This window comes from Kitasatospora sp. NPDC034023, assembly GCF_055575795.1.
The window spans coordinates 111,186-153,971 of sequence record NZ_JBVIRY010000023.1; the positions used below are offsets into that span (position 1 = coordinate 111,186).

The 42,786-nt window shown below is 72.5% G+C and carries 43 protein-coding genes (1 of these 43 cut by a window edge); 13 read left to right on the forward strand and 30 right to left on the reverse strand.

Translation table 11 applies throughout. From position 1 onward, the window contains the following. The 9 genes in view from ACZ52R_RS27815 to ACZ52R_RS27855 are tightly spaced (at most 53 nt apart) and all read right to left on the reverse strand, a layout consistent with a single transcriptional unit that may run on beyond the window. Positions 1 to 616 carry the start of a complex I subunit 4 family protein gene (locus tag ACZ52R_RS27815; RefSeq protein ID WP_360495477.1) on the reverse strand. The gene continues 965 nt to the left of window position 1, outside the view, so only the first 616 of its 1,581 coding nucleotides appear in the window; its start codon is at positions 614 to 616; its stop codon lies off the left edge, out of view. A 53-nt stretch (positions 617 to 669) separates the two neighbouring features. After that, on the reverse strand, positions 670 to 2,730 hold the full coding sequence (locus ACZ52R_RS27820) for an NADH-quinone oxidoreductase subunit 5 family protein (protein WP_465754358.1): 2,061 nt from the start codon (positions 2,728 to 2,730) through the stop codon (positions 670 to 672). Then, complete coding sequence (gene nuoK, locus ACZ52R_RS27825; RefSeq protein ID WP_360495483.1) at positions 2,727 to 3,101, reverse strand: NADH-quinone oxidoreductase subunit NuoK; 375 nt, start codon at positions 3,099 to 3,101, stop codon at positions 2,727 to 2,729. The genes ACZ52R_RS27820 and nuoK overlap by 4 nt, the downstream gene beginning before the upstream one ends. Then, positions 3,101 to 3,838, reverse strand: coding sequence for an NADH-quinone oxidoreductase subunit J family protein (locus ACZ52R_RS27830; protein WP_465616073.1), 738 nt, complete (start codon positions 3,836 to 3,838; stop codon positions 3,101 to 3,103). Before ACZ52R_RS27830 ends, nuoK begins: the two co-directional genes overlap by 1 nt. Then, a complete protein-coding gene (locus ACZ52R_RS27835; RefSeq protein ID WP_465616071.1) occupies positions 3,835 to 4,389 on the reverse strand; it encodes a NuoI/complex I 23 kDa subunit family protein in 555 nt (184 codons plus the stop codon). Before ACZ52R_RS27835 ends, ACZ52R_RS27830 begins: the two co-directional genes overlap by 4 nt. Further along, positions 4,386 to 5,345, reverse strand: coding sequence for an NADH-quinone oxidoreductase subunit NuoH (nuoH, locus tag ACZ52R_RS27840; protein WP_465616069.1), 960 nt, complete (start codon positions 5,343 to 5,345; stop codon positions 4,386 to 4,388). Before nuoH ends, ACZ52R_RS27835 begins: the two co-directional genes overlap by 4 nt. Then, positions 5,342 to 6,502, reverse strand: a complete 1,161-nt coding sequence (locus ACZ52R_RS27845; protein WP_465754359.1) for an NADH-quinone oxidoreductase subunit C — start codon at positions 6,500 to 6,502, stop codon at positions 5,342 to 5,344. Before ACZ52R_RS27845 ends, nuoH begins: the two co-directional genes overlap by 4 nt. Next, a complete protein-coding gene (locus ACZ52R_RS27850; protein ID WP_465616065.1) occupies positions 6,499 to 7,194 on the reverse strand; it encodes an NADH-quinone oxidoreductase subunit B in 696 nt (231 codons plus the stop codon). Before ACZ52R_RS27850 ends, ACZ52R_RS27845 begins: the two co-directional genes overlap by 4 nt. After that, complete coding sequence (locus tag ACZ52R_RS27855) at positions 7,185 to 7,601, reverse strand: NADH-quinone oxidoreductase subunit A (protein ID WP_465616063.1); 417 nt, start codon at positions 7,599 to 7,601, stop codon at positions 7,185 to 7,187. Before ACZ52R_RS27855 ends, ACZ52R_RS27850 begins: the two co-directional genes overlap by 10 nt. 402 nt (positions 7,602 to 8,003) lie before the next feature. On the opposite strand from ACZ52R_RS27855, the gene ACZ52R_RS27860 reads away from it, so the two are divergent. Further along, positions 8,004 to 9,173 (forward strand): sensor histidine kinase, encoded by a 1,170-nt coding sequence (locus tag ACZ52R_RS27860; protein ID WP_465616364.1) that lies wholly within the window; start codon positions 8,004 to 8,006, stop codon positions 9,171 to 9,173. Positions 9,174 to 9,317: 144 nt separating this feature from the next. Here the strand turns inward: ACZ52R_RS27860 and ACZ52R_RS27865 are convergent, their stop codons facing one another. Next, positions 9,318 to 10,478 carry a S1C family serine protease gene (locus tag ACZ52R_RS27865; protein WP_396289544.1) on the reverse strand — a complete coding sequence of 387 codons (1,161 nt, stop codon included), beginning with the start codon at positions 10,476 to 10,478 and terminating at the stop codon, positions 9,318 to 9,320. Between the two features lie 143 nt (positions 10,479 to 10,621). On the opposite strand from ACZ52R_RS27865, the gene galE reads away from it, so the two are divergent. Continuing rightward, on the forward strand, positions 10,622 to 11,608 hold the full coding sequence (gene galE, locus ACZ52R_RS27870; RefSeq protein WP_360495500.1) for a UDP-glucose 4-epimerase GalE: 987 nt from the start codon (positions 10,622 to 10,624) through the stop codon (positions 11,606 to 11,608). A 93-nt stretch (positions 11,609 to 11,701) separates the two neighbouring features. Here galE and ACZ52R_RS27875 read toward each other — a convergent pair whose 3' ends face one another. Then, positions 11,702 to 14,119: an outer membrane protein assembly factor BamB family protein gene (locus tag ACZ52R_RS27875; protein ID WP_465616057.1), complete on the reverse strand. Its 2,418-nt coding sequence runs from the start codon at positions 14,117 to 14,119 to the stop codon at positions 11,702 to 11,704. Positions 14,120 to 14,542: 423 nt separating this feature from the next. Between ACZ52R_RS27875 and ACZ52R_RS27880 the strand changes: the two genes are divergently transcribed. Beyond that, positions 14,543 to 15,190, forward strand: a complete 648-nt coding sequence (locus ACZ52R_RS27880) for a TetR family transcriptional regulator (protein ID WP_030055725.1) — start codon at positions 14,543 to 14,545, stop codon at positions 15,188 to 15,190. Positions 15,191 to 15,538: 348 nt separating this feature from the next. Here ACZ52R_RS27880 and ACZ52R_RS27885 read toward each other — a convergent pair whose 3' ends face one another. The 6 genes from ACZ52R_RS27885 to ACZ52R_RS27910 form a co-directional block, all read right to left on the reverse strand. Beyond that, positions 15,539 to 16,483, reverse strand: coding sequence for a beta-ketoacyl-ACP synthase III (locus ACZ52R_RS27885; RefSeq protein WP_360495506.1), 945 nt, complete (start codon positions 16,481 to 16,483; stop codon positions 15,539 to 15,541). A gap of 154 nt (positions 16,484 to 16,637) precedes the next feature. After that, entirely contained in the window at positions 16,638 to 17,993 is a 1,356-nt protein-coding gene (locus ACZ52R_RS27890; protein WP_465754360.1) for a L,D-transpeptidase family protein, read from the reverse strand. A 127-nt stretch (positions 17,994 to 18,120) separates the two neighbouring features. After that, entirely contained in the window at positions 18,121 to 19,284 is a 1,164-nt protein-coding gene (gene mqnE, locus ACZ52R_RS27895) for an aminofutalosine synthase MqnE (protein WP_360495512.1), read from the reverse strand. Between the two features lie 51 nt (positions 19,285 to 19,335). Then, positions 19,336 to 20,298, reverse strand: coding sequence for a threonine ammonia-lyase (locus ACZ52R_RS27900; RefSeq protein ID WP_465754361.1), 963 nt, complete (start codon positions 20,296 to 20,298; stop codon positions 19,336 to 19,338). A 3-nt stretch (positions 20,299 to 20,301) separates the two neighbouring features. After that, positions 20,302 to 20,760 carry an Lrp/AsnC family transcriptional regulator gene (locus tag ACZ52R_RS27905; RefSeq protein WP_030055719.1) on the reverse strand — a complete coding sequence of 153 codons (459 nt, stop codon included), beginning with the start codon at positions 20,758 to 20,760 and terminating at the stop codon, positions 20,302 to 20,304. A 119-nt stretch (positions 20,761 to 20,879) separates the two neighbouring features. After that, positions 20,880 to 21,563 (reverse strand): UbiX family flavin prenyltransferase, encoded by a 684-nt coding sequence (locus ACZ52R_RS27910; RefSeq protein WP_465754362.1) that lies wholly within the window; start codon positions 21,561 to 21,563, stop codon positions 20,880 to 20,882. Between the two features lie 66 nt (positions 21,564 to 21,629). Between ACZ52R_RS27910 and ACZ52R_RS27915 the strand changes: the two genes are divergently transcribed. Further along, a complete protein-coding gene (locus ACZ52R_RS27915) occupies positions 21,630 to 22,382 on the forward strand; it encodes a cyclase family protein (RefSeq protein ID WP_465754363.1) in 753 nt (250 codons plus the stop codon). Between the two features lie 76 nt (positions 22,383 to 22,458). Then, positions 22,459 to 23,175, forward strand: coding sequence for an MOSC domain-containing protein (locus ACZ52R_RS27920; RefSeq protein ID WP_465754364.1), 717 nt, complete (start codon positions 22,459 to 22,461; stop codon positions 23,173 to 23,175). A 7-nt stretch (positions 23,176 to 23,182) separates the two neighbouring features. Here ACZ52R_RS27920 and ACZ52R_RS27925 read toward each other — a convergent pair whose 3' ends face one another. Together ACZ52R_RS27925 and ACZ52R_RS27930 are read right to left on the reverse strand one after the other, a co-directional pair. After that, positions 23,183 to 23,566: a VOC family protein gene (locus tag ACZ52R_RS27925; RefSeq protein WP_465662470.1), complete on the reverse strand. Its 384-nt coding sequence runs from the start codon at positions 23,564 to 23,566 to the stop codon at positions 23,183 to 23,185. Beyond that, entirely contained in the window at positions 23,563 to 24,378 is an 816-nt protein-coding gene (locus tag ACZ52R_RS27930) for a TetR/AcrR family transcriptional regulator (protein ID WP_465616041.1), read from the reverse strand. The genes ACZ52R_RS27925 and ACZ52R_RS27930 overlap by 4 nt, the downstream gene beginning before the upstream one ends. Positions 24,379 to 24,479: 101 nt before the next feature. Between ACZ52R_RS27930 and ACZ52R_RS27935 the strand changes: the two genes are divergently transcribed. Beyond that, positions 24,480 to 25,706, forward strand: a complete 1,227-nt coding sequence (locus ACZ52R_RS27935) for an FAD-dependent oxidoreductase (RefSeq protein WP_465616039.1) — start codon at positions 24,480 to 24,482, stop codon at positions 25,704 to 25,706. A gap of 30 nt (positions 25,707 to 25,736) precedes the next feature. Next, positions 25,737 to 26,492 carry an alpha/beta fold hydrolase gene (locus tag ACZ52R_RS27940; RefSeq protein WP_465754365.1) on the forward strand — a complete coding sequence of 252 codons (756 nt, stop codon included), beginning with the start codon at positions 25,737 to 25,739 and terminating at the stop codon, positions 26,490 to 26,492. A 72-nt stretch (positions 26,493 to 26,564) separates the two neighbouring features. On the opposite strand, the gene ACZ52R_RS27945 is transcribed toward ACZ52R_RS27940, so the two are convergent. After that, the gene (locus tag ACZ52R_RS27945; protein WP_465754366.1) at positions 26,565 to 27,017 is read right to left on the reverse strand and encodes a hypothetical protein; all 453 of its coding nucleotides are present in this window, start codon (positions 27,015 to 27,017) and stop codon (positions 26,565 to 26,567) included. Positions 27,018 to 27,356: 339 nt separating this feature from the next. Here ACZ52R_RS27945 and ACZ52R_RS27950 point away from each other — a divergent pair, with 339 nt between their 5' ends. Then, on the forward strand, positions 27,357 to 28,151 hold the full coding sequence (locus tag ACZ52R_RS27950) for a Rossmann-fold NAD(P)-binding domain-containing protein (protein ID WP_465754367.1): 795 nt from the start codon (positions 27,357 to 27,359) through the stop codon (positions 28,149 to 28,151). 40 nt (positions 28,152 to 28,191) lie between these two features. Here ACZ52R_RS27950 and ACZ52R_RS27955 read toward each other — a convergent pair whose 3' ends face one another. The 3 genes from ACZ52R_RS27955 to ACZ52R_RS27965 are packed head-to-tail and all read right to left on the reverse strand — an operon-like array spanning position 28,192 to position 31,091. Continuing rightward, the gene (locus ACZ52R_RS27955; RefSeq protein WP_465754368.1) at positions 28,192 to 28,737 is read right to left on the reverse strand and encodes a diadenosine tetraphosphate hydrolase; all 546 of its coding nucleotides are present in this window, start codon (positions 28,735 to 28,737) and stop codon (positions 28,192 to 28,194) included. A 3-nt stretch (positions 28,738 to 28,740) separates the two neighbouring features. After that, a complete protein-coding gene (mqnP, locus tag ACZ52R_RS27960; protein ID WP_465754369.1) occupies positions 28,741 to 29,637 on the reverse strand; it encodes a menaquinone biosynthesis prenyltransferase MqnP in 897 nt (298 codons plus the stop codon). Further along, entirely contained in the window at positions 29,634 to 31,091 is a 1,458-nt protein-coding gene (locus ACZ52R_RS27965; protein ID WP_465754370.1) for a menaquinone biosynthesis decarboxylase, read from the reverse strand. The genes mqnP and ACZ52R_RS27965 overlap by 4 nt, the downstream gene beginning before the upstream one ends. 93 nt (positions 31,092 to 31,184) lie before the next feature. On the opposite strand from ACZ52R_RS27965, the gene ACZ52R_RS27970 reads away from it, so the two are divergent. The 4 genes from ACZ52R_RS27970 (at position 31,185) to ACZ52R_RS27985 (ending at position 34,810) form a co-directional block, all read left to right on the forward strand. Further along, entirely contained in the window at positions 31,185 to 31,604 is a 420-nt protein-coding gene (locus ACZ52R_RS27970; RefSeq protein ID WP_465616029.1) for a PLD nuclease N-terminal domain-containing protein, read from the forward strand. Between the two features lie 451 nt (positions 31,605 to 32,055). Continuing rightward, positions 32,056 to 33,657 (forward strand): acyl-CoA carboxylase subunit beta, encoded by a 1,602-nt coding sequence (locus ACZ52R_RS27975; protein ID WP_465616027.1) that lies wholly within the window; start codon positions 32,056 to 32,058, stop codon positions 33,655 to 33,657. A 96-nt stretch (positions 33,658 to 33,753) separates the two neighbouring features. Continuing rightward, on the forward strand, positions 33,754 to 33,963 hold the full coding sequence (locus ACZ52R_RS27980; protein ID WP_465616025.1) for an acyl-CoA carboxylase subunit epsilon: 210 nt from the start codon (positions 33,754 to 33,756) through the stop codon (positions 33,961 to 33,963). A 235-nt stretch (positions 33,964 to 34,198) separates the two neighbouring features. Further along, a complete protein-coding gene (locus ACZ52R_RS27985; RefSeq protein ID WP_360495568.1) occupies positions 34,199 to 34,810 on the forward strand; it encodes a ScbR family autoregulator-binding transcription factor in 612 nt (203 codons plus the stop codon). A 33-nt stretch (positions 34,811 to 34,843) separates the two neighbouring features. Here the strand turns inward: ACZ52R_RS27985 and ACZ52R_RS27990 are convergent, their stop codons facing one another. Continuing rightward, positions 34,844 to 35,470 (reverse strand): ScbR family autoregulator-binding transcription factor, encoded by a 627-nt coding sequence (locus ACZ52R_RS27990; protein ID WP_465662478.1) that lies wholly within the window; start codon positions 35,468 to 35,470, stop codon positions 34,844 to 34,846. A 348-nt stretch (positions 35,471 to 35,818) separates the two neighbouring features. On the opposite strand from ACZ52R_RS27990, the gene ACZ52R_RS27995 reads away from it, so the two are divergent. After that, positions 35,819 to 36,907, forward strand: coding sequence for a ScbA/BarX family gamma-butyrolactone biosynthesis protein (locus ACZ52R_RS27995; RefSeq protein WP_465754371.1), 1,089 nt, complete (start codon positions 35,819 to 35,821; stop codon positions 36,905 to 36,907). A gap of 6 nt (positions 36,908 to 36,913) precedes the next feature. On the opposite strand, the gene ACZ52R_RS28000 is transcribed toward ACZ52R_RS27995, so the two are convergent. The 6 genes from ACZ52R_RS28000 to ACZ52R_RS28025 all read right to left on the reverse strand — a co-directional run bounded on the left by ACZ52R_RS28000 (position 36,914) and on the right by ACZ52R_RS28025 (position 42,589). Further along, positions 36,914 to 37,324 carry a hypothetical protein gene (locus tag ACZ52R_RS28000; protein WP_360495578.1) on the reverse strand — a complete coding sequence of 137 codons (411 nt, stop codon included), beginning with the start codon at positions 37,322 to 37,324 and terminating at the stop codon, positions 36,914 to 36,916. 121 nt (positions 37,325 to 37,445) lie between these two features. Beyond that, a complete protein-coding gene (ccsB, locus tag ACZ52R_RS28005) occupies positions 37,446 to 38,576 on the reverse strand; it encodes a c-type cytochrome biogenesis protein CcsB (RefSeq protein ID WP_360495581.1) in 1,131 nt (376 codons plus the stop codon). Positions 38,577 to 38,579: 3 nt separating this feature from the next. After that, complete coding sequence (gene resB / locus ACZ52R_RS28010; protein WP_465754372.1) at positions 38,580 to 40,394, reverse strand: cytochrome c biogenesis protein ResB; 1,815 nt, start codon at positions 40,392 to 40,394, stop codon at positions 38,580 to 38,582. A 2-nt stretch (positions 40,395 to 40,396) separates the two neighbouring features. Beyond that, positions 40,397 to 41,170, reverse strand: a complete 774-nt coding sequence (locus ACZ52R_RS28015) for a cytochrome c biogenesis CcdA family protein (RefSeq protein ID WP_360495587.1) — start codon at positions 41,168 to 41,170, stop codon at positions 40,397 to 40,399. Beyond that, positions 41,167 to 41,784: a TlpA family protein disulfide reductase gene (locus tag ACZ52R_RS28020; protein WP_465616017.1), complete on the reverse strand. Its 618-nt coding sequence runs from the start codon at positions 41,782 to 41,784 to the stop codon at positions 41,167 to 41,169. Before ACZ52R_RS28020 ends, ACZ52R_RS28015 begins: the two co-directional genes overlap by 4 nt. A 154-nt stretch (positions 41,785 to 41,938) precedes the next feature. Further along, positions 41,939 to 42,589, reverse strand: a complete 651-nt coding sequence (locus tag ACZ52R_RS28025) for a histidine phosphatase family protein (RefSeq protein ID WP_465616362.1) — start codon at positions 42,587 to 42,589, stop codon at positions 41,939 to 41,941. Between the last annotated feature and the right edge of the window lie 197 nt (positions 42,590 to 42,786).

Below are 42,786 nucleotides of genomic sequence, written 5' to 3' on the forward strand. Positions count from 1 at the left end.
CCTTGCTGCCGATCAGCAGGAAGCCGAGCAGCATCACGGCCGAGCCGAGCAGCGTGTAGAGGATGAACCGGTTGGCGGCCGGGGCCTTCGCGCCGCTCCCCCAGCGGGCGATCAGGAAGTACATCGGGATCAGCACGATCTCGAAGGCCAGGAAGAAGAGCAGGAGGTCCAGCACCGCGAAGGTGGCGAGCATGCCGACTTCGAGGAGGAGGAACAGCCCGACGAAGGCCTGCGCGGACGGACGGGGCTCATCGGGGACTCCGCCCCGGGCCTCCCCGTTCGGCAGCCGCTTCTCCGAGTACAGCGCGCAGAGGAAGGTGAGCAGCGCGGTCAGCACGATCAGCGGCAGCGAGATGCCGTCCACGCCGAGGTGGAGGCGCACGTGCAGGGCCGGGATCCAGGACACGTCGGTGGTGGCCTGCATCCGGGCGGGTTCGTCGTGGTCGAAGCCGGCCGCGAGGGCGACGGTGAGCAGGAGCACCGCGCCGGTGACGACAGTGTTCAGCCGCAGCGCCCGCCGGTCGGCGGCGGCCCGGTCCGGCCCGAACACCGGCGCCAGGGTGAGCGCGGCGCCGAGCAGCGGCAGCACCAGGAGGGCGATGAGGACTGCGTTCATCGGGGGCTCCTACGTGCGGCGGTCGAGGGGACGGAGGTGAAGGACAGCACCGGCTACACCGCCACCAGGACGGCCAGCAGGACGACGGCGGCCAGAAGGGCGCTGAGGTAGGTCTGCGCGTTGCCGGTCTGCGCGAGCCGGACGGCCCGGCCGAGCAGGTTGGCGCCGATCCCGCTGCCCTGCACGTAGCCCTCGACGACCTCGCGGTCGAGGAAGCGGACCAGCCGGGCGGCGGCGACCACCGGTCGGACGAACAGCGCCTGGTACAGCCGGTCGACGCCGAAGCCGTGCCGGGCAGGGCCGAACAGCGGGCCGAGCAGGGTGCGCCCGGGGTCGGCGACGATCACCTCGGCGGCCGGCGCTCCGGCCTGCTCGGGCACCCGGCCGGCGGCGGCCGGAGCCGGCCTGCCGGTGCCCAGCCGGGCGGTCGCCGAGCGCCAGGCGCCGTACGCCGCGAGCACGCCGACCACGGCGAGCCCGGTGCCGGTGACGGCGGTGACCCCGGTGGGTCGCAGCGAGCCGCCGTCCAGCAGCGCGGGCAGCCAGTCCGAGCGCAGGCCGGCGATGCCGAAGCCCATGGTCGGGACGGCGAGCACCCAGAGCGGCCAGCGCATCGCGGGCGGCTCGGTGCTGCCCGGGTCGGCCTCGTCCAGCTCGGGCGAGTACGGCGCGTCGGCCTCGTGGTCGGCCACGACAGTGGCCCGGTCGGCGGCGGGCAGCACCTGCGGTGCGGCAGCGGCGGCACCGGCCGGGCTGTGGAACGCCACCAGGAAGAGCCGGGTCGCGTACGCGGCGGTGAGCAGCGCGGTGAGCGCGGCGGAGATCAGCACGATCCACCCGGCGACCTGCGGCACCGCCGAGGCCGGGCCGAGCCCGTTGGTGAGCGCCTCGCCCTTGGCGGCGTGCTCGGCGGCGGTCAGCACCGCCTCCTTGCTGAAGAAGCCGGAGAACGGCGGCAGCCCGATCAGGGCGATCAGCGCGATGCCCATCGTCCAGTAGGCGTCCGGGACGCGCTTGCGCAGCCCCGGGATCCGGGACATCGCGGAGATCGAGTTGGTGTGCGCGGCGTGGATCACCACACCGGCGGCCAGGAACAGCAGTGCCTTGAACGCGCCGTGGCTGACCAGGTGGAAGACGGAGGCCTCGCGGTCGCCGCTGGCCAGCGCGCCGGCCATGTAGCCGAGCTGGCCGACGGTGGAGTAGGCGAGCACCCGCTTGAGGTCGTCCTGGGCGAGCGCGCACAGCGCCGAGCCGATCATCGTCACGGCGGCCATCACCGCGAGCACGACCAGCGCCGCGCCGGACAGCAGGAAGACCGGCATCAGCCGGGCGACCAGGTAGATGCCGGCCGCGACCATGGTGGCGGCGTGGATCAGCGCGGAGACCGGCGTGGGGCCGGCCATGGCGTCCGGGAGCCAGGTGTGCAGCGGGAACTGCGCGCTCTTGCCGGCGACCCCGGCGAGCAGCAGCAGCGCGATCAGCGTCGGGTGCCCGAGCTTGCCCTCGCCCGCGGCGGCCAGCACGTCCGTGATCCGGAAGCTGCCGGCGTCCGCGCCCAGCAGGAAGATCCCGAACAGGAAGGGCACGTCGCCGAGCTTGGTGACCAGGAAGGCCTTGAGCGAGGCCGAGCGGGCGTCCGCGCTCTCCCAGTGGTGGCCGATCAGGAAGTACGAGCAGAGGCCCATGACCTCCCAGCCGACCAGCAGCACGATCAGGTCGCCCGAGTAGACCACCAGGAACATCGCCGCGGTGAACAGCGAGACCAGCGCCGCGTACGAGGGGTAGCGCGGGTCCTGCTTCAGGTACGCGGTCGAGTAGACCTGGACGCAGGTGGCGACCAGGCCGACGAGCACCGAGATCAGCGAGCTGAAGCCGTCCAGGTGGAGGGCGAGCGTGATGTCCGGGCCGCCGGTCGGGGTGAGCCGGGTGGCCGCGTCGAGGGTCTGGCCGGTGCCGAGCTGGAGGGCGACCACCAGGGCGAGCACGGCCGAGACGGCGACCGGGGCGATCGCCAGCGGCCGGGCCAGCCCGGGCGCCTTCTTGCCGGTGGCCAGGGTCGCGGCCGCGCCGAGCGCGGGCAGCACGGGGACGAGTACGGGCAGGGCGAGGTTCATGCGGCGGCCTGGCCCTTCAGCGCCTCGGCTCCGGTCGGCGTCTCCTCGGCGGCGAGCGACTCGGCCGGGTCGCCGAGCGCGGTGGCCCGGTCGATGTCCGCCGTGCCCCGGGCCCGGAACAGCAGCAGGACGATGGCGAGCCCCAGCCCGATCTCGGCGGCGGCGACGGTGATGGTGAACAGGGTGAGCGCCTGTCCGGCGTGCAGCGAGTCGCGCAGCCAGGCGTCGAAGGCGACCAGGTTGAGGTTGACGGCGTTGAGCATCAGCTCGACCGACATCAGTACCAGGACGGCGTTGCGCCGGGCGAGCACGCCGTACACGCCGACGCTGAACAGCAGCGCGGCGAGGACGACGGGGTAGGCGAGGTGCATCAGCTCTTCTCCTCCGGCTCGGCGGAGGCCGACTCGGCGGCGGCCGGCTCAGCGGCGGCCTGCTCGGCGGCGGCCGGCGCGGCCGGCTTGGGCGCGGTCGCGGCGACCGTCCCGTTGGACCCGACCGGCCGTCCTGCGCGCAGCTTGCCCGCCCGGGGCACCGGCACCCGCCGCTTGTCCCCGCGCGACAGCACGATCGCGCCGACCAGCGCCGCCAGCAGCAGGACGGACAGTGCCTCGAAGGGCAGCACCCAGTTCCGGAACAGGCTCGCCCCGGTGACGGCGGCGGAGCCGCCGCCCGCGCCGAGGTCGATCCAGGAGGTCCGGAAGGCGTCGACGACCAGCGTGACCAGCGTCCCGGCCGAGGCCAGCGCCACGACCAGGGCCACCCAGCGGTTCTTGGAGTCGGCGTCCGGCGAGCGCCTGATCGGCGCCTTGGTGAGCATCAGCCCGAACAGCACCAGGACGACCACCGAGCCGAGGTAGATCAGCACCTGCACCCAGGCGATGAACTCGGCCGTGAGCAGCAGGAACTCCACCGCCAGCCCGCCGAGCGCGACGACCAGCCAGAGCGCGGCGTGCACCAGCTGCTTGGTGGTGACGGCGACCACGGCCGAGCCGAGCACGGCGATGCCGACCAGCAGGAAGACGATCTCCTGCCCGGTCGGGGACAGGAACGAACGGGCGGCCGGCTCCAACGAGCCGGTCGCCGCGAGAAGCGTGGCGGCGGTACTCATGCGTCGTCACCCTTCTCTTCCAGCGCCGCGGCGGCTGCGGCCAGCTTGTCCGCGGCCTTGCGCGCGGTGGCGATCTCCTTGGGGTCCTCGGCCGCCGGGTCCAGCGCCGGCGGCGCCGGGACGGTCCACATCCACTCGCGGAGCTTGTCCCGCTCGTGGGTCAGCTCGTGGATGTCCGTCTCGGCGTACTCGAACTCCGGCGACCAGAACAGCGCGTCGAAGGGGCAGACCTCGATGCAGATCCCGCAGTACATGCAGAGCGAGAAGTCGATGGCGAACCGGTCCAGCACGTTGCGGGTGCGGGCCCGGGCGTTCGGCTCGGCGGCCGGCAGCGTCTCCTTGTGGGAGTCGATGTAGATGCACCAGTCCGGGCACTCGCGCGCGCAGAGCATGCACACCGTGCAGTTCTCCTCCAGCAGCGCGATGACGCCGCGCGAACGCGGCGGCAGCACCGGCTGCACGTCGGGGTACTGCGCGGTGACGCTCTTCTTCGTCATCGTCCGCAGCGTCACGGCCAGCCCCTTGGCGAGGCCGATACCCGGAAAACTCATGAGATCGCCACCTTGATGATGCCGGTGAGGGCCAGCTGGACCAGGGCGAGCGGGATCAGCACCGTCCACGCGAAGCGCATCAGCTGGTCCTCGCGCAGCCGCGGGTAGGTGACCCGCAGCCAGATGACCACGAAGGCCAGCGCGAAGGTCTTGAGGATCATCCAGAGCCAGCCGAGCTGGTCCGCCATCGGCCCGTGCCAGCCGCCCAGGAAGAGCACCGCGGTCAGCGCGGACACCACCAGGATGCCCACGTACTCGGACAGCAGGAACAGCGCGAACCGCAGACCGGTGTACTCGGTGTACGCGCCGAAGATGATCTCCGAGTCGGCGACCGGCATGTCGAACGGCGGGCGCTGCAGCTCGGCCAGACCGGCCGTGAAGAACACGAACGCGCCGATGACCTGCCAGGGCAGCCAGTACCACTGCCAGGAGTCCACGATCCCGGGCAGCGAGAGGGTGCCCGCGGCCATCGCCACCGAGGCCGCCGCCAGCACCATCGGCAGCTCGTACGACATCAGCTGCGCGGCCGTGCGCAGACCGCCGAGCAGCGAGAACTTGTTCGCCGAGGCCCAGCCGGCCATCAGCTTGCCGATCACGCCGACGCCCATCACGGCCAGCACGAAGAACAGCCCGGCGTCGATCGCCTGGCCGACGAAGCCGTTCGGGCCGACCGGGATCGCCAGCAGGACGAAGAGGTACGGCAGCAGCGAGACGGCGGGCGCCAGCTGGAAGATCCGGCGGTCCGCCCCGGCCGGGACGATGTCCTCCTTCTGCGCGAACTTCACGCCGTCCGCGACGAGCTGTGCCCAGCCGTGGAAGCCACCCGCGTACATCGGGCCGAGCCGGCCCTGCATGTGCGCCATGACCTTGTGCTCGGTCTGGCCGATGACCAGCGGGACGACCAGGAAGACCACGAGGGTGGCGACGCAGCGCAGCACGGTGTCGAGCAGGTTCACGCGCCGTCTCCGTCCCGGTCGGCCGGGGCGGCCGCCGTCTCGTCCTTCTGCTCCGGCTCGCCGGGCTGCTCCGCGGGCTCGTCGCCCGACGGCGCCGGGGGCCGGTCGCCCGACGGCTTCTCGTCGTGGGCCGGCACCGGGTTGTGCCAGGGCGCGTCGGAGGACGAGGGCCGCGCGGGGGCCGGACGCTCCGGCGCGGCCTCGTCGGCGGTCTGGCTGACCGACCCGTCGGAGACCGACCGGACTCGCCGCGGCCGGTCCGCCCGCACCGCGGGCGTCTCCTCGGCGGGAACGGCGGGAGCACCGGAAGCGGGAGCGGGAGCACCGGAAGCGGGAGCGGCGGGAGCACCGGAAGCAGCGGGAGCGGCGTCGGAAGCGGCCTGGCTCGCCGAGCCCTCCGCCACCGAGCGCGTCCGCCGCGGCCGGTCGGCCCGTACGGGCGCGCCCTCGGCGGCGCCACCGGCGGCACCGGCGGCACCGGCGGCACCGGCAGCAGGGGCGGCGCCACCGGCGGCAGCGGCCGCCCGGGGCGTGCGCGCCGCCGCGCCCGCCGCCCGCGCACCGCGCGCGGGCCGCTCGGCGACCGGCGGCAGGGTGCCCTTGAGCGGCCCCCACTCGTTCGGGTCCGGCACACCGGCCGGCTGCATCTTGCGCCGGGCCGGGCCGCCGCCGTGGTCCGACTCGCCCGGCTCCTTGGCGCCCGGCCAGTCCTTGGCGACCCGGGCGGCGAGCACGAACTCCTTGCGCAGCGGGTGCCCCTCGAAGCCGTCCGGCAGCAGCAGGGTGGCCAGGTAGGGGTGCCCGGGGAAGTCGATGCCGAACATCTCGTGCGTCTCGCGCTCGTGCCAGCCGGCACCGGCGTAGACGGAGACGGCGGTCGGCAGTGCCGCCTTGTCGCGCGGCACCTTGGTGCGCAGCGCGAGGTGCCGCACGCCCGGTGCCTCGACGGCGGCCAGGTGCGCGACCACGGAGAAGCCCTCGGCGAGTTCGTCGACGGCGCTCAGCCAGTCGAAGAAGCCCAGGCCCAGGACGTCCCGGGCGTTGGTGAGCGCCTCGATCCAGTTCTCGGCCGGGACGTCGACGGTGATCAGCCCGTACGCCTCGGCGCCGGTCGCCCACTCCCCGACCGACGCCGCGTACTGCTCGGCCGTGGTCACGAGGCCCCTCCCTCACTCGAAGGCCCGGCCTCACTCGAAGACCCGGCCGAAGACCCGGCCTCGGAACCGGCCGCAGCCGTGGGCCCCGCCACCAGCGGGCGGCGCAGCGCCGCCGCGGGCGCGGTGTACCGGTCGGGCAGGGACTCCTCGGCGATCTTCTCCTGCAGCTTGAGGATGCCCTGGAGCAGCGCCTCGGGCCGGGGCGGGCATCCGGGCACGTAGACGTCGACCGGGATGATCTGGTCCACGCCCTTGGTGACCGAGTACGAGTCCCAGTAGGGCCCGCCGGAGTTGGAGCAGGCGCCGAAGGAGATGACGTACTTCGGCTCGGGCATCTGCTCGTAGAGCCGCTTGACGGCCGGGGCCATCTTGTCGGTGACCGTCCCCGAGACGATCATCAGGTCCGCCTGACGGGGACCCGGCGCGAACGGGATGACGCCCATCCGGATGAAGTCGTGCTTGGCCATGGACGCGGCGATGAACTCGATCGCGCAGCAGGCCAGGCCGAAGTTGAAGCACCAGAGGCTGTAGCGGCGACCCCAGTTGAGCACCACCTTGACCGGGTCCGGCGCGAGCCGGGCCAGCGGTCCGATGCCGCGGCGCTCGACGGCGCCGGGGCGGGCGGGGTCCGGCAGTCCGAGCGGGACGGGACCGCCCTGGGCGCCGTGCGAGTGGGAGTGCGTCACGTCCATTCCAGAACGCCCTTCTTCCAGGCGTAGAGCAGCCCGACTGCGAGGAAGCCGATGAAGAGGAACATCTCGATCAGCGTTCCGGCGCCGTACCCGGCGGTGGCGAAGACGGTCGCCCACGGGAACAGGTAGATCGCGTCGACCGCGAAGATCACGTACAGGAAGGCGTACACGTAGTAGCGGATCTGGGTGTGCGCCCAGTCCTCGCCCACCGGGTCCACGCCGCACTCGTAGGCGAGGAGCTTCTCGGGCGAGTAGACCACCGGCCGCAGCAGGCGGTTGGCGGTGAACGCCACGGCGACGAACAGCACCCCGACGACGGCCAGCACGCCCATCGCGGCGTACGCGTCGAAGTAGCCGCTGCCGACCGCCGGGTCGGCCGCGACGACAGCCGCGTGCTGCCCCTCCATGCCTTCGCCTCCACCTCGGCCGTGAATCCGCCCCTCAAGGCAGTTCTACGACGTTTCCTCTCACGGTCATAACCACGGTCGTCACCGCGGTCCTGACCACGGTCCCGACCACGGTCTCAACCGGGATCACAACCATGGCCAATGCGTGAGTCTAAGGGGACGGCTCGGCTCCACCCGAACCCTGCCCGTTCCGCAAGACGGCCCGTGGACACCCCGGTGAACGCCCGGCGTCCGGGACGGGGGTGGGGATAACCCCCGGCCGGGAAGATGTATCACCCCCATGGCACCCACCGCCCCCGGTTGGAGAAGCTTGGTCCAGTCGCACGATCAAGAGGACGGTAGATCCGGATGAAGCCGCTGCACCGCCGCGCCGAGGACACCATCGATGAGCAGGACGCTCGGATGGAGCGCCCATCGCTGTACGGCGCACGGATGTGGCGCCAGGCGGGGCACCTGCTGCTCAACCTGCCGCTGGGCATCGTCGGCTTCGTCCTCGCCGTGCTCACGCTCTCGGTCGGCCTGGGGCTGTCCGTCACCGTGGTCGGCCTGCCGCTGCTGGCCGCCGGGCTGGCCGCCCAGCGTTCCCTGGGCGCCCTGGGCCGGCGCCGGGCGCGGACGGCGTACGGCTCCGCGATCGACGAGCCGGAGCCGGTGCAGCCGCGCCGCCCGGGCGTGGTCGGCTACACCATCGCGCACGTCACCGACCTGCTGAACTGGCGCACCGCGCTCTACAACGTGCTGATGCTGCCCTGGGGCATCCTCAGCTTCGCCCTGACCCTGGTCTCGGTCCTGGTGCTGTGGCCGGTGCTGCCCTGGGTGATCCGCGGCATGGCCGCGATCGACCGGATCCTGATCGAGTCGCTGCTCTTCCCGGGCGCCCTGGCCGAGCGGGTGCGCGAGCTGGAGGACGACCGCGGCACGGTGGTCGACACCGCCGCCGCCGACCTGCGCCGGATCGAGCGCGACCTGCACGACGGGGCCCAGGCCCGGCTGGTGGCGCTGGCGATGGATCTCGGCATGGCCAAGGAGCGGCTGCGCGAGGTGGAGTCCGAGGAGGACGTGGTGGCCGCCACGAGGATGGTCGACAACGCGCACGGCGAGGTGAAGCTGGCCTTGCAGGAGCTGCGGGACCTGGCCCGCGGCATCCACCCGGCGGTGCTCACCGACCGCGGTCTGGACGCCGCGCTGTCCGCGGTCGCGGCCCGCTGCACCGTCCCCGGCGGGGTCAAGGTGAACGTCGACCTGACCGGCCGGGACGGTGAGCCGGAGCGCCCGGACTCGGCGGTCGAGGGCATCGCCTACTTCACCGTCAGCGAGCTGCTGACCAATGTCTCCAAGCACGCCGGAGCCCGCACCGCCTCGGTCGACGTCTGGCGCTCGGACCACCAGCTGATGGTGCTGGTCCAGGACGACGGCAAGGGCGGCGCGGCCCCGTACCCGGGCAGCGGTCTGGCGGGGCTGGCCGAGCGGGTCCGCGCGGTGGACGGGGTCTTCCTGGTGGAGAGCCCGAAGGACGGCCCGACCTCCGTCACCGTCGAGCTGCCCTGGCACACCCGCACTGCCCGCCGCTGACCCCGCCGCTGACCCCACCGCTGACTGTCTGGACGGGCGCCGGGCCCCCGTCGAGGCAGTGACGGGGGCCCGGCGCCGGTCCGGTACGGCGGGCGGGCCGCGGAACCCTTGCGCGGCGTGCGGCCCGGCGGCGCCGTACCGGGGTTACGGGGTTGCCAGCTGGCCGAGGGTGACGTCGGCGGTCTGGGTGTTGCCGTCCCGGGTGTAGGTGACGGTGACCTTGCTGCCGGGGGTGAGCGAGGCGAGCGTGGTGGTGAGCGCGTTCAGGGAGTCGACCGGGGTGTCGCCGATCTTGGTGATGACGTCCCCGGCCTGCAGCCCCGCCGAGGCGGCCGCGCCGCCCGGGCTGACCGCCACGATCACCGCACCGGCCGGCTGGAACTGCTGGTTGAAGCTGGTCCGGGCGGTGATGCCGAGCGCGGCCCGGCCGGAGTTGGTGACCTTGCCCTGCTTGATCAGCTGGTCGGTGATGTTGGTGATGGTGGACGCCGGGATGGCGAAGCCGATGCCGGGGGCGGCCGCGCCGTTGGCCTCGGGTTCGGTCGCGGCGAGCGTGTTGATGCCGATCACCTGGCTGTCCAGGTTGACCAGCGCGCCGCCGCTGTTGCCCGGGTTGATCGCGGCCGAGGTCTGCACCATGTTGCCGATGGTGGCGCCCGGCGAGCTGCCGCCCTGGGGCTCGGAGACGGTCCGTCCGGTGGCCGAGACGATGCCCTGGGTGACGCTGCTGGAGAGCCCGAGCGGGCTGCCCATGGCGAGGGTGATCTGGCCGAGCTCGACCTTGCCGGAGTCGCCGAAGGTCGCGGGCTTGAGGCCGCTCGGCGGGCTGGCCAGCCGGATCACCGCGAGGTCGGAGTCGGGGTAGCTGGCGACCAGGCTCGCGTCCAGCGACTTGCTGGTGTTGGCGAGGGTCACGGTGAAGGTGGTCGCGGTACCGACCACGTGGGCGTTGGTGACGATGTCGCCCTTGTTGTCGTAGACGATCCCGGAGCCGAGGCTGTCGCCGGTGGTGATCTGCACCACCGAGGGCAGCACGTCGGCGATCACCTTCTGGTACGCGTCCTGCAGCTGGTTCCCGCTCGACGTGGGGGGCGAGGAGGCCTGCTTGGTGCCGGATCCGGACGCGCCGGACGCGGGCGAGGACGACGAGGAGGAGGCGGAGGAGGACGAGCCGCTGCTACACCCGGCCAGGGCCAGCGCTGCGGTCACCGCGACCGGTGCCAGCAGCCGCGCCTGCGCCGTCCTGGGCCCGGTGGGCCGGGGCCCGGTCGGCCGGGGGCGGGTGTGTTCCTGCTTACGGCTCACCTGGCTGCCTCCGATTCGTCACCACGCCGAGGGCGCGGGCATGAGAGCACGGAAATCTTTGTCAGCATTTCACCGGTTTATCCGGTTCGCTGGCCGGACTCGCCCGGAAAGCCGACCTAAACCGAACACCTAGGATTCGCCGCATGACTTGGTTGATCACCGGCGGTGCCGGATACATCGGCGGGCACGTCGTCCGCCAGCTGCTCGACGCCGGTGAGCGCGTCGTGGTCCTGGACGACCTGAGCACCGGCGACGCGTCCCGCCTCCCGGCCGGGGTCCCCCTGGTCGAGGGCTCCACCCTGGACCGCGCCGTCCTGGACGCCGCGATCCGCGAGCACGGCGTCCAGGGCGTCCTGCACTTCGCCGCCAAGAAGCAGGTCGGCGAGTCGGTCGAGCAGCCGTTCCTGTACTACCGCGAGAACGTGATCGGCCTGCAGACCGTCCTGGAGGCCGCCGCCGAGGGCGGGGTCAAGCGCTTCCTGTTCTCCTCCTCCGCCGCGGTCTACGGCATGCCGGACGTCGACCTGGTCACCGAGTCCACCCCCTGCGCCCCGATGAGCCCGTACGGCGAGACCAAGCTCGCCGGCGAGTGGCTGGTCGCCGCGGCCGGGAAGGCCCACGGCATGTCCACCGTGGCCCTGCGCTACTTCAACGTGGCCGGCGCCGCCTCCCCCGAGCTCTCCGACGCCGGGGTGTTCAACCTGATCCCGATGGTCTTCGAGCGGCTCACCGCCGGCGAGGCCCCGCGGATCTTCGGCGCCGACTACCCGACGCCGGACGGCACCTGCGTGCGCGACTTCATCCACGTCTCCGACATCGCCTCGGCCCACGTGGCGGCCGCCAAGCGGCTGGCCGCGGACCCGGCCGGGACCACCACGCTGGTGCTCAACATCGGCCGCGGCGAGGGCGTCAGCGTCCAGGAGATGCTGGCGGTGATCGGCGAGGTCACCGGCTACGACACCACCGCCGAGGTGACGCCGCGCCGCCCCGGCGACCCCGCCCGGGTGGTGGCCTCCGCCGACCTGATCCACCGCGAGCTGGGCTGGAGCGCGCGCCACGGCGTGGCGGAGATGGTCGCCTCCGCGTGGGACGGCTGGTGCGGCCGCCACCCCGAGGCCCGCAAGGCCTGACGGCACCCGGGTCCGACGGCCCGGTGGGGCGGCGGGGCCGGTGCCCCGCCGCCGGCCCACCCCAGCCGGCCCGCCCCAGCGGGCGGGCACGGCTCAGCGGGCAGGCACCGCCGTGCCGTAGAAGGCGTCCAGCGCGTACACGCAGCGGTCCTTGGAGCCGACGAAGACCCGGCCGCCGACCGCCACCGGTGAGCCGGTGAGCTCGCCCTTGGTGCCGAGTTCCCAGCGCAGCTGACCGCTCGCCAGGTCCAGGGTGTGCAGCGAGTGGTCCCGGCTGCCCAGGTGCACCAGCCCGTCGGCCACCGCCGGGGAGCCGACGATCTCGCCGCGCGCGGTGTAGCGCCAGCGCTCCCGGCCGGTCGCCGCCTCGAAGGCGTACAGCACCTCACCGCTGCCGACGAGCACCATGCCGTCCCCGACGACCACCGGCTCGGCGCCCTGGCGGCTGCCGGTGACCCCGCGCCAGCGGTCCAGGCCGGTGGCCGCGTCCAGCGCGTAGACGGTGCCCAGGTAGTCGGCCACGTAGACGGCGTCGGCGTCCAGGGCGGGCGGGGTGAACAGCACCACCGGGGCCTCGAAGCGCCAGCGCTCGACCCCGCTGGCCGCGTCCAGCGCGTACACCCGGGTACCGGCCGTGACGTACAGCACGCCGCCGCGCTCGACCGGGTGCGAGGGCACGTCCTCGCCGACCTGGAAGGACCAGCGCAGGCCCGCGCCGCGCGGGTCGACGCAGCGCAGCCGTCCGGCGCCGTAGTAGTAGGCCGCGCCGCCCAGCAGGACCGGGCCGGACTGCGGGTTCTCGTAGTCCTGCTGGGCGTCGTCGGCGCGCCACAGTTCGGCGCCGTTGGCCGCCGAGCGCAGCTGGACGCCGCCGCCCCTGATGCCGCAGCAGAGCACGCCGTCGGCGGCGGAGAGCGAGTAGACCCAGCCGTCCAGCGAGGTGCGCCAGCGCTCGGTGCCGTCCGCGGCGTCCACGGTGTACAGGTGCGGGCCGTCCGCGGCGTGCGCCCGGCCGGCGTCCACCGCGAGCGCCCAGGCGACGTCGCGGGTCTTGTAGCGGCGCTCGCCGGAGCCAATGTCCAGCGCGTGCACCTCGAAGCTGGAGACGAAGAGCATGCCGTCGGCGACCACCGGGGTACCCCAGACGTCGTTGGACATCCGGAACCGCCAGGGGCGCCAGCGGGCGGCCGGGGCCGGCGGGGTGGGGGCCTGGACCGGCTGCGGCGGCGCGGTGGGGGCCGCCCGGCGGACCCAGTCGGTCGCGGCCGGGGCGGTGTTCGGACCGGGCTGCTCGTGCTCGGCCCGCGGCCCCGGGCCTATCCGTACCGAGGCGCCGGACAGCTGCACCTCGACGGCGCCGCCGCCGGTCGGCGCGCGGTGCTTGTTCGGGGAGGCGATCTTCGCGGTCGGGATCTCGGCGTCGGAGGCCTGGCCCGGCCGCGGCGCGGTGTGCACCGGCCCGGCCGGCGGCTGCCCGTGCCGGACGCCCGGGTCGGTGCGCGGGTCGGCGGCCCCGTGGGACTGCGGCGGGACCAGCGGCGGCGGGGGCGTGTACGACGGCGCAGGCGCCTGCGGCGGCTGCGGCGGCTCGGCCTGGACCGGCCGGGGCGGGGCCGGCTGGCGACGGCCGCGCTTGCGCTCGATCAGCTCCAGCGCATTGGCCGGCAGCCAGTCCCCGGCCTCGCCGGAGGCGTCGTCCCGGGAGAAGAGGTGCGGGGCCAGTTCGGCCTGGATCTGCGCCGGCGTGGGCCGGTGCTCGGCCGCCTGCTGCATGCAGGCCCGGACCAGGTCCATCAGCTCGGGCGGCATGCCGGTCAGGTCCGGCTCCTCGCGCAGCAGCTGGAACACCGTCTCGACCGGGTTGGAGCCGCGGAAGGGCGGGTGCCCGGTGGCGCAGAAGACCATCAGCGAGCCGAGCGAGAAGACGTCGCTGGCGCCCCGGACGGTCCGGCTGTCCCGGGCCTGCTCGGGGGACATGTAGGCGGGGGTGCCCACCGCGACGTTGGTCATGGTGAGCCGGGTGCTGGAGACCCCGGCCGCGATGCCGAAGTCGATCACCTTCGGGCCGTCCTCGACCACCAGGACGTTGGAGGGCTTGAGGTCGCGGTGGATCAGCCCGGCCGCGTGGATGGACTGCAGGGCCTCCGCGATGCCGGCGACCAGCCAGCGGGTGGCGTCCACCGGCAGCGGGCCGCAGTCCTCGACCAGGTCCTCGAGCGAGGGCGCCGGGATGTACGCCGTGGCGAGCCAGGGCACCCGGGCGTCCGCGTCGGCGTCCACCACGGCCGCCGTGTAGAAACCGCCGACCGTCTTGGCGGCCGCGATCTCCCGCGCGAAGCGAACCCGGAACAGCTCGTCCTCGGCCAGCTCCCCCCGGACGGTCTTGATGGCCACTCGTCGCCCGGACGCGGACCGCGCCAGGTAGACCAGCCCCATCCCACCCGCGCCGAGCCGCCCCAGCACCTCGAAGGGCCCGATCCTCCTCGGATCGTGCGCCGTCAGCTGGTCCACTCCGCTGCCACCTCCCCGTTGTCCGCACCCGCCGCGTGGTGCCGGACCCGATTCTCCAACGCCGCCCGGCGCATCTCCAACCTCCCCCGCCCGGAGAGCACCGCCGGGCGCCCCCGCCGCCGGGAACGGAACGGCTGGATTCTGACGCCCGCTCCGGCTGCGGCTTGCACCCGGAGCTCCGGACCGTCCACTTCGGGACGGCTCCGGACCCCTCACCAATCGTCACGTTCTGTCACCCGACCACCCCTCAGTGGACTCGCCGTCACGCTGTGAGGTCAAAAGCACACGGGGGGGCTTCAACAGGGGCTTCGAGGCCCGGTGAATATCCGTCCGAAGTGGTTGATGCCGCTATACCAACCCCCGTGCGGAGTAATAGTCGCATCACCGAATCGCGCCAAGATCGTGCCACGGTAAGCTGACGGCATGACAGGACAAGTTCGCACCGTCGACGGTCGCGTCGCCGGGCGACGCGGACAGGAGACGCGGCAGAAGCTGCTCGACTGCCTCCGCGAGATGCTCAGCACGTCGCCCTATCGGGACGTCAAGGTCATCGACGTCGCCCGTATGGCGGGTACCTCCCCCGCGACCTTCTACCAGTACTTCCCGGATGTCGAGGGCGCAGTCCTCGAAATCGCCGAGGAAATGGCCAAGGACGCCGACACCCTCAAAGAGCTGGTGGCCGGAAAGTCCTGGGCAGGGAAGTCCGGACCGACCACTTCGGAAGAACTGGTCGACGGATTCCTCGCCTTCTGGCGCAAGAACGACGCCATTCTCCGAGTGGTCACGCTCGGTGCCGCCGAAGGGGACAAGCGGTTCTTCAAGATCCGCATGACCGTCCTCAACGCGGTCGCCAAGCCGCTCGCAGAGGCCGTCAAGGAACTCCAGGCGAAGGGTCAGGCCGACAAGTCGCTCGACCCGAACGCCGTCGCCGGGGCCCTGGTCTCGCTGCTCGCTTCGGCGGCCGAGCACCAGAAGGCCTTCACCTCCTGGGGCGTCAAGGTCAAGGACCTCAAGCCCAACCTCGCTCCCCTGGTGTACCTGGGCGTCACCGGCAAGAAGCCGCCCAAGTAGACCGACCAACCGACCCACCATCCGCTCCGCGCGCAGCCCCGGCCTCCTGTCCGGGGAACGACGGACGGCGGCCGTGTCCTCGGGGGAGGTCCGCCGACGTACCGCACGCGCGCCAGACATGCCGGTGGGCGGGCACCCCCTCGTACGGGGTGCCCGCCCACCGGCATTCGTCTGTCAGGGCTCCTTACGGCCCGCCTCCCTGCCCGCCCCGAGCGGCGTCACGGGCGAGCGGGCGAACTCCCGCCCCGAGCCGCGTCACCAGCGAGCGGGCGAACTCCCGCCCCGAGCCGCGTCACCAGCGAGCGGGCGAACTCCCGCCCCGAGCCGCGTCACCAGCGAGCGGGCGATTCAGGGGCAGCGCACGACCTGACCGGCGTACGCCAGGCCGCCGCCGAAGCCGAAGAGCAGGACCGGGTCGCCGGGCGAGAGCTCGCCGCGCTCGACCAGCTTGGAGAAGGCCAGCGGGATGGAGGCGGCCGAGGTGTTCCCGGAGTCGACCACGTCCCGGGCCACCACCGCGTCGCCGAGGCCCAGCTTGCGGGCGATGGCGTCGATGATCCGCAGGTTGGCCTGGTGCGGGACGAAGCCCTTCAGTTCGGCCGGGTCGATCCCGGCCCGCTCGCAGGCCTGCCGGGCGAGCGGGGCGAGCTGGGTGGTGGCCCAGCGGAAGACCGACTGGCCCTGCTGGCTGATCACCGGGTCCCAGCCGGTGATCACCACGGCGTCGCCCTTCTCCGGCTCGGAGCCCCAGACCACCGGCCCGATACCGGGCTCGGCGCCCTCCTCCTGGGCCTCGACCACCGCGGCACCCGCGCCGTCGCCGAAGATCACGCAGGTGGAGCGGTCGGTCCAGTCGAGCGTGTCGGACATCCGCTCGGCGCCGATCACCAGCGCGCGGCGGGACGCGCCGGCCCGGATCGCGTGGTCGGCGGTGGCCAGGGCGTACGAGAAGCCGGAGCAGACCGTGTTGATGTCGTACGCGGCGGGCGAGCGCACGCCCAGCCGGGCGGCCACCGCGGCGGCGGTGTTGGGACTGCGCTCGATCGCGGTGCAGGTGGCGACGACGACGAGGTCGATCTCCTCAGCCGTCCGGCCGCTGTTGGCGAGCGCCTTCTGGGCGGCCTCGGCGGCGAGGTCGACCAGGGTCTCGCCTTCGGCGATGTGCCGGGTGCGGATGCCCACCCGGCTGCGGATCCACTCGTCGTCGGTGGCGACGAGCGCCGCCAGGTCGTCGTTGGTGAGGACCTTGGGGGGCTGGTAGTGCCCGAGTGCCACAATGCGAGAACCGCTCATGCTGCCATGGAACCGGGTTACCCGCTGGTCAGCGGGGCACGACCGGCGACAGGATCCGCACCGGCGATCTGTAGGGGATCAACAACGGCCGTTGGGGCGCTTGGGGTCGCGCGTGTGCCAGGTAGCGCGTGTGCCGAGGTCGCGCGTGCCGAGGTCAGGCGGCCAGCGTCGCCGTGTCCCCCATCACGATGACCGGGTGGGCGGCCGGGTCCAGGGTTCGTATCAGCTCGGCCATCTTGTCCTCGGGGATCGACACGCAGCCGTGGGTGGGGCCGTCGTGGTCCACGTGGAGCCAGATGCCGCCGCCCTTCTTGGAGCCCATCGGGCGGCGCATGTCGAGCGGAGTGCTGCCGGCGACGCGGTTGTAGTTGATCGCGACCACGTAGTCGAAGGAGCCGGCCAGCTGGTCGCCGAAGAAGCCGGTGCCGGAGACCACGAAGCTCGGGTCCTTGTCGTACGGGATCTTGCTGCCCGGGTCGTCCTTGCGGCCGCCCGCGTCGGTGAGGCTGAAGACGCCGATCGGGCTGCGCAGGTCGCCCTCGTTGTGGTCGGCGGTCCAGCCGTTCTTGCCGTTGTGGCCCTGCCAGGTCTCGCCGGCCAGCCAGCGGCCCTCGGGGGTGCGGGTCCAGAGGACGACGGTGTTCTTGTCGGTGTTCTTGTCCGTGCCGGAGGCGACCAGGACCTGGGCGGTCTCGGCGGGGATCTTCGCGGTGAACGTGGCACCGAGGCCGGGTATCGCGGCCACCGAGGCGTCCGGGCGGGCCTGGCTGCGGCCGGCGGCCTGGGGGGCGGCCTGCCGGTCGGAGGCGGCCTGGACGGCCGCGGGGGCCGGGGCGGGCTGGTCGGGCTTGCTGACGCCGTCGGGGCCGGGGCCGTCGGCGGCGGTGAGGCCGGGCTTGGCCTCGTCCTGGCCGACGGTGTACCAGCCGGCGGCGGCCGCGACCAGCAGGGCGGTGCCGGCCATCACGGCCTTGCCGTGACGTTTCTGCTTCGCCTTGCGCCGCCGGCCCCGGTTGGCCGCCCGGCCGCCCGCAACGGGCGTGGCCGCGACGGGGGTGGCGGCGGGCACGACGGGGGCGAGGGGCTCGGGGGTCGGCTCGCAGGCGGCCGGTTCGGGCGCGTGGACGGCCGGTTCCGGCGCGGGCTCGTACGACGGGAACGGCTGGTCGTACGCCTCGAAGTACCCGTCAGGGGCCTGCTCGTACGACTGCTCGTACGACTGCTGGTGCGGCTGGTCGTAGGGCTGCTGGTCGTAGGGCTGCTGATAAGGCTGCTCGTACGGCTGGTACACGCCGTAGCCGTACTCCTGCCCGGCGGGCTCCTGGTACGGCTCCTGGTGCGGCTGCTGCGCGGGCTCCTGGTACGGCTCCTGGTAGGGCTGCTGAACCGGCTGCGCGTACGGCTGGTACGTGCCGTACGGCGCCTCGTGCGACTGCTGCGGCACCCCGTACACCGGCTCTTGCATCGGCTCGTACGGCGGGTACTCGGTGGCGCGATGGGAACCGGACATGCGGTCGATCCTGCCAAACGCCCTACCCGTTGGTAAACCCGGGTCTCGTGCGGAGGCCGTGAAGGCACCGCCGCCCGGGCCGGAGTGCGGCCCGGGCGGCGGGAGAGTGCGCTGGTCGGAGGGCAGGTCAGAGGCGCATCGCCTGCGGGGTCTCACGGCGCGTCAGGTCCGGGCCCTCGTACTCGCGGATGATCTCGTAGCGGGTGTTGCGCTCGACCGGGCGGAAGCCGGCGTCGCGGATCAGGCCGAGCAGGTCGTCGCGGCCGAGCTTGTTCGGGGTGCCGAAGTTGTCCGCGTCGTGGGTGATCTTGTACTCGACGACCGAGCCGTCCATGTCGTCCGCGCCGTGGCTGAGCGCCAGCTGGGCGGTGGTGACGCCGTGCATCACCCAGAAGACCTTGACGTGCGGGACGTTGTCGAAGAGCAGCCGGGAGACCGCGAAGGTCTTCAGCGCCTCGGCGCCGGTGGCCATCTCGGTGCGGGCCATCAGCTTGTTGCGCACGACGCCGTCCTTGGAGTCGTGGAAGTCGTGCTGGTAGCGCAGCGGGATGAAGACCTGGAAGCCGCCGGTCTCGTCCTGCAGCTCGCGCAGCCGCAGCACGTGGTCCACCCGGTGACGGGGCTCCTCGATGTGGCCGTACAGCATGGTGGCCGGCGTCTTGAGGCCCTTGCTGTGCGCGAGGCGGTGGATCCGCGACCAGTCCTCCCAGTGGGTGTCGTGGTCGACGATGTGCTGGCGGACCTCCCAGTCGAAGATCTCCGCGCCGCCGCCGGTCAGCGACTCCAGGCCGGCGTCGATCAGCTCGTCCAGGATCTCGTCGGCGGACAGGCCGCTGATCTTCTCGAACCAGTGGATCTCGGTGGCGGTGAAGGCCTTCAGCGAGACGGTCGGCAGGGCCGCCTTCAGCTCCCGCAGCGAGCGCGGGTAGTAGCGCCACGGCAGGGTCGGGTGCAGACCGTTGACGATGTGCAGCTCGGTGAGGGAGTCGACCTCCATCGCCTTGGCGAGGCGGACGGCCTCCTCGATGCGCATCGTGTAGGCGTCCTTCTCGCCCGGCTTGCGCTGGAACGAGCAGTACGCGCAGGACGCGTTGCACACGTTGGTCATGTTGAGGTGGCGGTTGACGTTGAAGTGGACGACGTCGCCGTTCTTCCGCGTCCGCACGTGGTGGGCCAGACCACCCAGCCAGGCCAGGTCGTCGCTCTCGTAGAGCGCGATCCCGTCCTCGCGGGTCAGCCGCTCACCCGCGTAGACCTTCGCCTCCAGCTCGCGCTTGAGCCCTGCGTCCATGCGGTGACCCGCCTCCTCCGACTTCGATTCCTTGCCGGAACGAGCGTACGCCTATGCGGAGAGCAGCTCGGCGAGCAGTGCGGGTTCGATGTTCCCGCCGCTGACCACGGCCGCCACCGACTGGCCCCCGGTCTCGGCGGCGCGGTGGAAGTACGCGGCCGGGGCGACCGCCCCGGAGGGCTCGGCGACCAGCCGGCCGCGGCGGGCCAGCAGGGCGACGGTGGCCCGGATCTCGTCCTCGGTGACGGTGACGATGTCGTCCACGTAGGCGGTGATGTGCTCGTACGGCAGCACGCCGACGGACGGGGTGCGCAGGCCGTCCGCGATGGTGCGGTAGGTGTCGGCGACCGGCCAGGAGAGCCGGCGCCCGGCCCGCAGGCTGGCCTGGGCGTCGGCCGCCAGCTCGGGCTCCACGCCGATCACCCGGATGCCCGGGCGGGTGAGCTTGAGCGCGGCCGCCGTCCCGCCGATCAGCCCGCCGCCGCTGACCGGCACCAGCACGGTGTCCAGCTCCGCCGGGGCGTCCTCGGCGATCTCCAGACCCACCGTGCCCTGGCCCGCGATGATGAACGGGTCGTCGTACGGCGGCACCCAGACGTAGCCGTGCTTCTCGGCGAGCTCGCCGGGCAGGGTGTCCCGGTCCGCCGGGGACACCAGCACCACCTCGGCGCCGAACCCCCGGGTGGCCTCCACCTTCACCGCCGGCGACGTGTCCGGCATCACGATCACGGCCTTGATGCCGAGCAGCTGCGCCGAATACGCCACCGCCTGCGCGTGGTTGCCGCTGGACTGGGCGACCACGCCGCGGGCCCGCTCGTCCGCCGTCAGCGCGGCCAGCCGGTTGTAGGCGCCGCGGGTCTTGAAGGCCCCGGTCGGCTGGAGGTTCTCCGGCTTCAGCCAGAGCCGCCGCTCCCCCTCGGCCGCCCAAGGGGCGGGAACCAGCGGGGTGCGCACGGCGACCCCCGCGATCCGCTGCCGAGCTGCGCGCAGCTCCTCCAGACCGACCAGTGCCATGCGTCACTCTCCTACAGGAGGAAGTTCACTCACCCGGTTTTCCCACTTCGTGGAGAGTACGACGGTGGTGCGGGTCCGGGCCACGCCCTTGGTGCCCGAGATCCGCTTCACCACCGACTCCAGGCCGGCCACGTCGGCCACCCGGACCTTGAGCATGTAGGAGTCGTCGCCGGCGATGAACCAGCAGTCCTCGACCTCGTTGAGGTCCTTCAGCCGGAACGCCACGTCCTCGTGGTCCGCCGCGTCCGTGAGCTGAAGGCCGATCAGGGCCGTGACGCCGAAACCGAGCGAGGCCGGGTTGACCGTCGCGCGGTACCCCGTGATGACCCCGGCCTGCTCCAGGCGGTTGATCCGGTCCGTGACGCTCGGGCCGGAGAGTCCGACCAACCGGCCCAGCTCGGCGTAGGACGCACGGCCGTTCTCCCGGAGCGCCTGGATGAGCTGTCTGTCCACCGTGTCCATATACCGTCCGCGTCCTTCCGAACCTCTCCAGACCCACAGATCATTATCCGGATTCAAAGGCGCCGTGCGCCGACCGACCCGGATATCGCAGAGAAGATACTCTCCCGCCCTCGGTCTCCTTACTCCCCCTCAGCCGAAGCGCCCTCATTCCCGTCCTCTCGGCGGGCGGCCGCGCCCAACTCGCCCTCCCAGCGCAGGTACAGGGAATGCGGCACGCCGACGGCGTCCAACACCCGTCCGGCCACGAAATCCACGAGTTCGCGCACGGTGGAGCCGCCGGCGTAAAAACCGGGCGAAGCGGGCAGGACGACCGCGCCCTGCGCGTCGAGCTCCACCAGGTGCTTCAACGTCACCCCGTTGAGTGGCGTCTCGCGCACGCACACGACGAGCGGGCGGCGCTCCTTGAGGGTGACACTGGCGACCCGCTGCAGCAGGTCCTTGCTCAGGCCCAGCGCGATCCCGGCCACCGCGCCGGTGGTCGCGGGCACCACCAGCATGCCCTTGGCCGGGTACGAGCCGCTGGACGGGCCGGCCGCGAAGTCCCCGGCGGGCCAGTAGCGGACGTCGTCCAGGCCGTCCTCGGGGCCCTCCACGCCCAGCCAGGCGGCCAGGTCGGCGCGCCAGTGGGCGTCCCGGAAGGAGATGCCGGTCTCGTCCAGGATCGTCAGCCGGGCGGCCCGGCTGACGATCAGGTCCACCGCCTCACCGGCCGCCAGCAACCCCCGGATCACCGAGGCCGCGTACGGCGTCCCCGACGCGCCCGAGACCCCGACCACCCACGGCTGACGCTTCGCATGTCCCATGGGGCATTTCTATCCGGCTTCACCCGGCGGAGCCGCATCCGCGGTCGCCCCTGGAAGGATGGGGGCATGGCAGCGACCCTCGTCGACCTCACCCATCAGGTGACCACCGCGATGCCGGTCTACCCCGGCGATCCGGCCGTCCTGCTGGAGCCCGCACTCACCACCGCCACCGCCGGGGTGAACGTGCTGGCCCTGCACCTCGGCTCGCAGTCCGGGACCCACGTGGACGCGCCGTACCACGTGGACGTCACCTGGCCGACCCTGGACGGCCTGCCGCTGGAGCGGTTCACCGGGCCCGCCGTACTCGCCGACCTGCGCGAGCTGGAGCCCCGGACGGCCGTCACCCCCGACCTGCTGGCGCCCGCGCTGGAACGGGCCGCGGACTCCGGCGAGGGCACCGTCCTGCTGCTGGCCACCGGCTGGGCCCGGCACTGGGGCACCGACGCCTACCTCGCCCACCCCAGCCTGACCCCGGCCGCCGCCGAGGCGATCGTGGCCGCCGGGGTGCGGACGGTCGGGGTGGACGCGCTCAGCGTCGACCCGACGCCCGACCCGGGCCCCGGGGACCCCGCGGTGGCCGCCCTGCTGGCCGACCTCACCGACGAGCACGACCAGGACACCGCCGCCGAACCGTCGCTCGCCGCGCACCGGGTGCTGCTGGGGGCGCCCGGCGGCGGGGTGATCGCCGAGAACCTGACCGACTTGCGGGCGCTGCTGGAGGCGCAGGAGGCCGGCCGGCCGGTGGCGGTCTCGCTGTTCCCGCTGCGGCTGGTCGCGGCGGACGGCGCCCCGGTACGGGCGGTGGCCCGGCTGGGCTGAGCCGCAGCCGGTCGCCGCCGCACGCACCTCACTTGGTCTAGACCATCCCCCGGTGGCGCCAGTACGCTGTCCGCCCATGGCTGAGATCATCGGAGTGATCGAGCGACTCTGGCGCTACCCCGTGAAATCCACCGGCGGCGAGCGGCTCGACTCCGTCGAGGTGGACGAGCGGGGCCTGGCCGGCGACCGCCTCTACGCCGTCCGCGACGCGACCGGGAAGCTCGGCTCCGGCAAGAACACCCGCCGCTTCCGCCGGATGGACGGCCTGCTCCGCCTCTCCGCCCGCCTCGGCCATCGGATCGACGGGCCCGAACTGTTCGACCCGCTCGGCCGCCCGGTCGACCGGCCGACCGCCTTCCTGCGCGCCTACCTCCAACGCGAGGACGTCGAACTCGCCCGCGAGGACGCCGTCTCGCACTTCGACCGGCTGCCGGTCAGCGTGCTCAGCACCGCCACCCTGGACTGGATGCGCGAGACCGTCCCCTTCGCCGCCGTCGACGAACGCCGCTTCCGGCCCAACATCGTGCTGCGCACCCCGCCCGGCACCCCGCCCTTCGTCGAGGACGCCTGGCTCGGCCGCCAGGCCCACGGCGGGGCCCCGGACAGCGCCCGGCTCGCCTTCGTCACCTCCAGCGAACGCTGCCCGATGACCGGCGCCCCGCAGCCGGGACTGCCGCACGCACCCGAGATCCTCAAGGCCGTCGTGCACGCCCACGACGGCCGCCTCGACGCCCTCGCCGAGGTCGCCGCCCCGGGCCGACTCCGCGTGGGCGATCGGCTGACACTGGACTGACGAACCGTCAACTCGTGCTGCGCGGCGGGCCGATCAGGCAGAAGGGGTGCCCGGCGGGGTCGGCGTAGATGCGCCAGCGGCCGGCGTCGTGGAGGTGGGTGGCACCGAGGGCGAGGACGTCGCGGTGGGCGGCCGCCAGGTCCTCGACGTCGATGTCGAGGTGGGCCTGGGCGGGGTGCTCCGGGTCGGGCCAGCGCGGCGGGCGGTGGTCGGCGACGCCCTGGAAGCAGAGCACCGCGCCGCCGTCGAGGTGCAGGGTGGACCAGTCCGTGTCCAGCGACCAGCGCGGGTCCGGGCGGTCCACCTCGCCGCCGAGCAGGGCGGCGTAGAAGCGGGCGAGGATCGCCGGATCCGGGCAGTCGAGCACGAGGCACTGCAGTTTGCCGATCACGGTTCTCCTCGGGCCTGGTTGCGGCCCTCGGATTCTGCCCCGGGGAGGGCGACCGCCCGCAGGTAGGAGTCGACGAAGAGGTCGATGGACTCCGCCAGCGAGGGCAGACCGGCGCCGAGGGCGGGTTCGAGCACCGGCCGCAGCAGGATGTGGGTGATCAGCGGGCCGAACAGCAGCTGGACCAGCACCGGGAGCGGCAGTGGCCGCAGCCGTCCGGCCTCGATGTGCGGCCGCAGCAGCCGGTCGAGGCCGTCGAACATCCGCGGCAGGTTGGCCGCCATCATCTTCGCGGCGGGACCGTCGGGGCGGCTGAACAGGTCGGCGAGGACGGCCGGGACGATCCGGGGCTCCTGGGCGAAGGCCGCGGCAAAGGTGTCGTAGAACGCCCGGACGGTGTCCGCGAGGCGCTCCGGCGGGTCGGCCGCCAGGGCCTCCAGGTCCGGCAGTGGGCCGTAGTGCTCGAAGACGGCGGCGAGCAGACCGTCCCGTCCCTCGAAGACGGTGTGCAGGCTGGGCAGCGAGCACCCGGCCCGGTCGGCGACGGCGTCCAGGGTGATTCCGGCGAGGCCGCGCTCGGCCACCAGCAGGGCCGCCGCCTCGATCGCGCGCTCGCGCACCGGCGGCCGCCCGCCCGGGTCGACCCCGGCCTGCCGGACCGCTTCGTCCAGCGCCGCGCGGGAGCCGCCGAGCCGACGCAGCAGTGTGCTGCGGGAGATGCCGGCCGCCGCGGCGATCGCCGTCAGCGGGACGTCGGCGACGTCCTGGCCCCGCTCCTTCGCCGCCGCGACAGCGGCCGCCACCAGATCCTTCATGTGAAGCATCGTACTACTTGACACCTGAGACGGTTCCAGAGAGTCTATTAATGCAAGTTCCACACGGACAGTGATCTGTCGAACACTGAAGGGAGACGGCCATGAGCGTCGTGATCTCCGGGGGCGGTCCGGCCGGAATGATGATGGGCCTGATGCTGGCCCGCGCAGGAATCGAGGTGACGGTGCTGGAGAAGCACGGGGACTTCCTGCGCGACTTCCGCGGCGACACCGTCCACGCCTCCACCGTGCGACTGATGGACGAACTCGGCCTGGGCCGGGAGTTCGCCGCACTGCCGCAGAGCCGACTCGGCAACATGGTGGTGCCCGTGCCCGGAGTCGGCCCGGTCGCCCTGAGCGCCTTCGAGCGGCTGCGCGCGCCGTACGACTACATCGCGATGATCCCGCAGTGGGACCTGCTCGACTTCCTCGTCGCGGCGGCGCAGCGGGAACCCACCTTCACGGTGCGGATGAACACCGAGGCGACCGGCCTGCTCCGGGAGGGCGGCCGGGTGGTCGGCGTGCGGTACCGCACCCGGGACGGCGAGGAGGGCGAACTGCGCGCCGCGCTCACCGTCGCCGCCGACGGACGGCACTCCACCCTGCGCCAGGAAGCCGGACTGCAGCCCGAGGAGTACCCGGTGCCCTTCGACACCTGGTGGTTCCGCCTCCCCCGGCACGCCGACGAGCAGGCCGCGCCGCCCAACCTCGCCCCCGGCTTCGGGCACGGCGACATGGCGCTGAGCCTCACCCGCGACGACTACTTCCAGATCGCCTACTTCAGGGCCAAGGGCACCGACCCCCAGCTGCGCGCCGAGGGCATCGAGCGCTTCCGCGAGCGGATCGCCCGGTTGCTCCCCCAATACGCCGACCGGGTCGACCAGTTGACGAGCCTGGACGACGTCCACCTGCTCGACGTCAAACTCAACCGGCTGGACCGCTGGTACGCCGACGGACTGCTGCTGATCGGCGACGCCGCCCACGCGATGTCCCCGGCCGGCGGGGTCGGCATCAACCTGGCCATCCAGGACGCCGTCGCGGCCGCCACCCTGCTCGCCGAACCGCTGCGGCGCGGCCGCCCCACCGTCGCGGCCCTGGCCCGGGTGCAGCGCCGCCGGTGGCGGCCGACCGTGATCATGCAGCGCCTGCAGCGGGTCCTGCACCGCGTGATGTTCGAGCCCGTCCTCACCGGCCGCCGGGTCGGCCCGCCCACCCAGCTGGTGCTGCTCGCCCGCTACGTCCCCGGCTTCCCGCTGCTGCTGTCCCGCATGGTCGCCTTCGGCCCGCTGCCCGAGCACGCCCCGGCCTTCGCCCGACGACCGGCGGCGTGAGCCGGCGGGCCGCCGGGAATGACCGATGGCATGACGATCCCTCACCGCTCGACCGGCACCGGCGACCACCACGTCCTGGTCCTGCACGACTGGTTCGGCACCAGCGCGGGCTGGGGCCCGTTCCTCGACTACCTCGACGGCGGCGCCTTCAGCTACGCCTTCCTCGACTACCGGGGCTACGGCGAACGCAAGGACGTCCCCGGCGACTACACGCTCGCCGAGATCGCCGCCGACGCGCTCGCCCTCGCCGACCAGCTCGGCTGGGACCGCTTCTCGGTGGTCGGCCACTCGATGGGCGGCAAGGCCGCCCAGCAGGTGCTCGCCGAAGCCCCGCTGCGGGTCCGCAAACTGGTCGGCCTGGCTCCGGTGCCCGCGGGGGCCTACCCGCTGGACGAGGCCGGCGAGGCGCTGTTCTACGGCGCCGCCGAGGACCGGGAGAAGCGGCTCACGATCCTCGACCTCGTCACCGGGCGACGAGCCGGCCGGGTCTGGCTCGACCGCATGGTCGACCAGTCCCTGCACCTGTCCACGCCCGAGGCCTTCGGCGGCTACGCCCGCGACTGGACCACCTCCGACCTCGAGGACCGGATCAGCGGCCACCCCGTCCCGGTCAAGGTGATCGTCGGCGAACACGACCTCGCCCTCACCGCCGACGTCATGCGCGGCACCTGGCTCAGCCACTACCCCAACGCCGAGTTGGAGGAGCTCGGCGGCACCGGCCACTACCCGATGTACGAGGCACCGGTGGCCCTGGCCGCCTCCCTGGAGGGCTTCCTGCACAACTGAGGCCCCGGCTGCGCAGCGCAGGAAGTCGGCGGGGCCGACTTCCTGCGCCTGGAGTGGCGCAACGGATCGGGATCAGCAGGCGGGGCGCAGGGTGAGTCTGCGGGCGGCGAGGAGGGCGGCGCGGGCGATGGCGGCACCGGTGCGGGCGGTGGCCGGGTCGGGGACGGGTCGCCGGGGGACGAGGCCGGCGCAGGGGCGGCAGATGCCCGGGCTGGGCACGGGGGCGCGGCACTCGCGGCATTCGGTGCGCGGGGGCGGGGCCGCGGCCGGACGGCCGGGTGGGGGCAGTTTGCGCTCCAGGCGACTGCGGAGGATTCCGACCGGGGAGTGCACGGGCTGCGGGAGGCCGGGGACGAGGGCCTGGGTGAGGTCGGCCTCGGTGGCGCCGCGCGCCAGCCACTCGGCGACGAGGGGTGCGAGGGCGAGGGCCTCGCGCTCGCCGAGGCGCAGGCGGGGCTCTCGGCGGATGACCCGGTAGAGCGCGGCGACCGCCTCCTGGACCTGCGGGTCGGGCGGTGGCGTCAACTCCTCTGCGGGGAGGGTGGGTACTTCTTCCGGGTGACGATCTCGTTCGGAAGAACGGTGAAGCTGCGCGTCCGGACGCTACGATGAATGTGCATGGGGAGTGTTGGCTCCTGGTGCCGGGCCCCGGGGTGTTCCAGCACCGCCGGGGTCAACTCTTTCCGCGTACGCCACGGAACGTAACACGTCGATCGCGCCCCGTGTTAACCGGATTGACGAATAGTCAGCGCTCGAAGCGCCAGGGGGCGCACGGGATTTGGGCGCGCGCCGGGTAGACGATGGCGCATGGACTCTGGACCCGTACGCATGGGGTGTCTCATGTTCCTCGCTTACGTTCGATACATGACAGATAAGCGAGTTGACGACACGTCGCCCGTGCTGGTGGTCGGCGCCTCCGGGACGGTCGGACGGCACGTCGGGCTGCAGCTCGTGGCCGCCGGGGTGCGGGCGCGGACCCTGACACAGCGGGCCCTGCTCGGCCCGACGTCCCTGGAGGCGGCAGCGCAGGGCGTCGGCGCGGTCCTGCTGGGGTGGCCGTTCCCGACCCCGGAGGGGGCGGCGGAGGCCGTCGGGGTGCTCGCCCGGGAGGTCGGGCGAGTGGTGTTCCTGTCATCGGCCGTCCCCGGCCGACCGGACGGCACGATCGAGACGCTGCTCGCCGGGAGCGGGGTACGGCACACCGTGCTGCGGGCGCACGGCTTCGCCACCGCGCTGCAGTGGTCGGAGGAGATCAGGGCCGACGGCGCGGTGCGGGGCTACGGCGGTACGGCCGGGCTGAACCCCGTGGACGAGAGGGACATCGCGGCCGTCGCCGTCCGGGCCCTGGTCGAGGACGGCCACGACGGCGCCCGGTACGTCCTCACCGGCCCCGACTCGCCCACGCAGGCGGAACAGGTGAGCATCATCGGCAAGGCCGCAGGCCGCCCGGCGCGCTGGCAGGAGATCCCCCGCGAAGCCGCCCGCCACCGCATGCTCTGCACCGGCCGGCCCCCGGCCATCGCCGACGGCGCACTGGACTTCATCCACGCCCGCATCACCGCCCCCGAGCCGGTGACGACAACCGTCCAGGACCTCACCGGCCACCCGGCCCGCAGCTTCCACACCTGGGCAACGGACCACGCCGCCCTGTTCCGCTGAACGCGGCGGGACGTCACGCAGGCCGCAGCCTTCGCCGGCGTCACGGTGAAGACCATCCGGGCTGGGGGGAGCCGCACGCATCCTCGACCGGTACGTCGAGTTCGGCGGTGACGGCGGTGCGGAGCGCGTCGTGTGTGGGGCCGAGGGCGTGCTGCGGGTCCTGCCAGTGCGTGGGCGGGTAGAGCCACACCGGGCGCTGGACGAGGTGGGCGGGCTCCCAGTCGTAGCGGGGCCAGATGTGGGCGTGCAGGAACGGGTCCTTGTTGCCCAGGATTTCGAGGTTGACCCGGCGGAAGGCCGGATCGGCGGCGCGGCACGCCCGTTCGACGGCCTCGCCGAGGCGGTCGAGGTCGGCGAGGTACGCGAGGCGGCGCGGGCGGGGCAGGTCGCTGAGACGTTCCGCGCCCGGCGTATCGGTCAGCAGGACCGAGTAGCCGGGCAGGAACTGGACGTCTCCGATGACGGCGAAGCCGGCGTCCAAGCGCCGCAGCACGGTGGGGTTCTCGCCCCGGAGCGCACTGCCGATGCGGTCGGCGCGCCAGTCGGCCGCCCGTAGCTCGACGCCTTGCGCATCATCTCGAAGCAAGGATCAGATTCCGAGGCCGCGAATGATCAGGTCCAGCAGGGCGAAGACGAACAGCGAGATGCCCACGAACCCGTTGGTCTGGAAGAACGCCCGGTTGAGCTTCGACAGGTCGTTCGGCTTGACGATGGTGTGCTCGTACAGGAAGGCGCCCGCGACGACCACGAGGCCGACCCAGAACGCCACTCCGGCGCCCGTCAACAGCGCGAACCAGCCCAACAGGAGCGTTGTCAGGACGTGGCACACGCGCGCGCCCCGGATCGCCGCCGGGATGCCGAAGCGGGCCGGTACGGACCGCACGTCTCCCTGCCGGTCGGATTCGACGTCCTGGCAGGCGTAGATGAGGTCGAAGCCGCCGATCCAGATGCCGACGGCCACGCCGAGGACGATGGCCTCCCAGGACCACGTGCCCGTCACCGCGAGCCAGGCGCCGACCGGCCCCATGGCCTGGGCGAGGCCGAGGATCGCCTGGGGGAAGTCGGTGAACCGCTTGCCGTACGGGTAGACGACCATCGGCACGACGGCGACCGGGGCGAGGGCCAGGCAGAGCGGGTTGAGCATGGCGGCCGCGCCGAGGAAGACCACCAGCGCGACGGCGGACCCGGCGTACGCGGTCTTCAACGACACCGCGCCGGTGACGAGTTCGCGCGAGGCGGTGCGCGGGTTGCGGGCGTCGATCTCGCGGTCGATGATCCGGTTGGCGGCCATGGCGAAGGTCCGCAGCCCGACCATGCACACGGTGACGACGAACAGCTGCCCCCAGTGCACCCGCTTGTCGGCGAGGAACATGGCCGTCAGTGCGGCGATGTACGCGAAGGGCAGGGCGAAGACCGAGTGCTCGATCATCACCAACCGCAGGAACGCCTTCGTACGCCCCGGGGTTTCGACAGCGGCCGTGCTCACAGCCCGTACTCCTTCCAGCGACGCGAGACCAGCACGGCGGTGGCCGGGTCCGAGGAGACCATCTCCGGCCAGCCGCCGTCGCGGGTGTAGCCCTCTTCGGGCAGTTTGCGGGTCGCGTCGATGCCGGCCTTGCCGCCCCAGAACTGCTGGTAGGAGGCGTGGTCGAGGTGGTCGACCGGGCCTTCGACGACGGTGAGGTCCCGGCTGTAGTCGACGTTGCCGAAGGCCCGCCAGGCGACTTCCTGGTAGTCGTGCACGTCGCAGTCGGCGTCCACCACGATGATCAGCTTGGTCAGCGACATCATGTGGGCGCCCCAGATCGCGTGCATCGTCTTCTGGGCGTGCTTGGGGTACTTCTTGTCGATCGAGACGATCACGCAGTTGTGGAAGCCGCCGGCCTCGGGCAGGTCGTAGTCGACGATGTCCGGGATGATGATCTTCAGCAGCGGCAGGAAGAACCGTTCGGTGAACTTGCCCAGCGGGCCGTCCTCCGTCGGGGGGCGGCCGACCACGATGGACTGCAGGATCGGGCGGCGGCGCATCGTCACGCAGTCGATCGTGAGCGCCGGGAACGGCTCCTGCGGGGTGTAGAAGCCGGTGTGGTCGCCGAACGGGCCCTCGGGCAGCATCTCGCCGGGCTCCAGCCAGCCTTCCAGCACGACCTCGGCGTCGGCGGGCACCTGCAACGGGACGGTCTTGCAGTCGACCATCCGGACCCGCTCGCCCGCGATGAAGCCGGCGAAGAGGTACTCGTCGATGTCGCCCGGCAGTGGCGCGGTGGCGGCGTAGGTGACGGCCGGCGGGCAGCCGAAGGCGATCGCGACCGGGAGGCGCTCCCCACGACGGGCGGCCACCGCGTAGTGGTTGCGGCTGTCCTTGTGGATCTGCCAGTGCATGCCGATGGTGCGGCGGTCGTGCCGCTGGAGCCGGTAGAGGCCCAGGTTGCGGATGCCGCTGTCCGGGTCCTTGGTGTGGGTGAGGCCCAGGTTGAAGAAGGAGCCGCCGTCCAGCGGCCAGGTGAAGAGGGCGGGCAGCTCGTCCAGGTTGACGTCGTCGCCGGTGAGGACGACTTCCTGCACCGGGGCGTCGCCGGACTTCACGTTCCGGGGCGGGACGTGCGCCATGGAGGCGAGCTTGCCGAAGGCGTCACGGAAGCCGGTGAAGCCTTGCGGCAGTTCGGGCTTGAGCAGGCCGGCGATCTTCTCGGAGATGTCGTCGGGGCCCTTGAGGCCGAGCGCCTTGGCCAGGCGCTGCTCGGTGCCGAAGACGTTCATCGCGAGCGGCATCGACGAGCCCTTGACGTTCTCGAAGAGCAGCGCGGGGCCCTTGGCCTTCTGCACGCGGTCGACGATCTCGCCGATCTCCAGGTGGGGATCCACCTCCGCCTTGATGCGCTTGAGGTCGCCTTCGCGGTCGAGGGCCCGGAGAAACGAGCGGAGATCGTCGTATGCCATGCCTGTCAGTATCCGCCACCAGATAGCCTGGCTTGCGTCAAGGGCCCCGGGAAGGCGCCCGCCAATGCCGCCCGCTGGGGGGAGCTCGCAGCCATGTTGCGGATTCTGCTGACCATCGTCCTTCCGCTCGCGCTCTGGGTGTGGGCGTTCGTCGACTGTCTGACGACGCCCGAGGACGAGGTGAGGCATCTGCCGAAGGTGGTCTGGGTGCTGATCGTGCTGCTCTTCCCGCCGCTCGGCCCGATCGCCTGGCTGATCGCCGGCAAGCAGCGCTTCCTGCGGGCCGCGACCGCCGACGGCTACCCGGGGTACCCGGCCGCCGACGGCCCGGGGCGGCCCGCCGCGCGTGGCGGGCGTCCGCTCGCGCCGGACGACGACCCGGAGTTCCTCGCCTCGTTGAAGAAGAGCGACAAGGACCACGAGTCCATGCTCAAGGAATGGGAGGCCGATCTGCGCCGCCGGGAGCGGGAGCTGCGCGACCGCGACGAGCCGGAGGACGGCCGAAAGAGCTGATCACGGGGGTTCTCACGATCCCTCCAACGGCCCACCCGGGCGACCTCGGGTGGGCCGTGGCCTTTTTGGCGCTTCCCTACGACTGAACGCCGTCTCACGCGGATGGCCTCGATCCGGGCGCCCGGCTTGAGTGGACCTTGAGCGGCACCCCAGATGACCGACCTACATTACTGAGGGACGGCCCTGACCTGCGCTTTTGTTCATGCTCAGATCATCGGACCATCATCTGCCCGACAACCCCCGGTATTCGAACGAACACCCAGCGCTCCGGCTCCGACCCGCCCGCTTCTGTGCAAGCCTGACAGCTAAACGAACCCGACCTTGTACGGAATCGACGCCGAAACCAGCGCACGGCCCCTCGTACAGTCATAAGTGAAGAAAGTGATTCGCGGCCGGGGGCACAGCAGACGTTGGCTGTCGGACAGTTCCCTCACCCTTGGAGTGGTTCGAGATGACGGTTGTGCATGAGGCGCCGGTCGACGGCGAGGTTCCCGAGGTCTCGGCCGACGCCCGCGGTCGGGTCGCCGAGCTGCACGAGCTGCGCGAGAAGGTCCGCCGCGGCCCCAGCGACAAGGCCACCGAGGCCCAGCACGCCAAGGGCAAGCTGACCGCCCGCGAGCGCATCGAGCTGCTGCTGGACGAGGGCTCCTTCTGCGAGGTCGAGCCGCTGCGCCGGCACCGCGCCCAGGGCTTCGGCCTGGAGGCCAAGAAGCCGCACACCGACGGCGTCGTCGTCGGCTGGGGCACCGTCCACGGCCGCACCGTCTTCACCTACGCGCACGACTTCCGGATCTTCGGCGGCGCGCTGGGCGAGGCCCACGCGCAGAAGATCCACAAGATCATGGACATGGCCATCGCGGCCGGCGCGCCGCTGGTCTCGCTGAACGACGGCGCCGGCGCCCGCATCCAGGAGGGCGTCACCGCGCTGGCCGGCTACGGCGGCATCTTCCAGCGCAACACCAAGGCCTCCGGCGTCATCCCGCAGATCTCGGTGATGCTCGGCCCGTGCGCCGGCGGCGCCGCGTACTCCCCCGCGCTGACCGACTTCGTCTTCATGGTCCGCGAGACCTCGCAGATGTTCATCACCGGCCCGGACGTGGTCCAGGCGGTCACCGGCGAGAAGATCAGCCAGAACGGCCTCGGCGGCGCGGACGTGCACGCCGGCGTCTCCGGGGTGGCCCACTTCATCTACGACGACGAGCAGTCCTGCATCGAGGAGGTCCGCTTCCTCCTGTCGATGCTGCCGCAGAACAACCGCGAGATGCCGCCGTCCGTGGTGAGCGAGGACCCGGTCGAGCGGCGCAACGACGGCCTGCTGGACCTGGTGCCCGCCGACGGCAACCGCCCGTACGACATGCGCAAGGTGATCGAGGAGATCGTCGACCACGGCGAGTACCTGGAGGTCCACGAGCGCTGGGCCACCAACGTGCTGTGCGTGCTGGCCCGGGTCGACGGCCACGTCACCGGCATCATCGCCAACCAGCCGCAGTCGCTGGCCGGCGTGCTGGACATCCACGCCAGCGAGAAGGCCGCCCGCTTCGTGCAGATGTGCGACGCCTTCAACATCCCGCTGGTCACCCTGCTCGACGTCCCCGGCTTCCTGCCCGGCGTCGACCAGGAGCACGGCGGCATCATCCGCCACGGCGCCAAGCTGCTGTACGCGTACTGCAACGCCACCGTGCCGCGCATCTCGCTGATCCTGCGCAAGGCCTACGGCGGCGCCTACATCGTGATGGACTCCCGCTCCATCGGCGCCGACCTGTCCTACGCCTGGCCGACCAACGAGATCGCCGTCATGGGCGCCGAGGGCGCGGCCAACGTCATCTTCCGGCGCGAGATCAACGCCGCCGAGGACCCGGACGCCATGCGCGCCCAGAAGATCAAGGAATACAAGAGCGAGCTGATGCACCCGTACTACGCGGCCGAGCGCGGCCTCGTGGACGACGTCATCGACCCGGCCGAAACCCGCCAGGTGATCGCCTCCGCCCTGGCCATGCTCCGCACGAAGCACGCCGACCTGCCCAGCCGCAAGCACGGCAACCCGCCGATGTAGCAGCGCGGTTCACCGCAGCAAGCCCTACCGAGCACGGCACCGAGCACCGCAGCGGGCACCACCTCAGACCACAGCAACCGGGGGAGAAACCAGAACATGACCGCTTCCGCCGAACCCCTCGTCCGCATCGTCCGCGGCAGCCTCACCGACGAGGAACTCGCCGCCCTGACCGCCGTCCTGATCTCGCGCGCCGCCGCCGCGCAGCAGGCCGCCGCCTCCGCGCCGATCGAGCCGATCGCCAACTGGCAGCGCCTGGAGCGCCGTCCGGCCTACTACTCGCCGGTCAGCTGGCAGCAGGCCGCCTGACGGCCCGCGGCTTCCGCCGACGGCCGGTCACCCCCATCGGGTGACCGGCCGTCGGCCGTTCCCGGGGAGCGGGCGCACCCTTCGCGTCCGTCCGGTCCGCCCCGGTGCGCCTCGGGCCGGGAACAGCCGGCCGGCGGCTCGGTAGGATGCCTACTGGACGGTATGCCTCCGCCGCCCCGTCGGCCCCATAGGATCGGCCGCTGCCGAGGTACCAGAACTTTCCAGGGAGGCTGCGATGGCCAGGCAGGCCCGCGCGCTGGCGACCCGCCAGGCGGTACTCCTCGCGGCGGCCGAGGTGTTCGACGAGCGCGGCTACGCCGCCGCCACGATGTCCGAGATCCTGGACCGCGCCGGCGTCACCAAGGGCGCGCTGTACTTCCACTTCCGCTCCAAGGAGGAGTTGGCGCTCGCCGTCATCGAGGGACAGGGCGCCTGGATCGCCGGCTGGGAGCCGTCCTCGGACAGCTCGGTGCAGAACCTGATCGACCTCGGGTACGCCTTCGCCCGCGCGCTCCAGGACGACCCGCTGGTGCGCGGCAGCATCCGGCTGACCATCGAGCACGGCAGCTTCACCCAGCCGCAGATCGCCGCCTACCAGGGCTGGATGGACCTGGTCCGGGAGCTGCTGGAGCACGCCAGGGACGCCGGCGACCTCCACCCGGGGATCGACCTGGTCGCGGCCTCCGGGGTGATCACCGGGGCCGTCACCGGGATCCAGCTGAGCTCCCAGGTGCTGGCCGACCGGCAGGACCTGATCCAGCGGATGGCCGACCTGTGGACGCTACTGCTGCCCGGCCTGGTCCAGCCGCACGCGCTCGCCCGGCTGAGCGTGGCCGAGCGCTCCTGACCGCGCGCCCGGATCGGACCCGGGCCGGGCCGGTCAGAGCCGGTAGCCGGCCCGGTTCTCCGCCGCCACCAGGGCCGGCAGCGCGGCCGTCCACACCCGGCGCACGGCCTCCGGCCGGGGCCGGTCGGTCTCCTCGCCCGCCAGCAGCACCTGGCCGGCCGCCACCGCGGTGAGCAGCTCGGCGGTGGCCGCCAGGTCCACCCCGGGGCGCAGCTCGCCGGCCTGGGCGGCGCGGTCCAGCAGGCGGTGGACGACCGCGGTGAGACTGCGCCAGGTGGCGTCGGGGCCGGGCGGGCCGGGCGGGAAGGCGTTCCGGCGCGGGCCCTGGCGGCCGAGCCGCACGCCGGCCCGCACCACCAGGTCCTCGCGCAGCATCCGGGCCAGCTCGTGCGAGAAGTCGATCAGCCCCTGGAGGGCCGGGCCGTCGGCGCGCAGGGCACGCAGCGCGGCCGAGCCGATCTCCCGCCCGGCGGCGCCGCGCACCCCGTCGGCGAGGGCCTGCTTGGACACGAAGTGGAAGTAGAGGGCGCCCTTGCTGACCCCGGCGCGGCGGCTGATGTCGACCAGGCTCGCGGCCTCGAAGCCCACCCGCGCGAAGGTCTCCGCGGCGGCGAGCAGCACGGCCTGCCGGGTCCGCCCAGCCCGTTCCTGCTTGACCACTGGCCCCCTCCGGACTCGACCGGGCGTGATCCCCTCCCCGCCCGGCTGCTGTCGGCGCGCCCCCTGCCGGGAGCGACGCTCGCATGCGGACGGCCGCGACCAAAACCGCATGGTTGGTATCTAATCTAGCGCGTGCGTCGCCCCCGCCGTCCAGCGGGGACGGCCCCCCGCCCAAGGTCTGCGGTCATCCGTAGGGCATTGCCCCAGCCCACGGGGCGGGTAGCGTGAGCGGGCCGGGCTGCGCGGCCGGGGCACCCCAGTCGCTGAACACAAACCGGGTGGTCTGTATGTTTTGCTCGGGCGTCCATGGCGGCCGCTCGACCGACACCCTGGGAGCGGGGGCCAGTCATGCCATCGATCGTAGAGCCGGACCCCCACGGCGCGTACGCCCACCCCGGACCCGGCCTCGGCCCCGGTTCCGGCTACGACTTCCACGACCGGACCGTCTCCCGGCACCTGGTGCACCGCGCCTCGGTGTCCGAGGTCCTCCTCACCGGCTGGCAGGCCACCGGCCCGTACGACTTCCTGCTCGGCGCCCAGTGGCCCCGGCTGCACGGCTTCTACCGGCTGCCCGGGGACCGCTACCACGACCCGGTGCTGATGGCCGAGACCGTCCGGCAGGCCGGGCTGCTGATCGGCCACGCCGGGTTCGGGGTGCCGCGCGGCCACCACTTCGTCATGGACGACCTCTCCTACGCCCTCGCCGAGCCCGGCCTGCCCGGCCTGGCCGTCACCTCCGCCCCGGCCTCGCTGATGCTCGCCGTCGGCTGCGAGGACGTCCGGATGCGGCACGGCCGACTGGTCTCCCTGCGGGTGCACGCCGAGGTCACCCGGGACGGCCGGCCGATCGGCCGGGGCTCGGGCCAGCTGCGCGTGCTCGCCCCCGCCTCGTACGCCCGGCTGCGCGGCCCCGGACGGCACGCCGTCGCCCCGCCGCGGCCGCCGGCCCCCACCGCGCCCGAACTCGTCGGCCGCGCACAGCCCGCCGACGTGGTGCTCAGCCCGACCCTGCGACCGGACACCTGGCTGCTGCGCGCCGACGCCACCCACCCGGTGCTCTTCGACCACGAGCTGGACCACGTGCCCGGGATGCTGGTGCTGGAGGCCGCCCGGCAGGCCGCCCAGCGGCTGCGCCACCCCGAGCCGGTGGTGCCGGTCGAGCTGGTGACCTCCTTCGACCACTACATCGAGCTGGACCGGCCCTGCTTCGTCCGGGCCGTCCCCGAGCCGGCGGCGGACGGCCGCCGACTGCCCGTACGGGTCCAGCTGATCCAGGACGGGCGGACGGCGGCCGAGTGCCGGCTGCTCACCGAGCCCCTGGACGGGCCGCTGGACGGGCCCGCCGAGGGCCCGACGGTGCCGGCCCGGCGGGACGCCCTCGACGGCCGCACCGCCGCGCCGGGCCTCGGCAGCACTCGGCTGCCGCTGGCCAGTTGACCCCCGCTACGCGGCCACCAGCGCCGATGACGGCCGCCGCCCGGCGTGCATCACGCTGAGGTTGGTCGCCAGCCTGACCGGGTCCTGGGCCAGCCAGAGCCGCAGCGCCGCCCCCAGGGCGGCACTGGCCGACTCGATCCGGACGTCGGTGATCTGCGCGATCCGGGCCGCGCCGGGCACCAGCAGGTCCGCCAGCGCGGACGGCAGCCAGACCGTCAGGGCACACGGTGCGGGCATCGCGAGCGCCCCCAGCAGCCGGTAGGCGTCCCCCGGCGCGCTCAGCGTGGGAATGATGTCCAGCAGAGCGTCGGCCACCACCTCGGACACGTCGCTCCGGTGTCCCTGGGCGAGCCGGCGGAGCAGCATGCGCTCGGCGGCGGTGATTCGGACGGTCAGCATGACCTCTTCGCACTCCATTGCGCGATTTCCTCCTCAGTTCCCTCTCGCGCCGACCGGCGGCCGGCACGAACTACCCCTGTCACACCTCGGCCCGGCTACCTTCTGCGGAGAGCCGGGCCGGTGGGTGGTTGCGCCCCGGTCAGATCCCCGCGTACGAGTGCTTGCCGGTGACGAAGATGTTCACGCCGTAGAAGTTGAAGAGCCAGAAGGCGAAGGCCGCCAGCGCCAGGTAGGCCGCCTTGCGTCCCTTCCAGCCGGCCGTCGCCCGGGCGTGCAGGTAGCAGGCGTAGGCGACCCAGGTGATGAACGACCAGGTCTCCTTCGGGTCCCACTCCCAGTACTTGCCCCAGGCCGCCTCGGCCCAGATCGCGCCCGCGATGATGGTGAAGGTCCAGAGCGGGAAGACCAGGGCGTTGATCCGGTAGGACAGCTTGTCGAGGGTGGACGCGGCGGGCAGCCGGCGCCAGACCGACGCCGGGGTGCCCAGCGGGCCGGTGGTCAGACCGGCCGCGATCCGCTTGTCGAAGGAGTCCTTGCCGAGGTAGAGCAGCGTGGCGATGAACGCCGCGTAGAAGGCGCCGCCGCAGAAGATCGCGGTGGAGACGTGGATCGCCAGCCACGGCGAGTGCAGCGCCGGGACGAGCTGGTCGGAGTCGGTGTACAGCATCGACGTGGCGATGCCGAGCGTCAGCAGGACCGCGATGGTGACCGGCAGCCCGAGCCAGCGGACGTTCTTCCGCGCGGCCAGCAGCACGATGTACGCCGCCGCCATGGCCAGCGCGAAGGCGCAGGAGAACTCGTACATGTTGCCCCACGGCCAGCGGGACACCGAGAGGCCGCGGGTGATCACGCCGCCCGCGTGCAGCAGGGACCCCAGGACGGTGAGCGAGACCGCGATCCGGCCGGCCAGGTCGGCCTTCTCGCTGGTGCCGGCCGCGCCCGGGCCGTCCACCTCCTCCTCGCCGCGTCCGCTGGTGACCACCGTCGCGCCCTCGCCCGCCAGGGCGGTGCGGGTCAGCGTGGTGGTGCCACCGTTGGCGCCCGCGACGGTCACCGTGACCTTCTTGCCGCCCTTGGTGCCGGCGGCGGCGACGGTCTCGGCCAGGTTCCCCGACTGCTCCTTCGAGCGGACCGCGACGGCGCCCTTGCTGCCGAAGGTCCACTCGAAGATCTGGGCGAACATGGCGATCGTGTAGACCACCATCGCCGAATAGATCAGCTTGTTGGAGAGGTCGGCCAGGTGTGGGTCGACCCCCGAGGCGAGATGCACCGTCTACTCCTTGGAGTTCTGGTCGGCGGGGACTGCGGGGTCTGCGGGGTCTGAGGCCTCGGCCTCGGTGTCAGCGGATCCGGCGGCGGCTTCCTCGCCGTCCGGAGCCGGGGTGTCGTCCTCGTGCTCGTGCTTGTGCTCGTCCTCGCCTTCGGAGGCGGGGGCGTCGTCCTCCTCGGAGGCGGGGGCGTCGTCCTGGAGGTCCACCGCGAGCTCGGCCAGCTCCTCGGCGATCTTCGCCGACTCGCTGCGGCCCAGCCCGGCCAGCTCCACCTGGGTGCCGCCGCCCGGCAGGGCGACCGCCCGCACCCAGATCCGGCGGCGCTGCACGAACAGCGAGCCGATCAGGCCGAGGATCGCCAGCACCGCACCGGACAGGGCGATCGCGTTGCCCGGGCGGTGCGAGACGTCGAAGCTGGCCCAGCGCTTGTAGCCCTCGAAGGTGACGGTGCCGTAGCCGTCCGGCAGGTCCCACGCCTGGCCGGGCCTGAGCCGGATCTTGGCGGGCTGGCCGTCCTGGGTCAGCTGGGTCATCTTCCGCATGTTGAGCTGGTAGATGTTCTGCGGGAGGCCGGAGTCGGTGCCCAGGTCGCCCGCGTAGGCGTTCAGGACCAGCTCCGGCGCCGCGTCGTCCGGGAACAGCGAGATCGGACCGGTGCCCTCGAAGCTCACCGGCGCGGTCGGCAGGAAGAAGCCGCTGAAGCCGAGCTGGGTCCGCTGGCCGTCCTTCTCGCCGTAGTCGGAGACCTTCACGACGCCGGTGGAGGTCTGGTTGGCGTCCTGCGGGAGGAACGGCGTGGCGCCGCTGTAGACGACCTCGCCCTTGGCGTTGCGGACGGTGACGACCGGGGCGAAGCCGTGGCCGATCAGGTAGACCTTGCTGCCGCCGATCTCCAGCGGGTGGTTGACCTCGATCGTGGACTTCTTCAGCTTCGACGCGTCACTGCCGGTCGCGTACTCGACGTTCGCGGTGAACTGCCGGGCGGCGCCGATCTGGGAGCCGCTGGCCTGGAACTTCGCGGTGAAGGTGTCCAGCTTCAGGTAGAAGGGGTCGAGGTCGTCGCTGCCGTAGAACCGGGTGCCGTTGAAGTCGTCGAGCTGGGTGATGGTGTTGGAGTAGCCCTCGCCCTCGACCATCAGCTTGCCGCCGGTGCCCGAGGCCAGGCTGGCCCAGGCGAAGCCGCCGAGCAGCGCGAACAGCGACAGGTGGAAGAGCAGGTTGCCGACCTCGCGCAGGTAGCCCTTCTCGGCGGCCACCGCGCCGCCGGACAGGTCGGCGCGGAAGCCGCGCTTGCGCAGCAGCCGGTGTGCGGCGGCGTTCACCGTGTCGGTGTCCGCCTCGGTGCGCCAGGCCGCGTGCACCGGCATCCGGGTCAGGTTGCGCGGCGCGGCCGGCGGCTGGGCGCGCAGCACGCCGACGAACTGCCAGGTCCGCGGGACGATGCAGCCTGCCAGCGAGACGAACAGCAGGATGTAGATCGCGGAGAACCAGACCGAGCTGTAGACGTCGAACAGCTGGAGCTTCTCGTAGATCGGCGCGACGGTGCCGTGCTGCGCCTTCCACGCCTCGACCTTCAGCTGCCCCTGGCCGTTCTGGTACTGCGGGATCAGCGAGCCGGGGATGGCGGCCAGCGAGAGCAGGAAGAGCAGGATCAGGGCGACCCGCATCGAGGTCAGCTGACGCCACATCCAGCGCGCCCAGCCGAACGCCCCTATGCCGGTCGGTCCGTCGGACTCGACCGGCGCGGAGCTGAGCCGCTCGGCGGCGAGGTCGTCCGGCGCCGGGGGCTGCTCGGTCTCGGTCGTGGTGTTGCTCACGGTCAGATTCCGATCGAGGAGTCGGCGGTCCAGGACTGCAGTTCGCTCATCCAGGAATCCCAGATCCCGGTGACGAGCAGCAGACCGACCACGACGAGCATGCCGCCGCCGATCCGCATGACGAGCGGGTAGTGCCGCTTGACCCACCCGAAGGCGCCCAGTGCCCGGCGGAAGGCCACCGCGGCCAGGATGAACGGTACGCCGAGGCCCAGGCAGTAGAAGGTCATCAGCATGGCGCCGCGCGCGGCGTCGGCCTGGTTCAGGGCCAGGTTCTGGACGGTCGCGATGGTCGGGCCGAGGCAGGGCGTCCAGCCGACGCCGAAGACCACGCCCAGCAGCGGGGCGCCCAGCAGACCGACCGCCGGACGGCGGTGGGAGCGCACCTCGCGCATGCTCAGGCCGGGGACGAGGCCCATGAAGGCGAGGCCCATCACGACGGTCACCACGCCGAGGACCATCGAGATGACGCGCTTGTGCTCCTGCAGGGTGTCGCCGAACTGGCCGAACAGCGCACCGCCGGAGACGAAGACCGCGGTGAAACCGAGGATGAAGAGCGTCGCCCCGAGCGCCATCCGGCCGCGCCGCACGCCGCGCGCGTCCGCGAGGTCGGCCGCGGAGAAGCCGGTCACGTACGACAGGTAGCCCGGGACGAGCGGCAGCACGCAGGGCGAGAAGAACGACACCAGGCCGGCCGCCAGCGCGATCGGCGCGGCCACCAGCAGCGCTCCGCTCTGGAGGGTGCCGGTGTTGTCGGCGAGCTGCTGCGGCAGGCTCACTGCTTCTGCTCCGCGACCACCGGCTGCAGGATCGACTCCAGCGCGTCCTCGGTCGTGCCGCCGACGGCGCGGGCGGCCAGCTTGCCGTCGCGGTCGACGATCAGGGTGGTCGGGATGGACTGCGGGTTGAGGCTGCCCTTGGGGAACTTGAGCAGCTGGGTGCCGGCCGGGTCGAAGATGCTCGGGTAGGTGACGCCCTGCTCCTGCTCGAAGCGGACGGCGTTGGTCTTCTCGGTGTCCCGGGTGTTGACGCCGAGGAACTGGACGCCCTGGTCCTTGTACTTGTCCGCGACGGCCTGCAGGCTCTTCGCCTCGGCCCGGCAGGGCCCGCACCAGGAGCCCCAGACGTTCAGCACGACGACCTTGCCCCGGTAGTCGGAGAGCTTGGTCTGGCTGCTCTCCAGGGTCTCCCCGGAGATGTCCGGCGCGTCCCCGCGCTTGCCGGCGTCCGCCTTCGACAGGTTGGTGCCCTTGACCGTGACGAAGCCGACCTGGCCCGCGCCGCCGCCGGACGAGCCCGAGGAGGAACAGCCGGTGAGGGCGAGCGCAGCGGCCGCGGCGGTGGCGGCGGCGGCTGCGGCGACACGGGGACGGGGGCGCGCCATGGCAGACATGTGAAAAGTTTCGCATGGAGTTCCGGGCAGGTTCGGGGGGGTCCTGCCTTGCGCGTCGCACCCCCTCTGACCTGCGACGAAATCGGGTCACCCGGCGCTCGCCGGGTGACCCGAAGTCATACTTACGCACCGCTTACGGAGGCGCTCGCGAGTGTCAGGCGCCGAAGCTCTTGCCCACCGGCTTGTCGCCCTTGCGGCCCTTGCCCACCAGGTGCGCGGGCAGCAGGTCGCGGGCCGGCTCGCGGTAGCCGACCGAGACGATCTTGTCGCCCTCGAAGGTGAAGCTGGTCAGCGAGGCCAGCGAGCACTGCCGGTTGCGCGGGTCGTGCCAGAGCCGGCGGCGCTCGACGAAGGACCGGACGATCCAGATCGGCAGCTGGTGGCTGACGCAGACCGCCTCGTGCCCGCGCGCGGCGTCCCGGGCGGCGCCGAGCGCGCCCATCATCCGCACCACCTGGTCGAGGTACGGCTCGCCCCAGGAGGGCTTGAACGGGTTGGTGAGGTACTTCCAGTAACCCGGGTTGCGCAGCGAGCCGTCGCCGACGCCGAAGGTCTTGCCCTCGAAGATGTTCTCGGCCTCGATCAGCCGCGCGTCCGCCGCGACGTCCAGGCCGTGCGCCTTGGCGATTGGCTCGGCGGTCTCCTGGGCCCGCTCCAGCGGCGAGGCCACCACGTGGGTGATGTCCCGGCCGGCCAGGTCCTCGGCCACCCGGTCGGCCATCCGCCGGCCCAGCTCGGACAGGTGGTAGTCCGGCAGCCGCCCGTACAGGACGCCCTCCGGGTTGTGCACCTCACCGTGCCGCATCAGGTGGACGACGGTGATCTCTTTGGCGCTCACTTCTCAACTGCTCCTGGGGCTCGGGGTGGACTGGGCCGTGGCGGCCGGTCTCGCGACCGGGCCGTGGCGACTAGGGAGTGTTCTGAGTTTGGATCATGATGCGGGTCTCAGGCTGCGGAGCCAGATGACGGCACCGCACAGGTGCAGGCCGGCTTCGTAGCTGG

Coding starts and splice junctions, on each gene's coding strand:
- ACZ52R_RS27835 (WP_465616071.1), bottom strand. CDS start 4,389: ATGAGTTTTCCGGGTATCGGCCTCGCCAAGGGGCTGGCCGTGACGCTG.
- ACZ52R_RS27855 (WP_465616063.1), bottom strand. CDS start 7,601: ATGGAGGGGCAGCACGCGGCTGTCGTCGCGGCCGACCCGGCGGTCGGC.
- ACZ52R_RS27950 (WP_465754367.1), top strand. CDS start 27,357: ATGACAGATAAGCGAGTTGACGACACGTCGCCCGTGCTGGTGGTCGGC.
- ACZ52R_RS28020 (WP_465616017.1), bottom strand. CDS start 41,784: ATGTCTGCCATGGCGCGCCCCCGTCCCCGTGTCGCCGCAGCCGCCGCC.
- ACZ52R_RS27820 (WP_465754358.1), bottom strand. CDS start 2,730: ATGAACCTCGCCCTGCCCGTACTCGTCCCCGTGCTGCCCGCGCTCGGC.
- ACZ52R_RS27880 (WP_030055725.1), top strand. CDS start 14,543: ATGACAGGACAAGTTCGCACCGTCGACGGTCGCGTCGCCGGGCGACGC.
- ACZ52R_RS27890 (WP_465754360.1), bottom strand. CDS start 17,993: ATGTCCGGTTCCCATCGCGCCACCGAGTACCCGCCGTACGAGCCGATG.
- mqnE (WP_360495512.1), bottom strand. CDS start 19,284: ATGGACGCAGGGCTCAAGCGCGAGCTGGAGGCGAAGGTCTACGCGGGT.
- ACZ52R_RS27830 (WP_465616073.1), bottom strand. CDS start 3,838: ATGAGTACCGCCGCCACGCTTCTCGCGGCGACCGGCTCGTTGGAGCCG.
- ACZ52R_RS27980 (WP_465616025.1), top strand. CDS start 33,754: ATGACCGCTTCCGCCGAACCCCTCGTCCGCATCGTCCGCGGCAGCCTC.
- ACZ52R_RS27985 (WP_360495568.1), top strand. CDS start 34,199: ATGGCCAGGCAGGCCCGCGCGCTGGCGACCCGCCAGGCGGTACTCCTC.
- ACZ52R_RS27995 (WP_465754371.1), top strand. CDS start 35,819: ATGCCATCGATCGTAGAGCCGGACCCCCACGGCGCGTACGCCCACCCC.
- ACZ52R_RS27935 (WP_465616039.1), top strand. CDS start 24,480: ATGAGCGTCGTGATCTCCGGGGGCGGTCCGGCCGGAATGATGATGGGC.
- ACZ52R_RS27850 (WP_465616065.1), bottom strand. CDS start 7,194: ATGGACGTGACGCACTCCCACTCGCACGGCGCCCAGGGCGGTCCCGTC.
- ACZ52R_RS27905 (WP_030055719.1), bottom strand. CDS start 20,760: ATGGACACGGTGGACAGACAGCTCATCCAGGCGCTCCGGGAGAACGGC.
- ACZ52R_RS27915 (WP_465754363.1), top strand. CDS start 21,630: ATGGCAGCGACCCTCGTCGACCTCACCCATCAGGTGACCACCGCGATG.
- ACZ52R_RS27920 (WP_465754364.1), top strand. CDS start 22,459: ATGGCTGAGATCATCGGAGTGATCGAGCGACTCTGGCGCTACCCCGTG.
- ACZ52R_RS27860 (WP_465616364.1), top strand. CDS start 8,004: ATGGAGCGCCCATCGCTGTACGGCGCACGGATGTGGCGCCAGGCGGGG.
- ACZ52R_RS27965 (WP_465754370.1), bottom strand. CDS start 31,091: ATGGCATACGACGATCTCCGCTCGTTTCTCCGGGCCCTCGACCGCGAA.
- ACZ52R_RS27900 (WP_465754361.1), bottom strand. CDS start 20,298: ATGGCACTGGTCGGTCTGGAGGAGCTGCGCGCAGCTCGGCAGCGGATC.
- ACZ52R_RS28025 (WP_465616362.1), bottom strand. CDS start 42,589: ATGCGGCACGGTGAGGTGCACAACCCGGAGGGCGTCCTGTACGGGCGG.
- galE (WP_360495500.1), top strand. CDS start 10,622: ATGACTTGGTTGATCACCGGCGGTGCCGGATACATCGGCGGGCACGTC.
- ACZ52R_RS27930 (WP_465616041.1), bottom strand. CDS start 24,378: ATGAAGGATCTGGTGGCGGCCGCTGTCGCGGCGGCGAAGGAGCGGGGC.
- ACZ52R_RS27940 (WP_465754365.1), top strand. CDS start 25,737: ATGACGATCCCTCACCGCTCGACCGGCACCGGCGACCACCACGTCCTG.
- nuoK (WP_360495483.1), bottom strand. CDS start 3,101: ATGCACCTCGCCTACCCCGTCGTCCTCGCCGCGCTGCTGTTCAGCGTC.
- ACZ52R_RS28000 (WP_360495578.1), bottom strand. CDS start 37,324: ATGGAGTGCGAAGAGGTCATGCTGACCGTCCGAATCACCGCCGCCGAG.
- ACZ52R_RS27970 (WP_465616029.1), top strand. CDS start 31,185: ATGTTGCGGATTCTGCTGACCATCGTCCTTCCGCTCGCGCTCTGGGTG.
- ACZ52R_RS27910 (WP_465754362.1), bottom strand. CDS start 21,563: ATGGGACATGCGAAGCGTCAGCCGTGGGTGGTCGGGGTCTCGGGCGCG.
- ACZ52R_RS27885 (WP_360495506.1), bottom strand. CDS start 16,483: ATGAGCGGTTCTCGCATTGTGGCACTCGGGCACTACCAGCCCCCCAAG.
- ACZ52R_RS27975 (WP_465616027.1), top strand. CDS start 32,056: ATGACGGTTGTGCATGAGGCGCCGGTCGACGGCGAGGTTCCCGAGGTC.